This window comes from Parafrankia elaeagni (assembly GCF_000374165.1).
Taxonomy (GTDB): domain Bacteria; phylum Actinomycetota; class Actinomycetes; order Frankiales; family Frankiaceae; genus Parafrankia; species Parafrankia elaeagni.
This window is the reverse complement of the sequence record NZ_KB893735.1, coordinates 1-57,671: the sequence shown is the minus strand read 5'-3', so window position 1 is coordinate 57,671 and position 57,671 is coordinate 1. Positions and strand designations below refer to the sequence as shown.

At 69.2% G+C, this 57,671-nt stretch carries 32 protein-coding genes and 1 pseudogene (1 of these 33 running past the window's edge); 4 read left to right on the top strand and 29 right to left on the bottom strand.

Annotated elements, in window-relative coordinates; all coding sequences use genetic code 11:
* Both fxsT and B207_RS42365 read left to right on the top strand, forming a co-directional pair.
* Positions 1-1,966, top strand: the 3' portion of a protein-coding gene (gene fxsT, locus B207_RS38575; RefSeq protein ID WP_268258212.1) for an FxSxx-COOH system tetratricopeptide repeat protein. It extends 569 nt beyond the left edge of the window; only the last 1,966 of its 2,535 coding nucleotides appear in the window; its start codon lies beyond the left edge, outside the window; the stop codon is at positions 1,964-1,966.
* A 73-nt stretch (positions 1,967-2,039) separates the two neighbouring features.
* Positions 2,040-2,165, top strand: coding sequence for a hypothetical protein (locus B207_RS42365; protein WP_268258211.1), 126 nt, complete (start codon positions 2,040-2,042; stop codon positions 2,163-2,165).
* A gap of 799 nt (positions 2,166-2,964) precedes the next feature.
* Here B207_RS42365 and B207_RS34620 read toward each other — a convergent pair.
* The 14 genes from B207_RS34620 to B207_RS0119480 all read right to left on the bottom strand — a co-directional run bounded on the left by B207_RS34620 (position 2,965) and on the right by B207_RS0119480 (position 39,008).
* Complete coding sequence (locus B207_RS34620) at positions 2,965-4,653, bottom strand: Hsp70 family protein (RefSeq protein WP_018638298.1); 1,689 nt, start codon at positions 4,651-4,653, stop codon at positions 2,965-2,967.
* Positions 4,650-5,420, bottom strand: a complete 771-nt coding sequence (locus tag B207_RS39915) for a hypothetical protein (RefSeq protein WP_154675480.1) — start codon at positions 5,418-5,420, stop codon at positions 4,650-4,652. The genes B207_RS34620 and B207_RS39915 overlap by 4 nt, the downstream gene beginning before the upstream one ends.
* Positions 5,417-7,090 carry a hypothetical protein gene (locus B207_RS0119535; RefSeq protein ID WP_154675479.1) on the bottom strand — a complete coding sequence of 558 codons (1,674 nt, stop codon included), beginning with the start codon at positions 7,088-7,090 and terminating at the stop codon, positions 5,417-5,419. Before B207_RS0119535 ends, B207_RS39915 begins: the two co-directional genes overlap by 4 nt.
* A gap of 38 nt (positions 7,091-7,128) precedes the next feature.
* Entirely contained in the window at positions 7,129-12,669 is a 5,541-nt protein-coding gene (locus B207_RS34615) for a DEAD/DEAH box helicase (protein ID WP_018638295.1), read from the bottom strand.
* Positions 12,666-13,634 (bottom strand): hypothetical protein, encoded by a 969-nt coding sequence (locus B207_RS0119525; RefSeq protein ID WP_018638294.1) that lies wholly within the window; start codon positions 13,632-13,634, stop codon positions 12,666-12,668. Before B207_RS0119525 ends, B207_RS34615 begins: the two co-directional genes overlap by 4 nt.
* On the bottom strand, positions 13,631-15,718 hold the full coding sequence (locus tag B207_RS0119520) for a hypothetical protein (RefSeq protein ID WP_018638293.1): 2,088 nt from the start codon (positions 15,716-15,718) through the stop codon (positions 13,631-13,633). Before B207_RS0119520 ends, B207_RS0119525 begins: the two co-directional genes overlap by 4 nt.
* 79 nt (positions 15,719-15,797) lie before the next feature.
* The gene (locus B207_RS0119515) at positions 15,798-18,146 is read right to left on the bottom strand and encodes a UvrD-helicase domain-containing protein (RefSeq protein ID WP_018638292.1); all 2,349 of its coding nucleotides are present in this window, start codon (positions 18,144-18,146) and stop codon (positions 15,798-15,800) included.
* Complete coding sequence (locus tag B207_RS0119510; RefSeq protein WP_018638291.1) at positions 18,143-24,937, bottom strand: DEAD/DEAH box helicase; 6,795 nt, start codon at positions 24,935-24,937, stop codon at positions 18,143-18,145. The genes B207_RS0119515 and B207_RS0119510 overlap by 4 nt, the downstream gene beginning before the upstream one ends.
* Entirely contained in the window at positions 24,934-30,348 is a 5,415-nt protein-coding gene (locus B207_RS0119505; RefSeq protein WP_018638290.1) for a hypothetical protein, read from the bottom strand. Before B207_RS0119505 ends, B207_RS0119510 begins: the two co-directional genes overlap by 4 nt.
* The gene (locus B207_RS34610) at positions 30,345-33,410 is read right to left on the bottom strand and encodes a DEAD/DEAH box helicase (RefSeq protein ID WP_063820942.1); all 3,066 of its coding nucleotides are present in this window, start codon (positions 33,408-33,410) and stop codon (positions 30,345-30,347) included. The genes B207_RS0119505 and B207_RS34610 overlap by 4 nt, the downstream gene beginning before the upstream one ends.
* Before the next feature lie 83 nt (positions 33,411-33,493).
* Positions 33,494-34,654 carry a serine/threonine-protein kinase gene (locus tag B207_RS0119495; RefSeq protein ID WP_018638288.1) on the bottom strand — a complete coding sequence of 387 codons (1,161 nt, stop codon included), beginning with the start codon at positions 34,652-34,654 and terminating at the stop codon, positions 33,494-33,496.
* Positions 34,655-34,957: 303 nt separating this feature from the next.
* Positions 34,958-36,106, bottom strand: a complete 1,149-nt coding sequence (locus tag B207_RS38565; RefSeq protein ID WP_084692219.1) for a hypothetical protein — start codon at positions 36,104-36,106, stop codon at positions 34,958-34,960.
* Positions 36,103-38,223, bottom strand: a complete 2,121-nt coding sequence (locus B207_RS0119485; protein ID WP_018638286.1) for a type IV secretory system conjugative DNA transfer family protein — start codon at positions 38,221-38,223, stop codon at positions 36,103-36,105. Before B207_RS0119485 ends, B207_RS38565 begins: the two co-directional genes overlap by 4 nt.
* Entirely contained in the window at positions 38,220-39,008 is a 789-nt protein-coding gene (locus B207_RS0119480) for an RNA polymerase subunit sigma-24 (RefSeq protein ID WP_018638285.1), read from the bottom strand. Before B207_RS0119480 ends, B207_RS0119485 begins: the two co-directional genes overlap by 4 nt.
* A gap of 416 nt (positions 39,009-39,424) precedes the next feature.
* Here B207_RS0119480 and B207_RS42360 point away from each other — a divergent pair, with 416 nt between their 5' ends.
* A complete protein-coding gene (locus B207_RS42360; RefSeq protein WP_154675476.1) occupies positions 39,425-41,218 on the top strand; it encodes a hypothetical protein in 1,794 nt (597 codons plus the stop codon).
* 124 nt (positions 41,219-41,342) lie between these two features.
* Here the strand turns inward: B207_RS42360 and B207_RS0119465 are convergent, their stop codons facing one another.
* The 13 genes from B207_RS0119465 to B207_RS0119405 all read right to left on the bottom strand — a co-directional run bounded on the left by B207_RS0119465 (position 41,343) and on the right by B207_RS0119405 (position 53,514).
* Positions 41,343-44,396, bottom strand: a complete 3,054-nt coding sequence (locus tag B207_RS0119465) for an SARP family transcriptional regulator (RefSeq protein ID WP_195905322.1) — start codon at positions 44,394-44,396, stop codon at positions 41,343-41,345.
* 124 nt (positions 44,397-44,520) lie between these two features.
* Positions 44,521-44,988, bottom strand: a complete 468-nt coding sequence (locus B207_RS0119460) for a hypothetical protein (protein ID WP_018638281.1) — start codon at positions 44,986-44,988, stop codon at positions 44,521-44,523.
* A gap of 5 nt (positions 44,989-44,993) precedes the next feature.
* The gene (locus B207_RS0119455; RefSeq protein ID WP_018638280.1) at positions 44,994-45,434 is read right to left on the bottom strand and encodes a hypothetical protein; all 441 of its coding nucleotides are present in this window, start codon (positions 45,432-45,434) and stop codon (positions 44,994-44,996) included.
* A complete protein-coding gene (locus tag B207_RS0119450; RefSeq protein WP_018638279.1) occupies positions 45,431-45,841 on the bottom strand; it encodes a hypothetical protein in 411 nt (136 codons plus the stop codon). The genes B207_RS0119455 and B207_RS0119450 overlap by 4 nt, the downstream gene beginning before the upstream one ends.
* Positions 45,842-45,910: 69 nt before the next feature.
* The gene (locus B207_RS0119445; protein ID WP_018638278.1) at positions 45,911-46,156 is read right to left on the bottom strand and encodes a hypothetical protein; all 246 of its coding nucleotides are present in this window, start codon (positions 46,154-46,156) and stop codon (positions 45,911-45,913) included.
* Positions 46,157-46,185: 29 nt separating this feature from the next.
* Positions 46,186-47,070 (bottom strand): hypothetical protein, encoded by an 885-nt coding sequence (locus B207_RS0119440; protein WP_018638277.1) that lies wholly within the window; start codon positions 47,068-47,070, stop codon positions 46,186-46,188.
* Positions 47,070-48,017 carry a type II secretion system F family protein gene (locus B207_RS0119435; protein ID WP_018638276.1) on the bottom strand — a complete coding sequence of 316 codons (948 nt, stop codon included), beginning with the start codon at positions 48,015-48,017 and terminating at the stop codon, positions 47,070-47,072. The genes B207_RS0119440 and B207_RS0119435 overlap by 1 nt, the downstream gene beginning before the upstream one ends.
* Positions 48,014-49,372 carry an ATPase, T2SS/T4P/T4SS family gene (locus B207_RS0119430; RefSeq protein ID WP_035741364.1) on the bottom strand — a complete coding sequence of 453 codons (1,359 nt, stop codon included), beginning with the start codon at positions 49,370-49,372 and terminating at the stop codon, positions 48,014-48,016. The genes B207_RS0119435 and B207_RS0119430 overlap by 4 nt, the downstream gene beginning before the upstream one ends.
* The gene (locus tag B207_RS0119425) at positions 49,369-50,142 is read right to left on the bottom strand and encodes a hypothetical protein (protein WP_018638274.1); all 774 of its coding nucleotides are present in this window, start codon (positions 50,140-50,142) and stop codon (positions 49,369-49,371) included. Before B207_RS0119425 ends, B207_RS0119430 begins: the two co-directional genes overlap by 4 nt.
* The gene (locus B207_RS0119420; protein WP_018638273.1) at positions 50,139-50,738 is read right to left on the bottom strand and encodes an SAF domain-containing protein; all 600 of its coding nucleotides are present in this window, start codon (positions 50,736-50,738) and stop codon (positions 50,139-50,141) included. The genes B207_RS0119425 and B207_RS0119420 overlap by 4 nt, the downstream gene beginning before the upstream one ends.
* A gap of 155 nt (positions 50,739-50,893) precedes the next feature.
* Positions 50,894-51,763 carry a hypothetical protein gene (locus B207_RS0119415; protein ID WP_018638272.1) on the bottom strand — a complete coding sequence of 290 codons (870 nt, stop codon included), beginning with the start codon at positions 51,761-51,763 and terminating at the stop codon, positions 50,894-50,896.
* Positions 51,760-52,254, bottom strand: coding sequence for a hypothetical protein (locus B207_RS0119410; RefSeq protein ID WP_018638271.1), 495 nt, complete (start codon positions 52,252-52,254; stop codon positions 51,760-51,762). Before B207_RS0119410 ends, B207_RS0119415 begins: the two co-directional genes overlap by 4 nt.
* Before the next feature lie 585 nt (positions 52,255-52,839).
* On the bottom strand, positions 52,840-53,514 hold the full coding sequence (locus tag B207_RS0119405) for a GNAT family N-acetyltransferase (RefSeq protein ID WP_154675475.1): 675 nt from the start codon (positions 53,512-53,514) through the stop codon (positions 52,840-52,842).
* Between the two features lie 94 nt (positions 53,515-53,608).
* On the opposite strand from B207_RS0119405, the pseudogene B207_RS34605 reads away from it, so the two are divergent.
* Positions 53,609-54,177: pseudogene (locus B207_RS34605) on the top strand (IS256 family transposase); the annotation flags it as partial.
* Between the two features lie 310 nt (positions 54,178-54,487).
* Here B207_RS34605 and B207_RS39910 read toward each other — a convergent pair.
* Together B207_RS39910 and B207_RS42355 are read right to left on the bottom strand one after the other, a co-directional pair.
* On the bottom strand, positions 54,488-55,030 hold the full coding sequence (locus tag B207_RS39910; RefSeq protein ID WP_154675474.1) for a hypothetical protein: 543 nt from the start codon (positions 55,028-55,030) through the stop codon (positions 54,488-54,490).
* Positions 55,027-57,297, bottom strand: a complete 2,271-nt coding sequence (locus tag B207_RS42355; protein ID WP_456095351.1) for a polymorphic toxin-type HINT domain-containing protein — start codon at positions 57,295-57,297, stop codon at positions 55,027-55,029. Before B207_RS42355 ends, B207_RS39910 begins: the two co-directional genes overlap by 4 nt.
* Positions 57,298-57,671: the final 374 nt, after the last annotated feature.

Below are 57,671 nucleotides of genomic sequence, written 5' to 3'. Positions count from 1 at the left end.
AGGTAAGACCCAGCTTGCCGTTGAATATGCCCACCGCCATCCTGGCGAGTACCGGATCGTCTGGTGGGTCAATGCCGACGACCCAGCCTTGGCGACGGCTGGATTAGTCAATCTTGCCGGAGCACTCGCGTTGCCGGTGGACGGCCCGCCGTCTACCATCCTTCGCCGGCTGTGGGCCGAACTGCGCGACCGGTCAGACTGGCTGCTTGTCTACGACAACGTCGACGACCCGACCAGTATCGCGGAACTGCGTCCTCCCCAGGGCGGCAACCTCCTCCTGACAAGCCGCAGTCCGACCCTTCATCGCCTCGCGGACCTAATAGAGGTCGGCGAGTTTGATCGCAACGAATCGATCGCGCTGCTTCAGCGACGGTCTCCAACCCTCACCCACGCGGAAGCCGACCGGGTCGCGGCCGCGGTTGGGGACCTGCCACTGGCGGTTGAGCAGGCCGGTTGTTTTCTCACCGATACCCGTATCGAGGTCGACGATTATCTCGAGTTGCTGGCGACGCAGCCGGCGCAGGCAGGGCTGGCGGACAGCACCCTCGATCGCCATCCGGGCCTGGTCGCGGTAGTGACCGCCAACCGTGCCCGACTGAATACCGAAAGTCCTTCCGCCGCCGCTCTGCTCAACCAGCTCGCCTTTTGTGCGTCCGAGCCCCTTTCGCTCACGCCCCGGCGCGAGCGGGCGATGCGGGTCGGGTTCCCGGAGCGCTTCGGTGCGAAGTTCGGTGACGCAGCGGCGACAGCCGGCGCGGTGCGGCACCTCACCCGTCTGGGACTGGTCCGACACGTCGGGACGACCCTGCAGGCGCATCGCCTCGTTCAGGCGCTGGTTCGCTCCCAGCTCTCCGCCGAGGAACAAATGGCGAGCCGGCAGGCCGCTCAGCTCCTGGTCGCGTCGGCGAGTCCCGGTGACCCTGACGACCCGGGCTCCTGGCCGTCCTACGCCGCCCTTGTCCCCCACGTCCACACTCTCAGCGCTCAGGAGGATGGCGCGGCAATCGAGCCGAAGCCTTTCCGCGAGTTGCTGCTCGCGACAACCCGCTACCAGTATGTGTCGGGCCAATCGGCCGCAGGGCGAAATCTTGCCGAGCAGACCCGTCTATGCTGGGCACAAACGTTGGGCGCGGACGCCCCCGACACCTTGCGGGTGGCGAATAATCTCGCTATCTACCTGCGGCAGTTGGGAGATCTAGCGGGCGCCCGCGCCCTGCACGAGGATACCCTCGCCCGTCGTCGACGGATCCTCGGCGACGACCATCCGGACACCCTGCAGTCGGCCAACGGGCTCGGCGCATGTCTTTGGGCGACGGGAGACTTCGCCGGTGCGCGCGCGCTCAGCGAGGAGACTCTTGCCCATCGTCGACGGGTGCTCGGCGATGACCATCCGGACACCCTGCGCTCGGCGAACAACCTTGCCATCTATCGTCGGCGGATGGGAGACATAGCAGGTGCGCGTGCCCTCAGCAAGGACGCCTTCACTCGTCGCCGCCGAATTTTCGGTGGCGACCATCCCAGCACGCTGCATTCGGCGAATAACCTCGCGGAGGACCTACGGAAGTTGGGAGATGCAGCGGGCGCGCAAAGGCTAGACGAAGACACTTTAGAACGTCGTCGGCGAGTGCTCGGTGTCGACCATCCCGAGACATTTCGCACAGTGGACAACCTTGCCGAGGATCTGAGGTCGTTGGGGGATGTGGCTGGGGCCCGGACCCTGCATGAGGACACTCTCGCCCGTCGTCGACGAGTGTTAGGTGAAGATCATCCGGATACACTGATCTCAGCGGCTGGCCTGGCAGCGTGTCTGGCGGAGCTCGGAGACGCTGCCGGCGCCCACGCCCTGTATGAGGACACTCTCGCCCGTCGTCGACGAGTGTTAGGTGAAGATCATCCAGACACCCTGGTGGCGGCGGCTGGACTGGAGGCATGCGGGGGCGGCGCCAGAAGCCAAGATCAACCTTGACGTTCACAGATGACGTGGCGCCTGTCGTGGCGCGGTTGCGTGACGAGCTCGAATTTCCGTCGCGGTGCCGCGGATGATCGACGTCAGCGGGGAGGACCCGCGTGGCGGGCACGCCACCTACCACGTCGAGGCGTCCGAGCACCCGAAGCGAGCCGCCTCGTCGAGGACCAATGATCTGGGCCCGCGGAAGCCCCGCTGAATCCAGTTACTGTAGCGGTGGCAGGAGATCGATCGAACTGGGACCAGGTGAGTCAGCAATACCTCTACGGCGGCTAATCACCGATTCTCGCGACGGCTGCGACTCCGGCGTCGTGTAGCACGACGACGGCGGACTGCGCAATTGAACCGGTGGTCCGCGAGCCGTCGACGCTGCGTGCATAAGTGCTGCCCGGGTGCGGTGACGTCGTGAGTGAAGGTCAAGAGGTTGTTCGCGATTACGGCTAGGAAACTCCGGTCGCCCCTGATCTCCAGGGTGCGGGCTCGGGGTTCGACGTCGAAGACCACCTGCCCGGCGGCGACGGGCCACCAACACACCCGGTCACGGCCGCCGGCCAACAGCACGGCGCCTGGTAGATCCCAAGCGACGCTGGAGGCGGGCGCTGCCCGCGGCACCGGATACCAGAGGCAGCCGTTCTTACGCGACCACCAGCGCCGACACCGAGAGGCCCACGATCGACCGCGACCACGCCGAGCAGGCCGGAGCACATACTTAGCAGGCACAACCTCGGGGCCAGACAGTCGGAAAGCTCGACGCGATCGGCCGCGAGGAGAGCTGTCAAAATGTGAGGGCTCAGGTGAAGTTGACCCGATCCTGTTCACGCCTGGGCTCTTTGGGATAATGAACCCGGGGAGGAGTGCAGGTGCCGAGATCAAAACCGCCTTACACGTAGGAGTTCCGCCGACAGATGGTGGATCTTGTTCGGGCTGGGAGAGCCGCCACGACCGGCACGTCCACCCTCCGCCCAGCTGAAGTCTCAGGACGTGCTGTCAGCGAGCGGTCAAAGTCGCGGTTGAGGGATACCATTCACAGTGAGGTCGGGGTCCAACGCAGGCGTGACTTCGCCTGAGACGCGCACCTTGACCTCGAACGCTGGCTCGTCCGATCCAGCCTCGGAAAAAGGAACGTCCGTGTGTCCGAGGAGCCGAATCAGCTCTTCGCGTAGGCCGGTTCGCAGGGGGGTGCCGTCCTCGCCGAAAGAGTCGAGTTCGTCCGAGAGCAGTTCCCGGCCGCTCTTCTCGTGGACGACTGTGACCTTGAGGATCCCGCTGTGGTCGTATCGGAACTTCACGATAACCGCGTTGGCTTCCGGATCGGCCTCCCGCCTGGGCAGCATTACCTGCAGGTTGCTCAACGGGAAGGCACGGTCGCTGTCTGCCGGGAAACCCGCCTCGCCCTCGACGATCTCGATGTTGAGCGCATGCGCGTAGGGCCGGTTTGGCACGAAACGCTTCTCTCCGAGCGCGATCAGCGTGCGGTTGCGCCCGATGACGGGTTTGAAGCCCTTCCGAGGGCCAGCATCGAAGGCGGTGCCAAGATCATAGCTTGTCACGAGAGCGAACTGGCCATGCTGGTCGGGATCGTCGAGTGCGGCCCCATAGATAGCCGCGCCTCGCGCCACTGCCGTCATCGGATGGCACAACTCTGCGGAGACGATGCTCTCCGGTGAGAGGACCTTCCCCACTGCCTCGCGTGCCTCGGGGATCTGCGATGTGCCGCCGATCATCAGGACAGCATCGATCTTGTCGGGACCGATGCCGGTGTCTTCCAGGCACTGGTACAGCGGCTCCATCGCCTTTGTAATCAACGGCATGACGGCGTCGACGTACTCGGCGCGTGCCACCGTCAGGCTGACTCCGCGTGCCGGCAGGTCGAAGGGCAGCTCGCTGACGTCCGGCCGCGAAAGCGCGATCTTCGTAAGTTCGACCTCACGCCGCCAGCGCGCACGTTCCGCCTTCGACAGATTCTCCGGGGTCTGTCCGAGCTTCGTGATGAGGATCCGTGCCAGTGCTTCGTCGAACTCCAGTCCGCCCAGGGCCGCGATGCCACGTGAGGACCGTTCCTCGAAGAACTTGCCGTCGTACTCGAGGACCGTGACGTCGATAGTGCCCCCACCCCAGTCAAAGATGAGCAGGCGGCCCTCGACGGCAATGTCGTGAACGTAGGAGACGGCAGCAGCGGTCGGTTCGTTCAGCAGCGCCTTGACCTTGATCCCTGCCAGCCTGGCGGCGGCCCGGGTGCGGTACCGGGCACCGCCGGTGGCGTTCGCCGGCACGGTCACGACCGCCTGGTCGAGATCGAGGAAGCTGCGGTCCGCTGCCAGCTTCATCTCTGCGAAGAGCGACGCTGCCGCAACGGTGCTGCGGAACGGCTCACCGCCGAGCCAGATGTTGTGCTCCTCCAGCTGTGGCGTTCCGTCGTCGACCTGCTGGCTGCCCGCTGCTCTCGTCCCCAGCATGCGCTTCACAGCGTCGACCGGCTCGCTGCCGACGGTCTTCGCGGCCCAGCCGAAGCACAGCGTGCGCTGGAGCGGGCGTACCCCGAGCACCGAGGGAAACAGATCTTCGAACTCAGGCTGACGCCACTGCGCGGGGACCTGCCCGCTGTCGACCGGCACGATCTCAACGTCCCGGCCGTTGGAGCGGGCGAGGACCGAGTTACTCGTCCCAAAATCGATGCCGAAGGTCACGGAGTCTCCCGCCCTGTCGTTGCCGCTTCGTCAGCAGTCGTCTGCTCGTCGGCACCCGCCCGACGGGGTGCCTGGTGCGGGCGGGAGGAGCGGCCGTGCTGCTTGCCACCTGGGGGTGCTGCTTCCTCGGGCACCTGGCGGATCCAGCCTCGCTCGACTGTCTTTCCAGTCTCGGTGTCGACATATGCGGGGCTGATGATTTCGTACTCTTGTCCAGACTTGGACACCGCAGAAGAGCCTGTGGCGGTTTCAACGAGGTTGAACGGCGCTATGTCCGCCGGGTCCGAAACCCGGCGCAGGCCGGCACGCTCGAGCTCGTGCTCGATACGGGTTTGGAGTCTGGTCAAGTTTTCCGCGTGCGCTGCGGCACGGTCGATGACGACCATCTGAGCCAGGTGGCGGTCTCGCACCCGCATACCGTCGATCACGCCGGACCGCACCGCGTCGGCGATCTGACGACTCGCGGTCTGGACGAGTCGCGCCAGATCTTCACGGTCCGCCCCCGCTTCAAGCGCGGCATCGGTGAGCACACGCAGGCCTTCGTCCAGCCGGGGCTCCACCGCAGCTAGTACGGAGGTGAGGAGCGCGCGGGCATCGAAGGTTCCGGGTTCGAACCGAGGGTGGCCGGCACCGAAGCGGATGACTATCTGCGGTTCTCGCTTCTTATGGTTCTCCGGGCGCCCCTTGTCCGGGGACTTCGGCTTCCCCTTGGTCGGCCGCACCTGCTTGGGCATGTTCCGGGCATTTCCCTTGGATGCGCCGTTCACTGATTGCCACCCTCTGACGTTGGGTCGTCGTTGATGCCAGTGAGGACCGGCAACCCCGTGTGGTGGCGGGCCGCGTTGATGAGGCCTTTGGCGGCTTGATCCATGGCGTACGCTTTCTGCTCGGCGGTCGCAGGCGGGTTCCGGCGTGGCATGGGCTGAGCCGCGCCGAGGGCGGGCATCGCGCCGGCCGACGGTTCCTGCCAGCGCTGCTGGTTCAGCGGGACGAGGAACGGTCCAGGCGCTGCGTGACCGCGCTCCATGGCCTGAACGGCGTCCTTGGCCTCGTTGGCCAACGCTTCACCGTCTTCGTCAAGATCACGACGCAGTGTGAGCCAGGCACTTCGCCAGACATCCGTGGGTGCCTGGTCCGGCACGCCGAGGACCAGGAAGGGATTGAGCACATGCCCGGACTCCAGACCGGAGTTGAGCGTGCGCAGCACCGCTCGATTGTGGTCCAAGTTTCGGCGGGTCGATGACGGCAATTTATCTTCCGGTAGATGTCGACTGTCGAGTCCCGGGCTGATCTCCGCGAGCGCGTCCTTGACGTATCGCCCGCTCCGGTCCTTGCGCACAAGCAGGTAGGCGGCGATGTTGCGGGCCTCCCAACCAGCGGGCGATAGCACGCCGATGTTCTGCACCGCCTGCGCACGTACCTGTTCGAAGAGCTTGACCGCGTTCATGGTGTTGCCACGAATTTCCTGCTGGTGCGCGACCCGGAGCACACGCAGCAGCCGCCGCACGCTAATCCAGGAGCCAAATCCGTGGTCCTGGCCGGCCTGGCTCTGAGCTTGGCCCTGTGTCAGATGCTCAAGCATCCGCCAGAGCCAGGTTTGACTCGTCAGAGTGGACGGGACCCGGCGGGTCGCCTTCACCCGGTCCAGGTCGTCAAGCAGGCTGAGCTGCTCGGGATCCAGTCCACGTCGGTGGTCGAGAACGGTGACGTCGCCATTTCTGACCCGGTACCAGAAGTCACGGCGTGCCCGCTCGTCGGTCCATCCGAGTTCCGTCAGATCGTCGTCCGCGACGTCGCCTGGTCGGAGCCGTGCCAGCAGATAGAGCGCGCGAGTTCCGTACATCGGAACTGCTTTGACTCCGAGCCGCCGGGCCTCGATGAGATCGTCGACAAGCGGTTCCGGGAGGTAGGTGGCGAGCGCGCGCTGCTCGGCTGGACTGATCGGTAGATGACGGCGGAGCCGCTCGTAGCTGACATGACATTGCCAGGCGGTGTCAGCCGCGCGCAAACCGGGGACGGCACCGTCGGAGAAGTCGTCACGTACCGAGTCGTCCCCCAGGGTGGGGATCCCGCTTCCAACGAGCTCGGTTGCTCGCGAGGCCTCCAGTTCCGGGAACAGACCGGGGATCGAGGGGAATGCGTCTAGAAGGAGTCGCACCGCGGTGACCGGTGGCAATGGACTGGCTGCGTCGACGGCGAGGCGCGCCAACTCGTGGGCGGGAACATCGGCGCGCCTATGAACCAGCGCGTCGGCGGGATACTCCGCGTCTCTGACAGCGGCGGCCAGCGCGTCCGCCGCATGCGATGCCGCCTCCCAGACCGCCCGTGACGTGAAGCCGGCAGGTACTGCAGGCGGCTGTGGGTGGTTGCGTCCCGCCTGGAGGGCACGGCGACGTTGTAGCTCGCGTTGGATTGCCTCCTCGCGGGAGCTCGACACGTGCGCTGGCTCTGTGTGAAAGTCGAGAGGCCCGGTGGTCACTCGTCCTCCGCGAACTCGACCAACGCGCTCGTGACCGCGCCGGGCGTCCGGTCGAGCCTGAACGCGTCGACGAACGCGACTCGCGTGGCCAGCCCTGTGGTGCGGACGTAGTCGCGCAGCTTCTCCAACCGCGGTGTCAGCGGAACGGGGCCATTCCAGCCGGCCAGCCCCGAGGTGGACGCCGATCCGGTAAGCGCGCCGCCGGATTCGAGCGGGTGCTTCACGACGATGACGACAGGCTCTTCCGACAGGTCGCCGTCGGCGACCGCGATCGGCCCATGCGGTGTGTCCCGCAGCGCGATGTGCAGGGCGGACCGGTCCTGCGCCCACTTGTCCAGCAGCCGAGCGTGCACCTCGAGGTCAGTCTCGGGCGTTTCGCCCCGGAGGCTTCCGATGAGGTCGGCGGCGAGCCTCCAGTCGAACAACGGGTGCAGCCGCATGTTCGAGTAGTCCCGCAGACACCGGTAGCAGGAACCGCGGCAGGTGTCGGCGTGGTCCGCTCGGAGTTCGGCGACATATCGGTCGACGGCCCGGAGGAAGTCGTCGATGTGGTCGGCGGAACCCAGACGCGTGCTGAATCCGGCGCCATTCTCCAAGGTGTCGGCCAGGTAGGCGAAGACCGGCGAGGGCGCCGAGGCCGAGCCGTGGATGCCGGCGCTCAGCTCGTCCGGCTGCACGTCAAGGTATGGGGCGGCCGCGCGGCGCAACAGCGCTGACAGCGAGTACCAGGCTGCACGACGCCCATGATGACTTTCCGGGAAGCCGTCGAGCTGCTGATAGGGGGCCATGTCGAACCGGAGGCCACGCTCGGGATCGAGCGCGGCGCGGGCACCGACGAACATCATGTCAGTATGTTCGACCGCCCCCAGCGCCGTCTCCACGTCCGCAGGCGCAGATGGGTCGCGGACGACCACATAGCCGCCCCAGTTGGTCGTCGTGTCGCGCCGAAATCGGAACAGCCGGCCACTGTTCGGGTTGACAGTGTACCGGTCGCCGCTGCCGCAGTGCGCGACGAGCCAGTCGTCGACGGCCCGCGCTACGCGGGGCGCGTCCCGTTCGAGGTCGGTCGCCGTACGTGAGCTTGTCGCGCCGCCGATCCCGTCGCGGATGCCGTCATAGTCGCGAGGCGCATCGGCGCGGAAGCCGAGCGGCTCACGGACAGGAAACGCCGTGTAGTACCGCTCGGAGGCGCCGCAGGCCGGGCAGGTCTCCGGCTTGGGCGCATCGTCCAGGACCTGGATATGCGCGCACAGTCGGCACATCGCGACCTTGGTCTCGACGCCGAGCGGCTCGTCGACCGCCTTCGGCCGGAAACCACCCGGCGCGAACGACGCGATGCCTTCCGACCGATACCAGCGACCGTCGCGGAGGGTCTCAGTGCCGGGAGCAAACTTGCTGAGCGCCACCGCGAGCCCTCGGTCGATTGCACCCGCCGGCGGCCACGGGAAGCTGTTCGTGGGGCGCTTCGTGTAGAGGAGCCGGACACGGGTCGGGAAGCCGAACATTGGCAGCAGGCCTCGTTCGGCGAGCCGCTGGCTGAGGTCGACGTGACCTGTTGCTGTCGCGGCCTCGGCGTCGATATCTGCGAGCAGCTGCCGGACGCAGCTGTCCGGATTGATCGAGGCGACCGGCTCGGGCGTGCCGGCCAGCAGCGCCTGCGCCGCGGACGCGATGTTGTCTCCGTGGCTGTCGACCCAGCGGCGCACGAAGCCGCGGTGCGTGGTCCACTCGGCGGCCAGGCCGAACTCTCCGTGCACGTTTCGGGTGAGGTCCGGCTCGTCGTCCGAGCCTGCAGATCGGGCGGCGAGCGCGTCGAACGCCTGCCGCAGTACCTCGCCAAGCAGGATCCGCTTGAAGATCGAGGGCATGTTCAGCGCAAGGTAGGGCGGTGGGGTCGGCGCGTTCGTAATCTCATCGGGATGCGCGAAGTAATGCTCATCATGGCTACGGCCCCGGCAGACGGTGATGGCGCTCGCGGTCGGGCTGGCGCGCCTGCCGGCCCGACCCACTCGTTGCTGGTAGTTGAACCGGGTGGGCGGCATGTTCGCGAGCATCACGGTGTTCAGGGCGCCGACGTCAACGCCGGCCTCCATGGTCGTCGTCACCGACAGCACCTCAATGCCGTCAGCGACGTCCACATCCTGCTCGCCGAGGAAGACGTCCTGGAAGCGAGCCTGCCGGGACTGGGCGTCGATTCGGTCGGTCTGTCCGGTGAGCTCGGCTGCGCGCAGCGGGAAGTCACCGGTGCGGGTCCGCGCCTTCCAGGCGTAGTAGTCGTCGTCCGTGCTGCCGAACGGCCGGGCCTCGTCGGGCAGGAGCGACAGGCAGCGCGTGCACGCTCCACCGCCACGATGTAGGTGGGGCCGTCGGCACGTCGGGCAGACCCAGGCCCGACCATCCCCGGGACGCAGCGCTACCTGGGCGGGATCGACACAGTACTGGACGACGACCGCCCCCCAGATGCCGAGGACCCGGGTCTGGATGGACTCGGCATCGGTATCAAGGCTTCGCGCGACCTGCCTCCAGTACCGGCCCAGCGCGCCCGGCGGCTTCTCCGCACCGGCTCGCTGCCCCGTGAAGCGGCGCATCTGCCCAAGGACCCGCAGACTCGCGCGTGCGATCGCCGTGTCCGTGTCCGCAGGAAGGTCGAGAGGCTGCCGGTCGCCCGTCAGGCATAGCCAGCCGAGCCCCAGCGATTCGAAATCACGGCCGGTGGCGCCGAAAAGCCCTTCGATGAGCTCCTCACCGAGCCGATCGTCGAGCTGGTCGAGGAACTCCCTCTGCGGCTGCGTGAGCCCGACGCGCGGCCGCCGGTCCTGTTGCCAATCGAACAACGCGGTCCAGCGCGCCCCATCCCGTTCTTGCAGGGACGCGGCTGGGCCGCCTGGGTTGGTCGCTGGGCCGTCGGCGCCGAGCAGTAGTCCACGCAGGTCGAACCGCAGATCCGTCAAAGACGGCAGCCGACCGAGTACGTCCTCGATCTGGGGCAGCCGATCGGGTTCGGCATCGATGTCGTTGGTAAGGATCGCCTTGAGCATCGTGACCTCGTGGGGGTGCCGTTCGGTCAGCCGCCGCAGGGCCGCACGAACCTGGTCACGGTCCACCGGATCTCCGCGGTAGTGGGCCTTGACCAGCTGCAGGTCTCCGTAGGGGTCGCCCTGTGCGACGACGGTCTCGTTTGCTCGGAGGCGAAGGAGGTCTTGGTAGTGGCGCAGAGCGAGACCGCTCGCGAGTTCGGAGGCGTCGTCGCGGCTGTCCGAAAAAGCGATGATCTTGCGTTGGTCCGCGGGAAGATGACCAAGCGCCTCTGTCGTGATCACCTGGTTGATCTTCTCAAAGCCGGTGCGCATCCGACGGATCGGCGCGGTCCGCAGCCGGGCCGGATCATCGATGCCGATCGGTTCGAACGACCCTGTGCGCACGTTGCGCTTGCGACGGGTCTCCCAGTCTGCCGCGCAGGCGGGGCAACGGGTCGGAAAGGCATGGAGGTCCTGCAGCGCTGCGACTGGCCGGCCATCCTTCGAATGGAGGGGGACCGCATGGAAGGACCAGCCGGTGAAGTCCTGCTCGACGTTGGCGAGACGCCCTGTCGCGGGCTGATAGCTGCTCCGCCGGAACTGGAAGTGGACAGTCGCGCCTTTGTTCGCCAGCGATCCTGTCCACTCGGTGGTGTCGAGCCTGGTCACGGCCTCAGGTCGAGGCCAGTAGACAACGTAGTTGCCAGCGTTCGGTGTCGCGGACCCCTCGTCGGGCAGCTGGTCGAAGTCGGGGAAGTCAGTGTGCAGAAAGTCGCGGAACAGCTTCTTCCCCAGCTTCGCGGGTACGGCGAAACCGCCCAGGAACAAGTCTCCGCAGTTCTGGCAGAACAGCATCTCGAGAACCCGCGCCCCGCAACTGCACCGCGGCGTCGGCTGGCGAAACAGCCGGCCCACCCGTCGGCGTGGCGAATGCTCGACGGGCACATCAGGGCAGTCGGGATCCGAGCAGGCCCAGAAGCCGTCGATGTTCCGGAAGAACATGTGCGCCCGGATCTTGGGTAGGCCCGAAGCATGCGCGATGCCGAGGGCACGCAGCAGCCCGTGGAGCGCAACCGCCCGACGACCGGCGTCTGTCACACCAGGAAACAGCCGATCCGCCGCGCTCGTCAACGCGATGGCCGTCGGCTCTCCGGCCGGTGCCAATGTCCGTGCGAGCGCGTCCGCCGCGGCGGTGCCGGCGAGCAGCGCGAAGGCTTCCGACGGATCGAGCTCCCCATCCACCGCCGCCTCGAGGCTCGCCACATGGGCCGACAGGTCGGCGTCTTCCTGTCCGGCATCCGGCAGTGGACTCGGCAGGACAAGATCACCAGGCACGACCAGGTGCCGCCCGCGGGGCAGTGCGAAGAAGGCCTCGACGAAGTCGTCGTCACGCCCGGCCTTCAACGAGGCGGAGGCGGCCAGTACCCGTAGCTTCTCCGGCGCCTCGTCGAGGCCCAGCCGGTGACGCAGCTTGCGCAGCAGGTAGGCGACCTCGGTCCCCGCCGTGCCACGGTACATGTGCAACTCGTCGAGGATCAGGGTGAACCGTGCGCCCGGGGTGGTGGCAAGCCAGCGCCGGGTCGACTCGAAGATCTCGGCCTCCTGCCGACGCAGGAGCATGATGTTGAGCATCGAATAGTTGGTGACCAGGACGTCTGGCGCGGCGTGCTGCATGTCCCAGCGGGCGTGCATCTCCGCACCACCGACCCGCGCGATGAAGGCATGCGCCTCACGAAGACGGTCTTGGCGGTCCGCGAGCTCGCTCAGGTAGCCACGTAGTCGGTCCGTGGCCGGCTTTGACGTGGGCTGGCCCGGGACGGGGGTCGCGCCGGTGTACCGGCCGAAATAGAAGCGGTGGCCGGCCCGGTGGCGGTCCAGCCAGTCGCGGGCCGGATCGCTGTCGAGCGCTTGCCGTAGCCGTACGAGCTGATCGTCGGCGAGCGCGTTCGTTGGGTACAGAATGAGCGCACGCATTGCCGGCCGATGACCGGTCTCGCCCTGTCGGCTCGGCCTGTAGGCGGAATCAGGTCCGCTAGCCCACCAGGCCGACTGCCGTGCGCCGCGCCCACCCCAGCTCGCTGACTCCGCAACGAGGTCCGCGAGGACGGGAAGCAGGAACGTCTCGGTCTTGCCGGAGCCGGTGCCCGCCGTGACAACGACGTCGCGCCCATCCCGGCAGGCGGCGACCAGCGCGTCGTGCTGGTGCCGATACAGGGTGTCCACGTCGTCAGGCAGTGCAAAGCGCGCGAAGTCCGCCGCCTCGGGATGGGCTCCAGCGACCCTGAACGACTCCGGGAGAGGGTGGTCGTACAAGGCGTACTGCGGGCGCAGCTCCAGGAGCGGTTCACGCCAGGCGCCACCGTCCTCGTCGAGCAACGACCGCCGTTCGGCAGTGACCGATGCGTCGTCCAGGGCGAACGGCGTCTCGTAGTACCGCAGATAGGTCTCGCGCAGGGCGTTGAAAGAACCGACCACGTCCCGTGCCGGTGCGCCGCCTGGCCGCTGCTCCTGGCCGGTCATCCATGATCCTTTCTCGACATGTCGGAGAGGCGCTGCCGCAAGGACGTCGCGATCCGTTCAGCGACCTGCAGCGGCACATTGTCATACGAAACCGTCCGCGCGGTGCGATCGGCCCTCGGCCGCAGCCCGCTACAGAGGACGGCTGCCCGCGAGTGCAGCGGTGGCAACGGCGCGGCGCGGTCACAGGTCAGAGAGCCGGTCAGCGAGCGACCGGCTCCGGGTTCCGCGGCCCAGCGCAGTACGGAGATCCGGCCTGCGAGCTCCAGGTACACCCCGACCTCGTGCTCGACCGTCCGCCAGGCATCGCCGCGGCGAACCTGGATGAGTAGGCTCCAGTCGGCGCCGCGCCAGCGATAGAGGCCGTCAGCAGCATAGAGAGCTGTGGGTTCGTAGCGGCCATCGGCGAGCGAGAAACGCTGGACTGTGAAGGCGTTATCCGGTGCCGGCGGCGCCGCGAGGGGACCTTCTTCAATCTCCGGTAGCAGCTCTGCCAGCTGGAGCGCGGCACACGGCGTGAACGCACAATCCAGCCAGCGGGCGTCGTCGGGAAGGCAGGCCGGGTCTTCGTAACGCAGCAGAATGGTGTCCGGTACCGGAATGTCGCCGGGCGTGGCCGGATTGGCCACCCGGATCAGGGTTGCCCACGACTCCGCGTCGATCAGGGCCCGGTCGAAGGAGGCTGTTCGCCGCCCGACGACGACGGCTAGGCCGTCCGAATGCGGCAGCCGGGTCAGCACGGAGGGCGCGACCGACCACCAGTCTCGATGCCAGTCGACGTCAAGATAACCGAGCGCAGCGAGATCCCGCACCCACCGGGATTCGGCGCCGGGTGCGCAATCGATGCCGCGGCCGAGTGCCACGCTCCTCACCGAAGTGCGCAGGTCGCGCAGCCGTCCGGACCCGAGCTCGCTCACCCACCGCAGCAACAGGTCGCCGATTGCCAGCGCAGGTATCCCCCTGGTCATTTCGTCGTCTCCCCGTCCAACGCCTCGGCTAGCCGCACGTAGGACTGCCATCGGGGGTCCTTGGAGCCGTCGGCCGCGCCGAGAACCGTCTGCACCCAGATCCGCTTACCGCTGGGGGCCGGGACCTCGGGTTCGGCCGGCTGAACAGGTTCGGCTCGCCACACATCTTCCCGCAGCTGCAGAATCCAGCCACCGCCAACGGGAACCGTCACCTCGAACCATGTCGGCACGGATGACGACGGGCCCAGCCGGGACCACCAGGCCGGGACGGCCGGCTCGCCTATCTGCCAGACGCGGCCATCGGCGGAGACGAAGCGGGTCTCCTGCGCGCCGCGACGACACAGCGCAATGTCTGGGGACCCGTCGGCTTGCCGTGCGGTAGATCCCTGGACCTCGGTCAGCACGGCGCCTCGCAGCACGGGTTTCCCGGCGGCGACGACCATCGGGTAGCCATTCGCGGCCGGGAAGCCGACGACGTTTGCGGGTTCGACCACATCGGGAGCGCCTTCGGCCGTGTCGAACATCAGCTCGGCATCCTCGACAGTGACGACATGACGCCCGGTTGGCAGGCCACGGTCGTGTAGGGGGACCGGAGCAACCCATCCATCATCGGCAGGCGCCAGGACCAGGCGGGCCCTGTCCAGGAGGATCTCGACCTCCGTCTCACGGGCGCCGTCGGAAGGCCGCCGGTCCGCGACGACCAGCTCCGGCTCACCACCGACGAGGTAGAGATGTCTGCCGAGCTCCGGCGCCAGCCGCAGACCACCTTCCAAGGTCGATCGGAACCGCGGAGCCGGCGCTGCAGCTAACAGATGCCCTCGCACTCCGCGGATCGCCTGCCGCAAGGTCATCGCGTCGTCGAAGCGCACCCCGTGATGGAGAGTCCACCCCGCAGGCACCCAGGCGAGACGTCCTGCTGCTTTGGCTCGTCCCGGCGCCGCCGCTCTGTTCAAGACCGCCTCTACATCACGCGCCGCCTCGGGTGCAGCCAAGATCATGTAGTCGCTGTTGGGAGCAATACGATCCACGCTGCTCAGGCAGTCGAGTGCCTCGTTCTCGGTGAGAAGGACCAGCGGCGATGGTGGCCGGCGCAGGGCGAGTGTCTCCCCGACAAGACATATGTCGGTGCGCAGTGATCCGCCGTCGGGCGCGGGCAGTCCACGCACCTCGTAATACTCGGTGTTCGCGATGCGATGCAGCCGAACACCGTCCGGGAGATCGTATCGGTCCGCGTCCTGGCGCGGCACACGGACGAGCCATGTCAGTTCCCGGTTCTCGAACCGGACTGTGAGGTCTGCCGTAGGAACGCCGTTCCGATCCAGGGCTGGAGACCCGTCCCAGGTGCTCGCGAACTGGTCCAAGAGCCGCTCGACGACGGGACGAGTCGCCTCGTCTTCGACGGCCAGGCGGAAGTCCCGGGAGAACCGGTCGTACTGGTCCCATAGGAGCGCGGCGCTGGCGACAACCGAGCCCGGCTGGGGCCAGGCTCCATTGCCCCGCTGACGCAAGGTCTCAAAAAGCCGAGGTAGCAACTGCCGGTCGGAGTCGCGCAACACCGCCTGAGACAGGGCGTAGCCGATCCTCGACTGGTTGACCGGTAGGTAGCCGCGCATCGGGATCGTGCACAGACCACGGGAGGTCCCCCAGCTAAGCTGCCACTCGGCCAGTGCTTCCCACATGCCGACCAGTACTTCGTAGTGGGCCGATGTCAGGATCCCTGCCTGCCCGGCCAGCATCGTCGAGAAGTGGTAATGATAGTTGGTCGCGCGGCGGACGCCGTCATTCGCCATCCGTGTCGCGGCGATAACCGCACAGGCAAGCAACGGCAGGACGGGCGGGGCAGCGTCCTGCCGCCCGTGAGCGCGTATCAGTTCCTCGACGACCCAGTACGGTTTCGCGGAATTTAGACGAACTACCTGCCGAACCGCCTCGATCAGCGATGTCTCCAGACCCCATTCATTCTGGATCGCCACCGCCTCGTCGTCGTCGACATAAAGGATCACCGGCTGGCCGGCCCAGTCCAGGTTAAAAAATGTCTCCTCGAGGACGATCTGCCATTCGAGGTAGTGGGCAGAATCCATCACCTGAAGCCCGACCCCTTTCCTCACAAAATCCGCCGGCAAGGCCGGCCATACATCACACAGATAAGGATTCCGGGGCCCGCTAGAACTGTAGATACGGGCTGGGATTTCCGTGCCAGGTGATGCGGAGGGTGTCGCGGGCGCGGGTGGCGGCGACGAACAGCAGAGACCGCGCTTTACGCTCCTCTCGAGCGTAGCGCTGAGGGTCGTCCTCGCGGAAGCGCTCGATCGCCGCGGTGCGGGGGATGACGCCGTCGCGGGCGCCGACGATCGCCAGCTTCTGGTACTCGAGGCCTTTGAAACGGTGCATGGTGCCGACGTGTACGTCGCCGTCGCCGCGAGGACCGTCCTTGGTGAGTTCGGCGCAGGTGATCTGGTTGCCGGTCAGGTGGTTGATGACGTGGATGACCATGTCACGGTCCGCGACGCAGACGGCCATGGTGCCGCGGGGGGCATGCCGGGTGCCGTTGCTGCCAGTAGAGATCTCCTCGCGCCACTTCCGAATGACCAGTGCAAGCTGGGTGAGCTCGTCCTCCCAGGACTCGCAGGCGACGAGCTCGGGGCGCCGGCCCCGTAGGACGGAACGGTAACCATCAAGGGTGTCGACACCATCGTCAAGATCGTCATAGCTGACCTTGCCAGGATCGATCATGCCGATAGCCTGACCGAGGATCTCCCTGGTGGTGCGGTAGCTGAGCGTCAGTCGCGATGAGCGGCCACCGCGGATATTGATCCCGACGGTGCCGAGGGTGACCTGGTGGTCATAGATGCGCTGATGGGTGTCCGCGGCGATGAAGAGGTCGTTGGGGCTGGGCGCGGCCATGGCACGCAGCATCTTCCAGTGTGCGGCGCGCAGGTCTTGGCCTTCGTCTACGACGATGTGCCGATAGCGGTGGCGTAGGTAGCGGGTGCCGGAGCTGTCGTCGCGGTGAGCCGGATCGTCGCCTCCCGGCTGGCTGCGGGCCACCACCTGGGCTGCTCGTTCAATCTCGAAGCGGGCCGCGCGCTCAGCGGCCTGCCCCCAGGTCTCCAGGCCGTCCTTGTCCAAGCGGGCGGTGAGCTGTTCCAGCAGCTTCCAGATCTCGTTGCGCTCGGGCCGGGTCAGGGATCGGCCGCGTCCGGCACGGCGGGCGGCGAAGTAGTCCTTGCGGGTGGCCAGGGACTGGCCGAGTACGACCTGGTCCCATTCCTCCAGCAGGAACTCGGGATCCCAGCGGCGGTCATCGATTTCAGTGAGGAACTGGCGTAGCAGGCCGAGCGCCGCAGTGTCGTAGATGCGCTGTTTCCCGGCGCCCGGGCCGGCGTTCTCGCTGAGGACGCGGGCGGCGAGCTGGTCGATGTGGGTGATGTCCACCCGGGCCAGCTGCTCGGGTTCCAGCAGCGAGGCCAGCCGGGCGCGCAGGTCCGTGGTGAGGTTCTTGGTGAACGTGGTCAGCAGGATCGGCTTGGTCTGGCCGGGGTCGAGCTGCTCGACGAGGTGTTTGACCCTGTGCAGGGCGACGATGGTCTTGCCGGTTCCCGGGCCACCGGAGACCCGAGCGGGGCCGGTGAAGCGACGGCTGACGATCTTGACCTGGGCGGGGTGCAGGAAGACCTTCCACGCGCGGAAGTCCCCCTCTTCGATCACGCCTCGGAGCGCGTCGTCGACGGTGGTGACGGTGGTCCGGGCCAGGGCTGTCCCTAGATCGTCGGCTTCCTGGTCGTCGAGATTGACCTGGACAGGGGCAGTGATCTCCTTGCGGACGTCGTCGATGCTCATGCCGGCGGCCAGCCCGGTGAGGACGTCGGTGGAGAGCAGCGGTGCCCCGACGAGGATTTGGTCCAGTTCGACGCTGTCGGTGACGGCCAGCGCAAGGTTGATGAGCTGTTCAGCGACGCCGAGGGCTCGCAGCTCCTCGGCGGTGACATCGGCCAGCAACGGTGGGGGCGGGGCAGGCTGGTCGCCGGTGTGCCCGAGGTCGACCTCGGGTTTCGGCGTGGGTCCCGGCCCCGGCTGCGGCTGCGGCTGCGGCTCGGTGGTCAGCTCGTCGTTGCCTGTATCGGTTTCGGTCGGGGTCAGGGTGATGCCCGCCCGTCGGAGCACGCTGACCGAGACGACCGCGAGGTCGACGAACTCGATCTCGCCGGTGACCCGGTTGATCGCGACGGACAGTTCTTCGTAGACGTGCTTACGGTGGCGCACGGCGACGACGAGCCAGTTCTCCTGGCCGTGTTCGTCGACGCCGGCCTTGGCCAGCAGCGCCCGGTAGGACTGGTCGATTTTCGCCCGGTAGATCCGGCGGTCGCCCCTGAGCGGTTTGAGGTCGAGTCCGGGATGGTCCGGGTTGCTTCGGAACATGTGGCAGAAGTCGTAGAACTTGGCCTTCACGGAGCGGTCGAGCCGGTACAGCTCCTGCTCGGCCTTGCGGTAGAGGCTCAGCTGCACGGTCATCGGGTGGCGTTACCTTCCGCTTCGGGGAGCACGCGCAGCAGGGCGTCGAGCTGGTCGAGCCACTGTGCCGCGGTGCGTGTCGTCCAACCTGCCTGGGCGTAGGCGGCGTCTCGTCTGCGCGCCTCCTCCCCCGATCCGCCACCACCCTCATCGCCATCACCGTCGTCGGCGGCGGTGGAATGCTGATCGTCGGCAGTGTCGGCGACAACGGCGATCTTCGGGACGGTCCACGCGAAGTCGACCTGCCAGCGTCGCTCGCCGAGTTCGTAGCCGAAGACGGGGGCGAGCCTGCCCTGGTCGGCAAGCTGGTGCGCCAGTCTGGTCAGGGGTGAGTCGGGTTCGTCCTCGTCGAGGATCGGCAGGATGTCCTCGTCCCAGCCGGGGTCACGCCGCCCGGCAGCCGCGGTTCTGTCCGCTTCCGGTGTTTCCCTGCCGGGTACCGGTGCGGGCTGGGCGACGGGCCGGCGGGTTCCAGCAGCGCCGCTGCAGACGGCGAGGGTCTCCACCGGGTAGGTGACGGCCTGGCTGCCGGCGAGTTGCAGGCCGTCGCCGCCGGCGTGCGGGAGGAACTGCAGCAGGTTCGACCAGTACAGCCAGGCACGCCAGCGCAGCCGGTGCGGGTCGGTTTCGAGGGCGTCCGCGGAGTCGTTCAGGATCGTCACCGCGCTCCACCGCACGTCCTGCGCGGCGGTTCCGTGGGACGAGTCGAGGGCGAAGACGACCACCAAGCCGTGCAGGTCGGTGCCGCGCAGCAGGTGCACCGGGCCACCGCCCACCGCGCCGCCAGCGGGGGGTGGTGCCGGCGTGGCGCTACCGGGGCTGTGGGAGGCGAGTTCGGCCTGCAGTGTGGTCAGGGCCTGCGCGGAGGTGACGCCCCGGGCAATCGGGGTGGACGAGGCCATCAGCCCCGAGGTGACGGCGGCCGTCCTTCGGGCCCAGACAGCCGGGTCGGGGCGGCGCAGGTAGGCCAGCAGAGTGTCGATCGGGTTGACGAAGACCGCGTCGGCCAGGTGCGCGCGCTGCCCGCCGAGCTGTTCGTAGACGCTCTTCGCCTGCTGTTGGGCGATGCCCTGGTAGGGCGGCCACACCGGTTCGGCGCGGGTGGCGCGCTTCTCGAAGAGGTCCAGGTCGTCCCAGGTGATCTGGAAGACGGCGTGGCCGTCGGCCCGTAGCCGGGTGCGTTTGGCGGCGTCGTCGGCGATCCGGTTGTGCCGACGGGTGGCGTGGTACCGGTAGCCGTCGAGGAAGACCGTGACGGTCTGGTCGGGGCCGCCGACCCGGCGGAAGGTGAAGTCGGTGCGGGTGTAGTTCAGGTCCTGCTGGGCGGTCAGCCGCCAGTTGATGACCCCGGCCGGGTCGACGAAACGCAGGTAGCCGCTGGCCCGCCCGTCCTCGTCGAGGGTGGCGTCGTCCTCGACGGAGACCCACTCGCGCAGTGCGGCCAGGAACCGCGCTTCCAGGTCGGATTCGACCTGGCGGTCAAGGCCGACCAGTCCGGTGTGCGCAAGCTTCTCGGTCTTCCAGTGGCTGACGGGGTTGCCGTCGCCGTCGACGAGCGGGGCGCCGAGTTCGTCCACAGGACCGAGCAGATCGGCGAGGATCTCCAGGGCTTCGCGGCGGGAGACGATGTCCTGGAAGCGTTCGTCGGTGTAGCGGTGCAGGCAGCGATGGCAGGCCCGTCGGCCCTCGTCCTGGCAGGGGCAGGCCAGCAGGATGCGGCGGGCCTCGACCAGCGTGGCGCCGAACGCGTCGGAGTCGGTGAGCCGATGCAGGTAGCCGGTGCCACCGGGGAGGCGGTCGAACAGGACGAGGAAGTGGCGCCGTTCCCCGGTCGCCGTGTCCCGCATCGCAGCCAGGGTCGTGTCCAGATGCTGCGGGTCTCCCCCGAAGTGGGCGTCCACGCCCAGGCGCAGCGCGGCCCGGAACGAGTGGATCCGTTCGTCGACCAGGACGGTCGCGGCGGGCAGCAGCACCCGCAGTGCTTCGGTGCGCAGCTGGTGGGCCAGCAGGACCGGCTGCTGGAGTACGGACTCGGGCCGACGGCCGCGGCGTAGTGGGCACCAGGGCTGGTGGTGTTTGACCTTGGGGTTGCGGGCGGCCGAGGAGTCCAGCGCGTCGGTGTCGTGGTCGAAGACCGGTTTGCCGTCGGCGGTGGCCGCCCCGCAGCTGGTGCAGACGTGGAAGGGGCTCAGCCGGACGGGCTGGCCGGCGAGATCGTCCTCAGGGTGTTTGTCGAAGCGTGCCGGGCCGAGGTTGATCCGTCGGATGACCGCGGTGCGGCAGTAGTCGACGCCGAAGGTTCCGGTGGTGTGCCGCCAGGAGGTGTCCGGCTCTATGGCCTCGGTCGGGATGTCGACCGCGTCGATGACGGTGTAGTAGCGGTGCTCCCGGTCGTCCTTGTCGTCGCTGATCCGGGCGTCCTCCCGCTTGTCACGGGCGGTGACGACAGCCGGTTCGACCACCTGGTGCAGGCAGGAGCCGTCGTCGGCGATGCGGGCGCTGTGGCAGCGCGGGCACGGTGAGCGGTCGGCGGCGGCGTTCTCGGTGCGGACATAGCCGCAGTCCTGGCAGAACCGCCAGGTCTGCCAGCGGGGGCGAGCCTGGGTGCCGACCTCCATGCCGGTGATCTGGTGCCGGTAGCCGTTGGCGTAGAAGGTGTTGCCGGGAGCGAGTTCGGACAGTGCGTAGCGGCGGGGCCGGTCGTAGGAGCATGGCCGTGAGATGAACCGCTCCCGCCCGGTCTTCGGATCCTTGCCCTCCGACCAGTACAGCGAGGCGTTGAGCGTGGTCACGGTGTCGATCAGGGCGTAGTTCGGCAGCAGCCCCAGATCGCACAGGGCGTTCTGCGCAGGGGTCATCCCGCGCTCATGGAGGATCTTGCCGACAGCCCGGCGTTCGGCGTCGAGCTCGTCCTTCTGCCGCGCCTGGGCGGGGTCGGAGTCGTGCAGCTCCTGCTGCGCCTCACCGATCATCCGCAGGCGGCCGCGCAGCATCTCCTCGGTACGCCGCCACTCCCGCTCGGCTTCCTCGACGGCGCTGCGCAGCCCCCGGGTGGCGTAGGTCCACAGCTCGCTCTGCGCCTGGGTACTCACCCCGGTCGGGAACAGCGCGAGGAACCCTTCGACGAGCTGCTCCCCCTGGGCGAGCGCGGCGGCCACCAGGTCCGCGAGGTAGCCGGACGGGCCGAACAGTGCGGGCGCGGCCAATGGCAGGGCCGGCAGCGGAGCACCATCAGGGCGGGGCAGCCGCCCACCGGCGGCCAGGTCGAGCAGATGCGCCAGGTACTGGCGGCGCAGGATCTCGATGGCGGACAGGTAGCAACCGGGCGGCACGATCAGACCGTCGATCATGTCGCGGGGCTGGTCGAGGAAGTACAGGTCCCGCCGGCTGCGCTCGGGGATGGTCAGCAGGAACGCGTTGCCGGTGCGCCGCCCGGCGCGGCCGATCTGCTGCGCGTAGTTGGCCGGGCGTCGCGGCAGCGCAGCCAGCACGACGGCGGAGAGGTCACCGATGTCGATGCCCATCTCCAGGGTCGGGGTGCAGGACAGCACGTTGGGGTCCCTGAACCCGTCGCCGCGTTTGAACGCCGCCTCGACGCGTTCTCTCTGGGGGCGGCTGAGCAGGCCGGTGTGCTCGGCGGTGATCACCTGGTAGGTGCCGGCCCGGCGGTACAGGTGCCGGTAGTAGTCCGCCCGGTAGTCCCGGTCCCGATGGTGGATCCCGAGCTCCGCGGGCTGGTCGCCGGCGACGAGCCGGCCGGTGCGGCAGCGGTAGGACGGGCAGGGCTGCCCATGCCACTGCCCGAGTGTCGCGGGGTGCACCGTCTGTTCCCAGAAGCACACCGGGCAGCGGACGAACGCGCTGTTCACCTCGTCGTCGCCGAGCAGCTGGATGTCGACGGCACCCGGGTGCAGCCCGTAGATCCGCGCGGAACTGTCGGCGGGAACTCCGACCGACAGCAGCCCGGCGGAGACGAGCTCTGGCAGCAGGCGGCTCCAGAAGTCGGGGATCTGCTCGCGGGGCAGTTCGAGGCAGCGCTGCGCCCAGCGCTCGTACCAGCTCAACCGGCCGGTCGCGGCGTCGAACTCGCTGCCGGCCTTCGGCCGGCCGAGCAGGAACACCGGCGCGGCCACCCCCTTCGGGAACGCCCGCATACCCGCCGGCCGGCCGCCCCAGATGCGGTAGCGGTTGGTGCCCGCCTCGTGCAGGTATCCCGCCAGCCACCGATGTCTGATCGCGCCGCGGGTCCGCAGCCGTTCCACCAGGACCCGCAGGAAGGCCAGGTAGCGCGCGTCGTCCTGTTCGACAGGCGGTAGCCCGCCCCGCACGGGTTCCAGATGCACCGACCGGACGAGGGCCGCCGCTGCCGCCGGGTCGGCGATGCGGATCTGGGCGGCCGCGGTACGGGTCAGTTCCAGGGTCCGTCCGTTACGGGACCGAAAGCCGAACTCCATCAGCGACTCGAACGCGAGCCGCTCGCCGATCAGCCGCCATGTCCGCAGGTCACCGCCACGGCCCTGGCCGGACAGCAGCCGGCTGACGCCGGGGAAGTCGTGCAGGTCGGTGCTGACCACGGCGCGGAGCGTCTTCGGGTCGGTGGTCTCGGCGACCACGTCCGCGATCAGGTCGTTGAGCGCGGTCGGCCGGTCCTCGCTCAGATGCTTCTTGAGCAGGGCGCGCAGGGAGAAGGTGTAGGAGCGGCTGGCGACGAACCCGGCCCGGTGCGCGGCGTCCTGCACCGAGTCGTTGAACATCAGCGTCTTGTCCTCACCGATGTCCTCGTCGAGTTCCCCACCGGTGAACAGGTGGGTGATCGAGGCCGCGGCGAGCGCTGCCGCGCCGGTCCCCAGGTAGCGGATCGCGTTGCGTTCCCCGCAGGCCGGGCACCAGTCCTCACGTGCCGCGGTGTTCGCCGTCTCCCCGATGGTGACCAGGACGAACGCCGAGTTGCGGGCCGCCAGGGTGGGCTCACCGCTCGTCGGGTCGTAGTCCTTCACCGGGTCGGGCAGCCGCAGCCGGTAGTCGGTACCGTCCAGCACCATCAGCGTCCCGCCGCCGCCGGTGGTCAGAGCGCTCTTCTTCCCCCCGGCGCGGGCCACGGCCAGCGGCGCGGTGCCGGACCCTTCCCGTGCCTCCCGGTCGGTGGCCGTGATCAGGTTCCGGACCCGGATCTTCTCCTGGCTGGTGGAGGCCCGGCGGATCTTGTGGGTGTCGAAGTGCAACGCGTGGTCGTCGCTCTCCGGGGAGAACACCGCCCAGCCCGACCGCCCGCACTCCCGGCAGTACACGGCGGGCAGGAACAGGTTCGCCGACTGCCCGGACGTCGCCACCGTCACCGGCGCGGTCCGGGTCGGGCTCCCGCTGTGGGAGTCGACGACGCCGGCGCTGTCCCAGCGGAACTCCGCCTTCGGCCACGGCAGCACGCCGCGTACCAGCCGGGACACCGACCGGGCCCACTGGTGCACCTCGACGTGCACGAAGGGACGCGGCCGTTCGGCGGTCGAGCCGGGATCGCGGGCGGTCGACAGCAACGCCACGAACCGGGCCAGGGCCACGGCCGCGACCTCCGGCTGCCGCGTGATCGTCTGCACCCAGGACTGGGCACCGATCCGCCACATCATGTCCAGGACCTCGGGGCCGGTGTGCACCCCGCCGTCCAGGGACCGCATGACCGCCGCGGTCAGCATGTGCCGCCGCAGTCTCTCGCCGAGCTGGAACGGATCCAGGTCTCGCGCCCCGGTCACCGCCTCGACGAGGTCGGTGAGCGCCTCCTCCCCGCTCGCGGGGTCGGGCAGGGCGGCGAGCTGTTCGGGCAGCGGCATCGGCAAGTACCGGTCGAAGTCACTGACGGGGATGAACTCCTCGACCGTCTGACGACTCTCCGCGATCACCGAATCCGCGTCGAATGTGGTACCGAAGACCTGCGAGGCGACTTCCAGCAGGCTGCGCGTCCCGGCGGGGCCGGTACCCGAACCGAGGGTCGCCGACGTGGCGACCGGGCAGATCGCGCCCAGCGGCGCGCCCGGCCGCGCCGCCCCCACCGCGGCGGCCAGTCGGCGCAGCAGCATCGCCACATCGGTGCCCTGCGCCCCGTCGTAGGTGTGGAACTCGTCCACCACCACATAGCGGATGTCCGCCCCCGCCCACAGCGGCATGTCGGCGGCGCGCAGCAACAGCAGGTCGAGCATCTTGTAGTTGGTGATCAGAATGTCGGGCGGGAGCAGCCGCATGTCCTCGCGGCGGGTGTGGACCCGCTCGTAGTGGGTGACCGCCCGGTCGCCGATGTACAGCCCGGCCCGGACACCGCTGGTCGGCAGGTGCTCGGCGAGCAGCGTGTTGATCCGCTCCGCCTGGTCGGTGGCCAGCGCGTTCATCGGGTACAGGAAGATCGCCTTGACCCCGCGGCGCCCCGCGGCCCGTTCCCGCACGCAGTGGTCCAGCACCGGGTACAGGAACGCCTCGGTCTTACCCGAACCCGTGCCGGTGGTGATCAGCGTCGGCCGGGGGATGCGGCCACCGGCGGAACTCAGCCGGGCGAACGCCTGGGCCTGGTGGGTGTACGGGGTCCAGCCGTCGGCGCGGGTCCAGCCCAGCAGGTCACGCCAGCCCGGGCCGGCAACGGTGAACGGCGTCCTGATCCTCAGGAACGGGCCGCGGAACATGCCGGACGTCTCGTCACCGAGGAACCGGTGCAGCGACTCGCGCGCCCCCTCGTCGGTGAGGGCGTAGGTCGTCGACAGGTACTGCAGCAGGCTCTCCTTGAGCCCACGCGCCTCCAGTGTCGGCCTCACCGGTGCGGCACCTCCTGGGTGGCCGGGTCCCACTCCCCTCGGGCGACGGCAGCGTTGAGACGCTCTTGGAAGACAGCGTGGGCCGCGCGCATCTCGGCCTCCCGCTCGGCCTTGTAGAACGGTGCGGTGTAACCGTCGGGCGGCGGCACAGCGCCGGGGTTGGCCTGGAACGCCTCGAGCTGTGCCCAGCTCACCTTCGACTGCCGCTGGCCGAACGTGCGGGCGTTACCGGCCAGCTTCCAGCCGTCCGCGTCGAACCAGGTGACCGCCTCGTACTTCTGCAGCACGGGGAACCGCCCGCGATAGGCGGCGATCAGAGCGTCGGCGTCCATCCCAAGCCAGACCGCCACCAGTGCGTCGATCTCGACCAGCGCCGAGCGCCGCGCCCGCTCGGAGCGCAGCGGAGTCTCCGCCCGCCACTCCGGCGTGACGTCATGCAGCGGCTGCAGCCCCGGCCAGTCGACGGCCCACCGCTCCGACTCCGCCCAGGCGGGGTCATACACCTCCGCCCACAACCGCCGGTAGGCCTGGGTGAGACAGTTCAGTCGCAGCGTCCGAAGCAGCAGAGGACGGGCAAGCGGGTGGTCCGGCATCGGACTCGGCATCGCTTTCGCTCCTGCAACCCTGAGATCACCTCGACCAGTGGCCCGCAGGAAGTAATCAAGCGGCAGGGATGCCCAGAAGCCCGATATCAACGCAAGCAGAGCGGTGTCCGACAGGGTGAAGCTGTGCACGGCATCTACATGCGCTGGGCCGGGTGGGATAAGCGCCGCGTACAGGGCCCGCTCGGTGTTGGGCGCGACCTGCCTGCGCCAGGCGAGCCGGTAGAAGGTCGTGTACCGGCGCCGCGCCGCACTTACCAGCAGCGCGTCGACCTCGGTCGGATCCACCACCGCCTCCGGTATAGCCCGGCGTAGGGCCACCACCCCCCGCGCACGGACAGCCGCTCGTTCGTTCGAGCGCAACCGGGCCAGCGCCCGCTGGTCGACCCAGCGCTCCTGCGCGACCCGATACACCCCGCTCCAGCCCTCCACCGGCACGTACTGGGTGTCCGGCACGAAGTCCGGCGGCAGGTCGACCAGATTGATCCCGTAGGGATCGTTGCTGTTGGCGTCGTGGCGCTTGAACACGGGAGTCGCGACCCCGAGCTGGATCCCTTTCAGGACCACCTTCCGCCACCTGTCGGGCTGATATTCACGATCAGTCGCCGGGTCCGGGCGGTTGTAGTCGATGAGGTTTCCGTCCTTCACCCCAGCCTCGTCGAATCCACGTGTGATTGCCGGCGAGAGGGTGGCCAGCCGCGTCGGATACTGCGCGAGAGCCTCGATCGCCGTTGCCTCCGCGGTGCTGACGGGGAACAGCAGGCGGGCCTCTTCCACCGGCTTGTCCTGCTCGCCGAGCAGGCGCTGCCACGTCGCCAGCAGGGCGGGGGTGACGCGGACGACCCTGCTCCGGTGCGGGCGCTCGTCGAACTTCTTGTTCTGGTACCGGATTCCCGGTATCTCGCCCGAGCCGTCGTCGGCTGCCGAATGCCGCAGTGCGTCCACCGAGACCAGCCAGGAGAGATGGTCGAAGTCGATCTCCTGGGGGGCGCCGTAGACGTGCACGCCGAAGTGGGCGGTGTGGCCGACTGGTTCAGGGAAGAAGCGCTGGCCGGCGTTCACGAAGTCTCCATGGACACGCAGCCTTCGGTAGGCCGCCGCCCGGATAGGCCCCTCGCTCTCCCCGGTGAAGTGCGTGTCGGGATGGACCATACCGATGGTGCCCGCGCCCGACGCATGGGCCCACACCTGGGACATGAACGCCCGGTACAGGTCGGGCTGTGTGCCGACCAGCAGCGGGTACATCTGCGGTGAGCCGAACAGCGCGACCTGGGCACCGATACTCGTCTGCTCCGCGAGAGCGTACGCGGACGGCTCTGCTTCCGCGAGGAGAGCATCGCGCCGCCGGGTCTTGTCGGCGGTTGAGGCCTTCTGCTCCAGCTTGAACCAGGGCTCGTACTCGGCGAGGACGGCATCCTCGTCCCAGCGGGGCCGTACCCAGGGCGGGTTGCCCATCTGCAGGTCGAAGCCGCCGCGGGCGAAGACAAGGGCGAACTCCAGCTCCCAGTGCAGGAAGCCCTGCTCGACCGCGATGTCGCGGACGGTGTGCAGCCAGGGAAAGCGCTGTTCCGGGTCGGAGCTGTCCATATTCATGAAGCCGGGCAGCTGCTTCTCGAACTCCTTGAGCGCGTCGAGGGTGGTGAACCTCTCGATGAGGGTTCCGGCGGGTACGTCGCTCGTTCCAAGCATCGCTTCCAGGAAGTCCAGCCAGTCGTCGAGGTCCTTCAGCGCGATGACGGGCCGCCGGGTCGGAACCGTCGGCTTCTTGTCCGGCGCCAGCCCCAGATGCTTCCGCTTCGCCCTGCCCGTGCTGTCGCCGGTTAGATCCGGGGTGGGCGCGGGTTCCGTCGTCACATCGAACAGGTCGAGGGTCTCCGCGGTGTAGCGGTCGTCCGGTGCGGAGGGAAGCAGTCGTGCGGCCCTCAGAAGGTCCTCGTCGACCAGAAGGGCTCCACCGAGCAGGTTGGAGAGATCGGCGGCGCTGCTCGCGGTGGGACGTTCCGCGTAGGCCGGGGCGGTGCCGTCCAGCTGCCCGGCCTGGGCCGCCGGCCAGAACCACAGGGCGCACCAGGCGTCCATGATGGTCTTCAGTCGCCAGTACGGGGTGTCGACGGCGTTGAAGAGGTCCTCGAAGACCTTCTCCTTGGGAACGGCGTGCGCGGGCCGACGCAGGAACTTGTACGCGGGGTCCTTCGGGTCGTCCCCCCACACGTCGATGCGGCGGGCGATCGCGTCCTCGGAGATCTCCATCCGCCGGATGACCAGCGACCACAGGAACTCGGCGCGCCGGGCGGCGTCACGGAGCCGGGCGGGCTGGTTCTTCGCCGGGCGCCGCAGAACGCCTTTCCGCCAGGCGGCGAGCCGCTCCACCTCCGGTTTGGCGAGCTTCTTGGCCTCCGACGATCCGGTGACCGCCGCCCAGCCCGGGGTCGGCAGCAGGAAATGGTGCACGGCGCCCTTCGGCAGGGGCTGGTGCTGCTCGCCGTGCCGGAACGGCAGCGTTGTCGGGGTCAGGGTGTCCTTCGCCCGAAGCCACTCCTTCTTCGCCGAGTCGATGTCGGCCTCGGCGTAGACGGCGCGGCGGGCACCGATCAGGGAGTTCCCGCGGCGCAGGTGCAGCCCGAACCACGGCGCCTGCATACCCGGGTGCATCGTGTTGAGCCACAGGGAGACCTCGGCGAGCTCGACGCCGGTCTCGTTCAGGTCCACGCCGTAGGCGTTGTGCAGGGCTATGTAAGCCTTGATCTTCTGCTTCTCGGTCAGCAGGTCGGCTGCCGGGATGCTGACCCCGAGCTCCTTCTGGCGGCGCCGCAGGTACTCCTCGGCGACCTGGTTGATCGCCTCGTTGAGGAATGCTCCTGACCCGAGCGCCGGCTCGCAGATCCGGTACCGGAGCAGCTCCGCGGCAGGCGTCTCGATCACCTTGTCGTCGGCGCTGCGTTCCTGGTCAAGCCGGTGTTTGAGGGCCAGCTCGACGGTGCCCCTGGTCAGGGATTCGGGAGTGTAGTAGGAGGCGGTCGTCTCCCGGTACCGCCCGGACAGGCGGTAGACGAACTCGCCGGGCTGGTAGCGCTTCGGCCCGCGCCGGCCTCGGCGCATGTCGTGCTCGTCGTAGTGGACGAGGGTCTCCGGCGGGTACTCGGTCTGCCGCTTCGCGGGGATCAGCCACGACCCCTTCTCCGGGTCGCCGCCCTTGGCGACCTCGCACAGCTCCTCGGTGGCGATGATGCCGGTGTAGGACATCAGGCCCTCGTACACGGCGCCGAGCTGGTTGATGCCGAGGTTGCGGTAGGAGATGAAGCCACCGCGGTCACCCCGGCGGGACGCCTTCTTCATGGTCAGCAGCCGCAGCACCTCGTGCAGGGCGACGTTACGCAGCCGCAGGTCGAGTCGCCGCGACGGGTCGTCCTCGGCATACCGGGGGTCGGGCAGCGAACGGCCGATCAGGCGGATGGCAGCCGGTTCGAACAGCTCGCTGCGCAGTGGTTCGAACCGCAGACCGCGGTCCTCGCTGCGCTCCTTCGCCTTGTGCGCCCGGGTCTGGGCATCGTCTCCGGGGAGATCGTCGCCGGGTTCCGTCCCGTACCGGCGGTGACCGTTGTTGACCTTGTCGAAGAGCAGGTCCAGGGAGGCGAAGAGATGGAAGCCGTTGCGGCTCTCCTCCTCGGGCAGCTGCTCGTCACGCTCGACGAGGTCGCGCAGCCGGGCCACCGAGTAGCCGGCCTCGTAGCTGCCGTCGTCGGCGGGCAGGATGCCCAGCTCGGGACGTGCCTCGGCGTAGAGGAGGAACAGGATCCGGTAGAGGTAGCGCAGCGTCTCCCGGGTGAGCTCGCGGGCGAACGGGATGCGGGGGTTCTCGACCTGGCGGGGTTCGACCCCGGCAGCGTCGAGGCGGGCCAGCACCTCGTTGGCGATGATCTCGACAGAGCGGCGCAGGCCCGCACGCAGTTCGGAGGAGACCCCGACGGCGTTTTCCGTGGAAGCCTTCAGCAGCAGGTCGATCGGCGGGTCTTCGCCGTCCTCGGCGCGGGTCAGCATCTCCCGGCTGAACAGGGCGGCGATGAGGGCCAGTTCGCCGAGCTGGCGCTGGTCGTTGCGTTCGAGGGCGACGTCGAGGTTCGCCGCGAGGAAGCGGCCTTCGGCCCAGGACCGGCGGTCCGCGAGCACGAGCACGCCGCCGCACAGCAGGAGCACGAACCGTGGGTACGCGCCGTCCGGTCCGCCGAGCCTGCTCTGGAACAGCCAGGTGGCCAGCGCCGGGCCGGCCGGGTAGAACTCGCCCGCGCTGACCCGCAGCGGGTGCAGCAGCCGTGCGGGGCCGTCGGCATCCAGCGCGGTGTCGGGGGCTGCCGCCCATCCGCAGTCCAGTGCGACGATGCCGTCCCCGTGCCAGGCGACGCTCACCTCGTGCTCACGCCCGGCGCGGTGCACCGTCAGGCGGTCCCGGTCCGGGCCGGGGGCGAAGCCGAGCGCTCCGAGGACCTTCCGGTGCCAGGACCTGATCCGATCCGTCCACAGTGGGTTGCTGTAGGTGCGCAGCTGGGAGCCGATTTCGTCGCCGGCAGCGACTGCTTCGGCGTCCTGCAGCGCGGCCGCGGCGAAGAACCGGCGGAACGATTCCGACAGGTAGTCACCCCGCAGCTCGCGAAGCAGCTGGCGCGGGGTCCGTCTCGGGTCGTGCTCGTCACCTTCGCGGCGGGTCCAGGATTCGAAGAAGCCCTTCTTGAGGTCCTGGTCGAGCTGCTCGGCGAAGTAGTGCGCGGCCAGGTACTCACCGCGGTTGGTGAGCGAGTCGAAGTCGAGGCTCACCGCCCCACCGCCGTGGTGTCGTCGGTTGCGACGGCGGCGGGGCTCTGGGGGGTGAGTACCGCCAGCAGGCGCATCATCGGTGCCCCGGAGCTACGCAGTGAGGCGACGAGGTCCTCCCGCCTGCGTACGGTCTCCGTCCGGTCGGTGGAGGCGAACAGGGCCTCCTGCGACCATCGCTGGACGCGCCGCTGGTAGGGGGCGAGGACCCTGTCGATACGTTCGGCGTACTCGTCGGCGCGCAGCTCAAGGTGTCGCTGGGCGTGCCTGACCGCCTGCGGGACGAGGCCCTGCAGATCGTCCAGCTCCTGCGCGGTGGCCCGGCGGCCGGGCATCTGCGGGCCGACCCCGAAGACCGTCAGGAAGTCGGCGTTCATCGGAACCACCCGACCGGCGCCAGGCAGGCCGAGGATGGCCATCCACTCCACGATGGTCGGCCGGCCGAGGGCGTTGGAGTAGATGCCCTGGACCAGGAAAGCCGGGCCGGCGAGGTCCTCGGACCGGTACCCGTCGCGTTTACCGGCCTCGGTGAGATCGGGCTGGTAGGCGAGGACGAAGGCCTCGTCGTAGCGGAGGGAAGCCAGGACCTTGTCCGTCACCCAGTCGAGCACCGGGTGGATGGGCGACACGTAGCTGACGGTGGGCCACTGCGTCGCCGACGACGTCAATGCAGCGGCGAGCCGCTTCTTGCCCAGTGGTTTGGAGAAGGTGATCCGCAGCCGGCCGGGTTCCGTCCGGCCTGGTATGATCCCCTGCTCGCTCAGGTAGGAACGTGGCAGTGCGCGCAGCCGGTACTGCAGGTCGGTGGGTGGTTCGAAGGCGATGGTGCCGTCGTCCTCCCAGCGCACGGCCAGGTCGTTCTCGGGGCTCGTCGGGCAGATCTGGCGCAGGGCCTCCTCGAAGTACGCCGCGGTGGACGCGAACAGGGTCGGGACGGTGGCAACGGACACCGGGGCGATTCCCGGGTCGGCGCCGACGTTGCCCATCAGCCCGGCCATGAAGTCGGGGGCGTCCTGGCGCGACGCGGCGATCGACTGATCGACGGTGCGGCCGGCGATCAGATCCCGGGTGAGCCGGTCCTCTTCCTCCTTCTCCCGGTAGATACCGGTGGCAGCCTCGACGGAGCCCTCGATCCGGTGGGCCTGCTCCTCGCGCCGCAGCAGCTTGGCGCCGACAAGACGATCATCGAACGGGAGGGGCTCTCCGGTCTCCTCGTCGGTGCGCCAGACGACGTCGCTGGTGAGCAGCAGCGCCCGGAACTCCGGCGGGTGCTGCTGGTTGTAGCGGTCGATCCGACCGTTGCGCTGTGCGATTCGGATCAGCGACCAGGGCAGGTCGTAGTGAACGAGCTGGTGGCACTGCTGGTGTAGGTTGACCCCTTCGGAGGCCACGTCACCGGTGAACAGCAGGCGCACCGGGTCGTCGCGCAACCCGAACCTCTCGACGATCTTCTGCTGATCGTCGTCGCTGGTCGCCTCGCGGTGCATCACCTGCACCGCCCCGCCGTAGACGGACCACGGCCTGTTCTGGTCCTTCTTCGCTGTCGCGGGAAAACCCAGTCGGGCCGGCACCACCTGGGCCAGCCAGGTGAGCGTCGGGATCCGCTCGGAAAAGATCACGACTCGGGTGTCGGAGCGGGGGCCCACCGACAGTTCCCGCAGCACGTCGAGCAGTGCCGTCAGCTTCGCCGAGTCGCCGTCGTCGATGTCGGCGGCCAGCCCTCGCAGGTCGAGCAGAGCAGCGCGTTCGGCCTGCCGGGATGCCTCACGGTCAACCTGCCGGGACGAGGTGCGGCCCGTGGTCGACGGCTGTTCCAGGGTGCGCAGGCGCGTCGCGATCGTTTCCTGCAGCGCCCGGTGGGACGACAGGAACGACTTGAAAAGCGTGTAGGGGAAGAGCTGATGGTCACTGGCGGATCGAGCGCTCACCTCACCGGGGATCCAGCGGGTAGCGAGTTCCTCCAGCACCGCCCGTTCCCGTTCCGTCGCCACGGCCAGGATCGGCAGGGACGGTCCTCTGTCCGGCCAGGAGCCCTTGAGCGAGTCCCGCACCTCCGGGGACGTCTTCGTCTGCCGGATGTAGAGGTGCTCCAGATCGGCCACCTCGTACTTCGACGGGTCGGCGATCGCGGCCTCGTCCAGAAGTCTGATCAACTCCGCGAAGGAATGGGCGTTGCCGTTGTGCGGGGTCGCCGAGGCGAGGATCAGCGCATCGGTACGGTCAGCGAGCAGGCGGGCCAGGTCGTTGTTCTTGGTGCCGCGGTTGACCAGGTTGTGGCACTCGTCGATGACGACCGCGTCCCAGTCGGTGCTACCGAGGTGATGCACGTAGACGTCGCTCTTGAGCGTGTCCACGGAGATGACGGCGCGCTTGAAGTAGGCGAAGGGGTTTCGGCCGGCGGGGATCTCCTGCTGCATCCGCTGGATCCCGGTGGAGTCCAGCCGGACCAGCGGGATCGAGAACCGTGTCCACAGCTCGCGCTGAAACTGTTCCAGCACGTGTGCCGGCGTTACGACCAGGATCCGCTCACCCCGCCCGCGGCGGATGAGCTCGGCGAGCAGAATGCCGATCTCCAGGGTCTTGCCCAGGCCGACCACGTCGCCGATCAGGATCCGCGGCTGCGGGTTGCGCATCGACAGTGCCAGCGCGGCGGGCCGCAGCTGATGGGCCTGCCGATCCATCAGGAAGGTGTCGGCGATCGCGAGCCCGTACTCGGTCTGGGGCAGGGCCGTCTTGTGGATCGTCGCCTCCAGGTGGAGGCGAGCACGGCGGTGATTCGGGGAGTCGTCGACGACGAGCCGGGTCCGCCGCGGGTCGAGAACCTCGATGTCGTCGAGTTCCTCGTAGAAGACGGCGTCGGTCCCCCGGACGAACGGCGAGACCCCGGTGACGTCGAGCATCCAGCCGTCGTGCCGGGTCACGCTCACCTTGCGGACAAGCCACTGCTCGTCCCGGACCCGGACCTGAGCCCCTGGTGCGAACCTGCCCGCCCGTCCCGGAGTGTCCGCGTGATCCTCCGTATCAAAGCCGCAGGGACCCGCTTCGCTGTCCCGCGTCTCCGTCACTCTGGTCAAGCCCCCGCCCACCTCGTCTCGAACGCAGCCTGCCATTCTCCTGTGCTGCCTGCAGATGTCGAGCGACAGCTCGACTACAGCTCAAGCCGCATGGCGTACTGCTCTCGCAGCTCCTCGGCCACTCGCCGCGACGCAGGTAGCTTCTTCCCGCCGTCTCCGCCAGGGGGAGCAGGTCCAGAGTCGACGTCTCCGGGCTGTTCCCGACCGGATCTTGTCTCCGGCAGGGCCTTCGTTTCCGGTTCGCGTTCCTGCGGTGGGTGGTCAAGCGGACTACGCAGACGTGCATCCGTCTCCGAGAGATCAACTTTTTCTGCGACACGCACCAGAAGATCTCTACGCGCGGCCGGTACGTGCGCTGCCGACCGGTCTTCCCTCGTCCGATCGATCAGGGCATAGCGGGCCTCCACCGGCGAGATACCAGCCTCGGTCAGCAGTCCTGTGCTCTGGGTCATGACAGCGCTCAGCGCAGGCCTGACCTCAGGCTCGTAGGCGAGCATCGACGAAACCAACGGCACCAGCTCTGCCGGCAGGCCGCCAAGGTCGGGAAGGTGGTTGGGGTCGGCGACCTGACTGGCGATGGCCTCCCACCGAACGCCGTCGTACGGACTATGTCCCGTGGCCGCATAGAGCAGGACCGCCCCCAGCCCGTAGACGTCCGCGGCCGGAGTGACTTTGGGATTGCCTGTGGCCTGCTCGGGAGGCATGGAACGCACCGTGCCGATGACCATGCCGGTGTGCGAGAGGCTGCCCTTCGCCGAGTCCAGGAAGGCCCCGAGACCAAAATCGATCAGCACCGGGCCGTACTCACCCAGGATGACGTTCTGCGGTTTGAGGTCCCGGTGCAGCAGGCCGGCCGTGTGGACAGCTTCCAGCCCTTCGGCGAGCAGCGCGGCCAGACTCGCCACGAGCGGCACCGACAGCGGCCCGTGAGCATCGACCTCGGCGGCCAGGGTGCTGCCCGGTATGTACTCCATCGCGATCCAGGGCCGGGCGGCGTACGGATCGGCGTCCAGAAACCGTGCCACCCGGTTCGTCCCGACGATCGTCCTGGCGATCTGTGCTTCCTTCTCGAACCGGTCGCGCGCGACCGGGTCCAACCGATCACTACGGATCAGCTTCACCGCCACGGGATCACCAGCCGGCGAGTAGGCGAGGAACACTTCGCCCATGCCGCCGGAGCCGAGCTCCCGATCCACGACGTAACGACCGATCAGCTCAGGCGCACCGCTCACCATCGACGTCCCACCCCCCGCAGGCCCGCCACCGGCAGCGTCCTCTCGCGTCCGGTCGCTCAGTTCTTGCGTTCCAAGCGTTCAACCACCAGTCAGGCTTCGACCGCCCTCAGCACCACATCAGCGCGATAGCACTCAAGTGGGCCAAGCAGAGATCGTAGCGCCATGAATATGATGTTGAACGTTCGGCTACGTGAGACCAGTCAAGGGAGAGGAGACCGGCGTCGATCGGCGACGTGGCCTCACAGTGGGCATCAGAAGCCTGATGTCAACTATGATCATGAAGGCGGCATTCAGCGATGCGCTTCACGGCACTTCTAGTCCCGAATCGGGAGGCATCGCATCGGGTGGGGTCCAGCCGGTACTAGCAAGATCGGCAGCAGCGTCGCCGGTGCCGGGCTCCCCGGCGGCAGTCTCGGCGGCCGGATCGGCGCCCGGCGACCTCGGAGATAAACGAGCAGCCGCCAGGGCGGCGTCATGGTTCGGTGGCGCATCGGCCTGATCAGGTGACGTTCCTGCTGGTCTACGTGGATCAGGTGGCTCTGCTTCCGCTGCCTCCGCCATGTCGTAGCGCTCATCCGACGGGCCGGCGCTCCGGGTTGTTGCCGACGGCGGGGCTTGTCCGTCTGTAGTGGCATCACTTGGTCCTGTGGGCGTGGGCGTGGCGGGTGCCGAGGCGTCGGGCTCGGAGGGCGCTCCCCCGCGCGGCTGAGCAAGGAGGTCGGGGAGCTGGTGTGGGAGGTGGCGGGCGGCCAGGGCGGCGAGGGTGATCTGGGGTTCCCGTCCGTTGAGGTGGGGGACGTGGCGGTGCAGGTGGCGGAGGAGCTCGTGGTGGGGAAGCATGAGGGCGCTAGCGAGGTCGCGGCTGGGGATGGTGATCCAGCCGTGGTAGGGGTCTCCGACGGTGGCGGTGTCGCCGTGGTAATCGAGGCTGACGGCGACGGGTGGCGCGGCCGGGTGTAGCGGTTCTGCCGGGCGTGTCGGTTCGTGGGCGGCCTCGGTGCGGGCGAGGTCGATCTGGAGGGCGCGTTGCGCCGCGTAGTACGCGGCTTCGGGTGTCTGGTAGGGCCCGCGGACGATCAGTGAGGTCCGGGTGATGCCGTGGAGGTAGCCGAACCAGGAGTGGACCGTGCGGGCCTGCGGGGCGTCCCGTGATTCCGGGGGCGCCCAGACGTTCGCCGTCAGTTCACGCTGCGGGGTCGGGGATTCTGCGGCGAACTGGAGGACGTCACCGACGTCGGTGAGGCCGGGGACGAATCCGCGCCCCCCGGGTCCGGCTGCCCAGTGGTCGGCTCCCCAGCCATGGGCGGAGCGGGAGTCCGGCCAGAGGGTCGCGGCGCGCACGCTCCAGCCGGGCGGCGGGCGGAAGGGCAGATCGAGAACGACCGATCCGCCGGCCACCCGGAAGGAGTGGAACGGGGTGTTGTCCGGCGCGGTCGGCGAGGCCAGCGTCACCAGTGCCGCCGTGGAGTCTTGGGCCGTCTCCCGAGCGCTCCCCCGCGCGGATCACGAAGCCGGTGGAATAGCCGAGGCGGCCTGACGGGAGACCTCGGCAGGTCCCGGAAGGCTTCCCACGGTTGTTCCCCCGACGGGCCGCCGTCCTGGTCGTCGCTCGGAAGCTCCGGCGCTGCGTGTCCCCGAGCGGTCGGGGATCCCCGCTGGGTGGGGCCGTCATCCGGGCTGATTCGGCGGCGGGTGGCCTGGCGGGCAAGGTCACGGTGGGAGGTCCGCCAGCCGGTGGCGAGGGCGTGCAGGTCCTCGTCCAGATACCAGTAGCGGCCGAACAGGTGGGCGGGCGGAAGGGTGTTGTGGATGAGCAGGGCCTGGCCGGGGGCGACCTGCCGCAGGAGCGCGGAGGGCAGCAGCTCCACCCGGGTCGGGCTGTGTGAGACCCCGTGCCGCCCACCGGGATCGATCAGGCCGGTGCTGTCGGCGGAGGTGGAGGTCTGCACGATGTGTTCCTGGCCGAGGAGGCCGGCGGCGTACTCGAGGGTGGAGCGGTCGGACAGGCCAGCGAAGAACACCTTGGTGACCGCGTTGGAGATGATGACATCGGCTTTCGGGCCGTAGGCGGCGTCGATCTGTGCCTTGCTCTGGTAGATCAGCATCAGTTGGATGCCGATCCCGGCGCAGGTGGAGATCCGTCCGGGCAGGTTGCGCATCGGCCAGTTGCCGGCCTCGTCGACGACGACCAGCAGCGGCGGGTCGAGTGGGGCGCCGGTGTGGCCGACGCGGGTGTAGGCCTGACGCATCAGGTCGTCGAGCAGGCCGCCGAGGACGGGGGCGAGGCGTTCGGCGTCGTCGAGATCCGCGCTCAGATACAGGGTGTTCGCTGTCTGCCCGTCGGGGCCGGTGTCGAGCAGCCAGTTGAGGTCGAGGTGGGACGGCATGGCGGAGGCGGCGATCCGCGGTTCCTGCCAGGGTTGGATCATCTGGCGGGCGACCAGGTAGGTGGAGGAGATCTGCCGGCGGTCGTTGGCCCAGATCCCGTCGAACCCGGCGAGGACCTGGGCGCCGTCGGCGGCCAGGGTCTGGTTGCGGTGGGAGGCCAGCGGGGTCAGCAGGGTGCTGACGGTGTTCCTGTCCATGGACACCACCCAGCCGACGACGGTGTCCATGCCCAGATCGACGGCGGCCGCGGTCCAGAACAGCTGGCCGAGCAGGTCCTCGGCCGCCGCGGTCCAGAAGCTCATGTCACCCGACGATGCCGACGTCCACGAGGTGGCGTTCGCGATCGAGCGGGCCGCGCGCCGTGCCCCGGCCAGTGTGCGGGCCGCCCCGAGCGGGGACCAGGAAGCGCCGACCTCGCCGGTGGCGCCCGCCGGGTCGAACACGGCGACGTCACCGACCTGACGGCGCCGAGCGATCGTCGCGCCGAGCAGGTCGTTCTTCACGCTCAGCGCGATCAGCGGACCATCCCATTCGAGGATGGCGGGGATCGCCAGCGCGGCGGTCTTACCGCACTGGGACGGGCCGAGGACGATCACGCTGCCGCGCGGACCTCGGCGACGCGCCGCTCGCCTCACCCGCCATCGGGGCACCGTGGGATCCAGCGGACTGTGGCTGTCCTCGGTCGCGACGAGCCGTCCACGAGGCCCGCCGACGCGCCCCAGGATCATTCGGCCGCGCCGAGCGGCCCCCACCCACAGCGGTGCCAGATCAATCGGACGGGCGAACCGTGCTTCCGGGTCGATGCCGAGCCGGCGCCGCCGGGCCACCCCCACCCCGTCGCCGACAACCAGCCAGGCGACCATCCCGAACAGCAGAGCCGCCGCTACCAGCGGCACCGCGGTCGCCGCCCAGTACCCCACCGGCCCCGGCAGCCCTCCCGCGGCGTGCGATGGCCAGGCGCGGGCCGGACGGGCCGGATCGACCGCGAGCAGGGGCAGCGCTGCCAGCCCGTCGCCCGGGCCCACCTTCAGCGGGCGGTGGGTCCCGAAGAGCAGCGCGGCCAGCTGCGCCCCGGCCCAGATCGCGCCCGCAGACAGCGCGGCCAGAGCCACTGCGGCGACGGCCACGATCTCCGCATCCACCCCGGAGACGACCCCGAACCGGCCTCGCTCCATCGTCATGCTGCTCGTCCATCCGGTCGAGGCCGTCGACCGGACGCGCTCCGCGTGCAGGCGTCCTTGCCGGTACTCGGCGGCCGAGACGTTGAGCCCTCGGCGCTGCCACGGAGATCGAGCAGGACGGCCAGTTCCGCGACAGCCCGCTGGCGACGCAGTCGCACCGCGCGGTCTGTCACCCCGTCGCGGGCGGCCACCTGCTGCGAGCTCAGACCGTCGACACCGAATTCGATCAGGATGCGCAGCGCGGCGTCCGACAGCCCGCGGCGTCGGCCCGTGGCCAGCAGCTCCACCAGCTCCAGCAGTGGATCACCGGCACGAGCGGCACCGTCCATGACCGCTGCCCGGCGGGCCGCCAGATGCTCGGCGAGCAGCGGCGGCGGGACGAGCACCGTCATCCGGTCGACCAGCCGCCGTCGACCGAAGACCGCCCGTTCGGTGTCGAGAACGATGTTGATCCAGGTCTTCTCGGGGCGGCGGACCACGGGGTAGGTCGCCACGACGATCCAGGCCGCCGCCAGCAGATCGTCGAAGATCGCGTCGAAGCCGCGGCCTCCGCTCCGGCTGTGCGCCGCCGCCTTGGTGACCAGCGCCGGAACCGCTCGGGCCACCGCGACCCGGGCAGCGGCCTGGTCGCCCTCACCCGCCCGGCGCAGCAGGAACAGCAGCCGACTGTTCGCCGCCGTGTCCGGGACGGTCCGGTCCCTGCCGCAGCCGTCGACCACCTCCTCGGCCCCGGCGAACCCGGCCATCAACGGCGAGAGCTCCCGCCACCGGCTGACCGCGTTCATTGCGTCCTGGCTGTCCGCCCATGCGGTCCAGTCACGCCACCACCGCGTCAGGCACGGTGACGGAGACCGGTGCCGGATGCCGAGACTTGGACTGGGACTGGGACTGCTGCCGGTGAAGGTCCTGTTCGTCATGACCGCGCAGACTCGCCACGGCGATCCCCGCGTCATTCCGGCGCACGTTCCCCGCCGACGTCACATCACAACGTCCCGCCCCACGAACGTTCCCGGCCCCGCACGAACTGTGCTCCCAGCTCCGGCGATTTCCAGATCCCGGCTGCTTCCGCCGCGGCGGGCCACCCGCACTCCCTGCTGCGTGCACGACCACCAACCCAGCGGCTTCACCGCCGGTGCAGCCGCATCGAGCCGCCATCGCCTCCCGGCGACAGCGATGCGCCGGCAGCCGTCGGTGAACGCCGTTGAGCTCCGTCTCCGACCAGGCTCCGCAGGGCGGCCAGACCGTCGATGTGCCGCCCTGCCTGCAGCAGAAAGAACCCACGATCAGTATGGCGACCAATGGTGGCAACTCTGACCACCCGAACTCCGCTGTCGGCATCGAAGTACCTGCCGGGGCATGGATGTTCATCCGCTCTGCCCGCCGCACCGACCTGATTACCGCGGAGCTGGTTCTCCGAAACGGAACCTCGAAGGAGGCGGCCTCCGTCTACCGGACCGATTCCACGCTGTGGGGCATCGAGGAACGGCTCGGATTCGCACTGCCCACCGACGTCCAGAAGACGCTACAGGAAATGCCAGTGACTCCGGCCGCAAGGCCGGCGGTCTCAGCACCCTCGTCATGGATTCGCACTGCCGACTACCAGCCCTGGCGGGCCAGCATCGTCGTCCTCCCTCAGCTCTCAGGACTCACCACCTACGGGTCGCTCCTGAGCCTGGATCCCCCCATACGTGTCTGGGAGAACGGGCCATACCGCATCGACGTCGTGGACAGCACACTCGCTTTCAACAACCGGGAAAACCCCGCCCTGCGAGTCGCCTACCGCATCTGGCACGACGAGCGCGTCATCTTCGCCGCCAACACGTTGCCCGCGCCCCTCGGATCCGACCTGCAGGGGGACGGCACGCTGCGGCGTATAGCCGACCACGTACTCGCCGGAGCGAAACGCCGAACGCTCACCGCCTCGCAACGAGAATTCCTCACCCACCGCAGCGACGAGTTACAGTCCCTGCTCACTCCACCGGCCGCGCCCTACCCGATCGGGAGCCGCGTCAAGGTCCGGGGCCTGGCGGGTGCCACCCCCGCCAGCGGAATCATCACCGATACCGTCGTCGCCGACGACGGCTCCCTGCGCTACGGCTGGCGCCCGGATGTCGCCCGCCTACCCGGCCACCCCATGGGCAGGCTCCTCGACAGGCGACTCCTCGCCCCCGCCCAGCACGTTCAACCAACCCTCAGCTCGCCCGACGCCGGCCTCACCGGCACCCAGGCCCCGGACATCCTCGCCTACGGCGCGAAGGTCCGCACCATCGACGACCCCAGATTCGCCACCGGAACCGTCCTGCGCGCCATCCTCAAACCCGACAGCCCGCCCACCTACGACGTCCAACCCGACGGCAACTCACCCGACCTCGTCCGCATCCCCGCCGCCGCCGTCGAGCCGCTCGCGGGCACCGCGTGGCCCACCGTGCAGGCGCTCCTGGACGCCCGCACCGAAGCCGGCATTCCTCTGGAGCACGGCGAGCTTCTTATCACCCTGCGCGAAGCCACCTTCGTCACCGACGGACCCACCGGCCCACAGCCGGCCCTGCCCGCGCAGGAATGGCCCTCGCTCGACCCGATCCTCGACCCCGACTCTCCTGATCTCCCGGCCTTGCCGAACTACGGAATTCCACCAACCACCACCCCGCCCCGGATCGTGATCGAGGACGACTACGTCCGCGTTTTCGACCCGCGCCACGAGCTCCTCATCGCACCTAATCAGCCTTTTGAAACAGCACTCACCTACCCCAGAGAAAAGCTTATCGAGCTCCTCATCCCGGCCCCCGATCTACACCTCGGTGACGACGAATCACTCGTCACCCTAGCAGCTCTCGCCGCCCGACATTTCCCCGACGAAATAATCGACGCATCCGCCGCCAGATCGGGATCCACCCCTGAGACCAAAGACAGCATCGCAACAGATCCCGACCTCAGCAGCCCTGAACACCAAGCAGAAGAAGTACCCGAATCGCCGGAGCCCGGTCTGGGCATGTAGACACCCAGTGCCACTCACCACAGAACACCGCCTTCATCGATCTTCCACACCCGCCACCTACACCCAGGCCGCACAGGTGGATCGAGCCGGAGGGCCGGCCACCCGATCTTGAAACAGTCCAGATCTAAGCCGACGCGACTTGGCCGCGGTGGGTGAGGTTGTGGTGAAGGGCCTCGAGTTCGCGGTCTGTGTCGCCGTCCCAGAGCGGTTCGGCTTTCTCGGCGCGCAGGTAGGAGCGGTATTCTGCTTTGACCGCTGCGGTGTCGCCAGCGGCGGCATGCGCGCGCATCCGCAGCGCGAACAAGGTGGTGTGGGCTGGAAGAAGTTCCAGGCCGCGGGCGGTCGTGGCCAGCACGCCGCTGACGTCGCCAGTGGCGAGCTGGTGTTCGGCGAGCAGGATCGCGGCGTTGACCGGCGTGGTGGTCAGGATCGAGCCCATCTGGGCGTCGAGCCACGGGTAGCCGGCGGGCACGCCGCGGATCAGGTCAAGTGCTTCATGCAGCGTAGTGATAGCCGTCTCGCGGTGGTCACGTTGATCCATGGCGTGGCGGAGGAGAGCTTGGAGAATCTCCAGGTCAGAGACCACGCGACGATCGAGGGTGAGGGTGGTGCGGTCAAAGCGGGGAAGCCAGTCCTGCGCCTCCGGACCGACGAGGTTGGCGAGCAGGCGCCGAACCCGGCTCAGCGCGTTCGCCAGCGTCTTGGGTGTGGCGCCGCGTGGCCAGAGCGCGGACTCGAGGTCGATGCGGGTGCCGTGCCGGTGGGTGACCAGCCAGGCGAGGACCTCGTTGGTCCGTTCGCGGGTCTCGTCCTGTGGTGCGGTGCGGCCGTCGCGGGACGTGACGTCGACAGGTCCGAGCAGGCGCACCATGACCTCCCAGGGCGGCGGGACGAACGGCTCAGGTGTCTCGGCTGGCGGGTCCGGCGGCAGGTCGACGGGCGGCGTTTCCGCGTCCACGATGAGTGCTCCGAGCGCGGCATGATCGGTGTCGGTGAGCCCGGTCGGGATGAGGGTCACCCCGAGGGGATCAAGCCGCCACAGTCCGCCGCTAGCGTGATCGGGATTCGGGCGCAGTGTCCACGAGGTGGGGATGCCGGGTTCGGCCGGCAGGACGACGGCCAGGCCGCGCCGGCCGCTGCCTGCAGCGGCGGCAAGATCGACCACCGCGGCGCGGGTGACGTCCGTGTCCGGGAGGGAGGTAAGGAGTGCGATGGTCGGGTCGAACTCCTCACCTGGCTCCGCGATCCGCGCGTTGAGCGTGCTGCGGTAACCGCCCTGTCGTAGGGCAGCGTCGAGAGCTGCGGCATCGGAGCGGGCCTGCTCCGTCAGCTCGACGACGTCGTCCGTCGCCTGGACGCGTTCCTCTCCGGTGAAGGCGTGCGGGTTGAGCCCGACGGTGCGCACCGTCGTGAGGCCGGCCCAGGGTGAGGCGACGATCGCCGCGAGGATGGCCCGGCCGAGGTCGGCCAGCTGATCGGAGTCGACGGGGCTGGTGTCGATGCCGAGGGAGCCGAGGGCTTCAAGATCAGCGAACACAGCCGCGCCGGTGGGCGTGGTGCCGAGCTGGATGAGCGCCGGGCAGATCGGCGCGTACGCCGGATCCGAGGCGGGGGTCTCGGTCGCGGGGAGATTCCAGAGCCGAGGGTCGGGTCCGGGTTCCCACGGTGGCGGCAGGGTGTGAGCGCCGTCGGGATGGAGGAATACTTCGATGCTCTGATCGGGGTGGACGAGCAGGATCTGCGGGCTCGGCCCGTCGGGTTGGCCGTCGTGAGCGGCGCCGATGCTGTGAAGCGCGGCGTCCAGGCGATCGAGGAGATCGGGATCGTCCGCGTCGAGCAGCGCTGCGTGCAGATCGGCCGTGACCTGGTCCGGGGCAGGGATGTGCTGGGACGGGGTGACGGTGTTGTCGCGGCGGCGCCGTCGCGCGGCCCACAGGCCGACGATGGTGGTGGCGAGGAGTCCGGCGCCGCCGATCCAGGTGACGGGTGAGACTGCTGGTTCGCCCTCGCCCTTCTCCTCTGCTTCGGCCTCGGGAGAGGCGGCGGGATGGCCGTGGTGAGCGGCCGGTCCCGCTGGTGACGGTTGCGGGATGGCCGGAGTGACGGTTGCCGGGGTGGGGATGCCGCTCTGCTCGCCGGGATCCGTCGACGGTGTTGGTGCTGGGGACGGGTGCGGGGCTGGGGCGACGCCACGTTCCTGGAAGGACGTTGATCCCGGAGAGGATGTCGACGAGTCGCGCGCGTCCTGGCCCGGTGTCTCTGCAGCCGGCTGCGGTGGAGCGGGCGAAGGCGGTGGTTCTGACGGCGTGGGTGCTACGTCCCGCGGCATCCCGTCGGCCCGGTCACTCCCGTCGGTCTGATCGTTCCGATCGTTCTGGTCAATCGCGCCGGGGTGATGCCCGGCGGTGAAAGCGGGCAGTCGCAGCTCCATACCCGGATTGATCAGCTTGGGATCACGTAGGACGCGGCCGTGAGGGTCGGTGACGCCGCGGTTGGTCTCGAAGACCCCTGCGACGGCGGCCGGAAGGTCAGCCGGCTCCAGATCGGGATATTCGTCGTCGACGATGATCCACAGGTTTTCGCCGGGTGCCACGACATGCCTGCGATCGACAGTGCCTGCCGGGCCTGTTCCATCGGTGACCGGCCGGGTCGCCGGGCCCGCGAGGCCGGCTTCCGATCCGTCGGGAGGAACAGCGGCGGGCGCGGCCACGGTCTGTGTGACTCCCCCAGCAGAGTCGGCCAGGTGGATGTCGAGGGACGTGGCGACCACGGCGGTGCGGCCGGCCGCGAGGCTGAGCAGGATCGACAGGGAGGCGATCCAGCTGCCCGCGAGGTGCTGGATCACGCTGGGCAGCAGCGTCGTGCGGGTGGCGGACGCGCCGCGTCCCAGTCTGGCCGCACTCTCGCGGAGCAGCGCGAGGGCGACCTGCGCCCACATGGCCCAGATCAGGGCCGCAAGCACGTTGGGCAGCACGTCTGGGTGCAGGTAGCCGCGGCGGGCGAGGGTCATCCACCTGGCTGGTTCCCAGGTGCTGGGCAGGGGCATTCCCCGCCAGGCCCACAGCGCCAGCGGGATCATCACGAACGCCGCGAGCGCGGCCAGGGCGAGTGCGGCGCCGACCACGGCACGGGCTCTCGAGTGGACGGGTGCGAGCGACGGACGACGGGCAGCCGTCATGCCGAGGTCACTCCCGAAGTCGCGGTCCGTTGCGAGGCTACGGCCGGCCGGCCCTGGCGGACGGCTGGTGCTGCGACCAGCGGCTCGGTGCTCTGGCATCGCGTTCCAACCTCACGATCCTGTGTCAGGGCCCAGCGGTGGCAGTCGCGGATCGCGTCTGGGTGACGTCCGCACCGGACGCTCCCGGGACCAGGGGAAGCCGGAAGCCGACGTGCTGGGTCACCGTGACGGTCACCGTTGCCCCGGTGACCGTCACCTCGGTGTCGTGGATGTCGTGTGCGGCCAGGTAGGCCTCCACCGCGGATGTCGCGGCCTGGGCATCGACCTGGATCGTCCCGTCGGCGAGTGCAGCGGCGTCGAGCTGCTGCGCGCCTACACGGGCCGCGCTTCCGGCGAGGTCGAATGCCTGCCCGTTGGCGTACAGCACGCGGGCCTGGTCGCTGAGCAGCGCGGCGAACAGCAGGCCGGCTCCGAACAGCACCAGGATGAGAAACAGGCTGATCGAGCCCTCGTCCGCCGCGGAACGCGCACGGCGTCCGACGCCCGCTGGCGCAGCCCGGCCCGGTCGGGTCACGGGCGCCACGGGCGTCATGGGCGTCACGGGAGGCCTCCGCGGTAGCGGTCGATGGTCGCCTCGCCGGTGGCTCGCAAGGTGCGCTGCCAGCCCATCAGGCCGTTCGTGCGGCAGGTGACGGTGACCAGCACGGTGCCCGCCGCGCGGAACCGGGACGTCGTCGTCTTCACCGTCACCTGCGCGCAGGTCCCGGTGTCGGCGAACCGTGTGCGGACGAGGTGCTCGGCGGCGTGACGGGCGTCGTTCGTGGTGGCGGTGAGGGAGGCGGCGCGGGCCGCTTCCCTGGCGGCGCTGGTCACGACGGCGCCGCTCTGGCTGGTCTGGTAGGCGATGGCCATGAGCAGGAGCGCGGCGATGACGATGCCGAAGCCGGCGGCGAACTCGACGGCGAACGAGCCTCGGTCCTGCTCCGCTCGACGCCGAAGTCCGCGGCGGAAGCGGGCCTCGGCCGGCCGTCGGATCATGGGACCGCCCGCGTCTGAGGGACGAAGCGGATCAGCGGTCCGGTGGAGGAACGGCTGACGGCGCCGCCGAGCCGGTCGTGCGCGGTCACCGTGACCGTCACCAGGTCGCCGACGCGGGCAATGGTCACGTCGACGTCGGTGATCAGGCTCACCGAGGTCGTGAGGCCGCGGGCGGCTGCCTGCGCGTCGCCGTCGGTGCCGCCGGGTGCCTGTGCGATCTCCAGCGCTCGCTGGCTGCCCGCGGTCGCGGCTTCGGCGGCAAGCCAGCGGACCCCGAGCGCGAGAAGAAGCGCGAGGAGGACCAGGACAGCGCCGACGATGGCGGCGAGTGCGACGACGTGCCCGCCGTCCACGGGGTCGTCGCGGCCGGTTCCCGCGTGCGTGTCTTCAGCGGGGTCCTGCTCCACCCCGGCGGCTTGTCGGCCGCAGGGGGTGTTCGCTGTGGTTCTCGCTGTGGTTCTTGCTGGCATGGTCTGTTACCGGCATTCGGCCGGGTCGGTGGACGTGCAGACGTTGCGGGCGATCTCGGTGGCACGGTCCCGCAGGATCGCGATCACAACGAGGGCGATGGCGACCAGACCAACGGCGATGACAGCGGTGGGCAGGGCATCGCCGCGGTCGCGGTCGTCGTGGGGTGCGCGGTGACGCCGCTCGGCGTCGGGCAGAAACGCCATGACGTACGACAGCAGGATCAGAAGATGGGTGCTCAGACGGCGGATCATGGCGTCTCTCTCCCGGAGCTCGGACCGGCTCAGAAACCGGCACCACTGTTGATCATCACGAGGAGCGGGTAGGTCAGGAACGCCACGAAGGCGATCGCCACCGCGGTGGCGGGCAGTTCCATCTGCGCGTCGGCGGCGGCTTCTGTCCCGCGAACATGGGCGCTCTCCTCGGCGCGGATCGCGGCGGCCCGGGCCTCGAGCGCCAGGACGGGGGACGCTCCGCGCAGGGCCGTGGCGATCGTGCGGGCCAGGTCCGCGAAGGCGGGGATCGGCAGGCCGGCGGCGAGGTCTGCCAGCACGGCATCCGGGGGTAGGCCGCGTAGTCGGGCGTCGTCGAGGCTGCGCCTCAGCAGCTCGAAGGTCCATCCTGTGCCGGTGTCCGCGGCGGCGGTCAGCGCCGCGTGCAACGGCAGGCCTCCCACGACGAGGATGCGGACCAGGTCGGTGTAGGCGGCCACCGCCAGGGCGGCGTCCGTGCGGCGCGCGGCGGCGAGCCGCACCACCGGCCGATCCGCGAGGTGAACGCCGGTCATGCCCGCGGCAAGCAGCAGCAGCGGCATTGCTGCCGGGGGCACCAGCCGGGCCATCGCGCCCGGCAGCATCAGAAGCGTGACCGTACCGGTGGCGGCGAGCAGGTAGCCGATCCGCGAGACCGTGTGCGCGTCCACGGTTCGGCCGGCGATCACGACGTCGTCCGCGCGCAGCAGCCGGTCCCAGCCCCGGGCGCGCACGAGCTGGATGGTCCGACCCGCCCACCGGGCCAGCGTCGACGGGCCGGAGGCGGCCTCGTCGGCGAACAGGACCGCGAGGTCGTCGACCAGCTCCGGACGGCGCGCCGATACTGCCCGACCGGCCGTCAACAGGCCATACCCGACGATCGCCCCGGCGAGTGCCGCCACCACCGTCCGGATCATCAGGACGCACGATCTGATGCGGATGAGGACGCGGGGTCGGACGCGGAGTCGGCGGCGGCAGCGGGGGCGGGGAAGAAGTCCGGGGTGAGCGGAGGCCGGGACATTGCGGCCAAGGAGCGTACGGAGAGGACCACTCCCACGCCGATCACGGCGAGGGCAAGCTGACCTGGCAGGTCGCGGTAGGGCTCCAGGAAAACCGGCCAGGTCACCAGCAGCACGCTGATCGCTGCGGTGAACAGGGCAAGCAGCAGCGTCATCGCCCGGCGGTGCCGGGCCCGCAGGGCATGCTGGTCACGCAGCAGCGCGACGGACTGGCGGGTGGCAGCCACCTGCGAGGTCATCAGCGCCGGGAGGTCTCCGGCGCCACGGCGGTAGGCGACGTCGAGCGCGACGATCATCGGGCCGAGGGCCGGGTGGGGCACCTCCCCGCGCAGGGCCCACAGGGCGTCAGGCAGCCGCATGACGTCGAGCCGGGCGGCGAGGCGTCGCAGCGGGCCGGCGAGCTCGGCCGGGGGATGCTCTGTGGACGCGACGATCGCGGCGCGCAGGTGCTGCCCGGCCTGCAGGCCGTCACGGACCTGCTCAGCCCAGGTGGCAACCGCCTCTCCCAGCCGGCTTACCTGTGGCGCCGACGGACCGCTGTGGTTCTCCAGCACCACGTAGCCGAGCAGGGCGATGATCAGCCCGAGGGCCGGCATCCGCGTGACCGCGGCGACCAGCAGTGCGCCGGCCGCCACCGTGCACAGCCAGCGGGTCGGAATCCGCCGGGCGAGTCCCTGATCCTGGCCCTGTCCCTGACCCAGCCGGCCGGGCCAGGTCGACCGCCGGCCCGGCAGTTGAACCGCTCCACGGGCGGCAGCCACGAACAGCCAGACGCCCAGCCCGGCCGCCGCGCCGCCGAGCGCACCGACCAGCGGCAGCACCGTCGCGTCCCGACCCGCGATCATCGTTGCTCCCGTCCAGCCGCCGTGGGGAACGCCCGGTCGCGGGTGAGGACGTTCGGGTCCAGACCGGCCGCGGTCAACTTCGCGGCCAACCGGTCCGACGCCTCCACCCGGGTCCGCGTCGCCCGGCCTGCGTCCGGGTTCCACCCCCACAGCTGCCCGGCCAGCAGCCCGCGCTCGCCCCGGCCCGCGATCTCGAGCAGCGAGGTGACGACGCGTCGGGTGTCGATCCGGGCGACCTGCACCACCAGGTCGACGGTCGCGGCGATGGTGTCCAGCACGACGCTGTCCGCGACCCGCCGGGAGCCGAACGCCGCATAGGTGCGGATGCGGGAGATGACGTCGGCGGCGGACGGGGCGTGGATCGTCGTCGCGACACCGCCGGCGACACCCTGGCCGAGGGCCAGCAGCAGCGGCATCACGCCGCCATCGGGCTTGAGCTCCCCCAGCGCGACCCGGTCCGGGGTGAGCCGTCGCAGATCGGCGGAGAGGAAACGCTCCACCGAATAGGCGCCCCTGCCGTCCAGGTTCGGTTCACGGGCCTCGAAGGCGACCAGGTTCGCGAAGCGGCTCTCGTCGAGGAACAGCTCCGCTTCGTCCTCGACGGTGACCACCCGGTCCAGGACGATCCGGTCGGGATGGGCGTTGACCACCGCGCGCAGCAGCGTCGTCTTCCCCGCGGTGGTCGCCCCGGAGATGATCAGGCCGAACGGGTCGGTCATCCGGGCAGTCGCGGCGAGCACGCCGGCGACGTCCGGGCCGAACATACCCACCGCCCGCAGCCCGTCCACCGTGGTCAGTGCCGGGGTGAACAGTCGGCAGGACAGGTGCACCCGGCCGGTGACATGGGCGATCGCGTGCAGCCGTGCCCCGCCCGGCAGTCGCACACGCACCGACGGGTTCGCCTCGTCGAAGCGGCGGCCCTGGGTCGCGGCCTGCGCCGCCGCCCAGGCGAACGCCTCGTCCTCGGCGCGGAAGGGGCTGGCGAACCGGTGACGAGACCCGCCGGACCGCTCCGTGCAGATCATGGTCACCGCGCCGTTGACCTCGACATCCGACCACTGCGGCGAGGTCAGGACCGCGGTCATCGGCCCCAGTGGCGAGAGGTCCTGGCGCAGCCGGGTCCGCACCGCGCGCTCCGTTGCCGCGTCCAGGATGGTCTGACCGTTGCGGGTGCGGCGGACCTGCTCCTCGCGCACCCCGCGATCGATGAGCTCCTTCGCATGGGTCTGCCGTTCCGCGCCGGAACTTCCGGTGGCGGCGAGGCTGGCCAGCAGCCAGCCCCGGAGGTTGTCCGCGACCGCCGCGGCGGTCACCTCGTCCGCGGCGGGCTCCCCCGCGCCTGGTGCCCGGTTCATGTCGGCGCTCCCCACGCGGCGGCGACGGCCGCAGAGCCGCTCGCACCCGCCGAGGCACCGAGGACGGTGAACACATCGATCAGTTCCCAGGCCGACTGCAGCAGCGGTGGCGGGCGGCGGCCCGTGCCCCGCCGGATCAGCCTCGTGGCTCCCCGCGGATCGTCCGGTACCGCCACAACCGGAACCTCCGCGCCCGCCCGCTGCCGGGCTACCTGGGTGATCTCCCGCAGCGGATACGGTCCGCGGCCACGCACGGCCAGGACCAGTCGCGGCACCGTCGCCACCAGGACTGGCAGACGCACCAACGCGCACGCCAGGCTCTCCGCCGCCGCCGAGGTGACAAGCACCAGGCCGTCGCATCCGCTCACCAGCGAACGTGACATCTCCGCGCGGAACCGGCCGACGTCCACGGCGACGAACAGCTCCACAGCGCACAGCCGCAGCGCGGGCATCAGGGAGGCCAGACTGCGCACCGCGCCGCCCGCGGTTTCCTCCGTGGACGCGCAGGCGATCACGGGCAGGTGATTCGCGCCCCACTGGGCGTGCTCCAGGACGGAGGCGGGCCCGTCTATCGTTCCCAGCTCGGCCACCAGGCTGTCCAGGCCCGGCGCCGAGGTGCCCAATGACAGTCCGAGCCGTGCGGCGAGCACCCCGCCATCGGGATTCGCCTCGATCGCAACACCGTTCGCCGCGAACGCCAGGGTCAGGGCCAGGGTGGTCGCGCCGGCCGAACCCGGCCCCGCTGTCGCCACCGCCCAGCAGCCCGTCATCGCCGCACCCCCAGCAGCCGCAGCTCCTGCGGGGACCGCGCGGCCGCCGAGGCGATCCACGCGGCGACCTCCTCGGGCGCGTCCAGGTGCACCACCGTGTCGCCGCCCGCGTCTGGTGTGCCACCCCCGGTTCCGCTGCCGCTGCCGTCCGCCGGTGCCACCGCGGCGACCTGCACCGCATCCGCGATCACTGCCGGCTCGCCGGAGAACTCGTCGGGAAGCACGACCCGCACCCAGTCACCTGCCTGGACCTGCGTGGATGGCAGGGCCTCAGGAGCCAGGCGCAGGCCGACCCGGGCCTCGCCCGCCGGTGGCAGCGCCGAACCGGCCATCTCGGGGGTGACCAGTGTCCCCGCCGGCAGATCCAGCAACGCCTGCCGGCCGACGAGGGCCTCCCTGGCAGTAGTCGGCGACGCCAGCCGCACTGCCGTCCCACCGGCCGATACCCGGGCGACAGCCAGATCCCCGGTCTCGATCAGCTCCCCGCGGTTGATCGGCCGGATCAGCACCACTGCATCCACCTCGTCACCCGACCAGGTGACGGCCCAGACGCCGGTGCCGGCGCCGATCAGGACCAGCAAGGCCGCCACAGCCATGCCGCGGCGTGAGCGGAGGCGTCGCTGTTGCGACGGACTCGCCCCGGTAGGGGTGAAAGGGCCGGGGGCAGCGACCGTTGTCGTCATCACGCATCATCCGTTTCGTCGCGGTTCGCCTCCCCGGTGAGGGCGATCACCGGGGAGGCGGAACCAGGTCAGTCCGCGTGCTCAAGCGCCTGGATCTCCCGGACCGGCACCGCGTGGTCCGCTGTCGTCGTGACCGTGGGGAGGACGCCGCCGGCCCCCGTCGTCGCTGACCACCGCACCGACCACTCGACGCGCAGACGTGCCGGCCAGAACTGGCCGTTCGGAGCGACCGTCGAGGAATCCCGGTAGGTGTACGCGCAGGCAGCGGCGGGCTGGCCGGCGGTGGGCTGGCTCGCGGTGGCCTGGCTCGCGACGGAGGCGTCGCAGCCCGTCGGCGGCGAACCGTCGCCGGGGACGAACTCCAGCCGCCACGGTGTGGCGGTGACCGTTGCCGTCACGCCCGGAACGGACGCGCTCGCCGTCACGGGGCCACCGTTGCTGATACCGAAGCGGATCGGGGCCCTGACGAAAGCAGTCGCTCCCCCGTCGAGATCGGGAACGAACACCGCCTCGGGGGCGGGGATCCTCTCCCGCGTGACCGCCATGGCCATCGCCACCGCCTGCGTGGGGCCCGCGTCATCGCGCACCCAGTGATAGGTGACCTCGGCGGGATCGCACACCCGCGCGTACAGGACCTCCCGCGTCCCGTCGGGTGCCGTCCGTTCGGTCGGACTCGTTTCCGCTTCCAGGTAGAGGTAGAGGTCCGCCGGAAACCACTCGCACGAGTCCGGTACTTCGGTACCGGCGCCCCCGTCTGTGTCCGGCACGGCTGTGGTGCCGGCCATCGCCTCGATACGCCCGAGTGCGGGATCGGACGTCCCCGTGGCCTCAGTGTGTCTCTCAGTGCCGCGGCCGGTGCTGGACCAGGCCGGAACCGCTCCGACGAGCAGCCAGGCGGAGGCAGCCGCACAGGCCGCCACGCCGACGCGGCGCCTCATTGCGGCGGGCACCGGTTCTCACCCGTCCACGTCTCGAAGGTTCTCGCCTCGGAAATCCGCCAGGCCCCCTGCTGGAAGACCCAGGTCCAGGCGGTGCGGGCAGTGTCGCCGCCGCCGCTCACGACCATCTCGCCGCCGTCCGGCGCACGGTTCACCGCGTCATAAACGACCGCGTCGTCGAAGGTGCACGTCACCGACGTCGCGCGGCCGGCGGGCGGCAGCTCCTCCACCTCGACGCTTTCCACCGTCTGATATCCGAGCGCCCCCTGGCGGGCCGCCCATCCGCGCTCGAGGAAAGTCTGGAGAAGCTCCTCCATCCCGTCCCGCTCGGGTGCTCCGGCGACGTACAGGGAGAGCAGTCGCTCGGTCTTGTCCGGGTCCTCAGGCGCCGCGACCGCCGCCAGAAACGCCTGGTCATACCGCTCGACCGCCGCACGGACGTCCCGCTCCGCGATCGCATACGCGTTCGGCGGGGAGGTCGAGGTCCGCACGCGGGCTCTGTCGCCGCCCGAATTCTCCAGGGGGCGTGGGCCATCCTCTCCGCATCCCGCAGCGGTCGCGAGGAGAGACGCCGTCAGGCACAGGCCGAGGCTTCCGGCCCGAGCTGCCGTCATCAGGGGCACTCGGCCTCGGCCGGACAGGCCCGCGCCCAGATGCCGCACCCGACGCCACCTGGCCATGCGGCAGCGCGCGGGGTTCGATCGCGAAGAGGCGTTCGGAGGAGGATTTTGGGTCACGTCTACCCCCAGAGATCATGCTTACGTGCATTTAGCTTCGTTTGCATGGGGATACGCCGAACATCGCTCATTCATCCGCGCCTGTCAAGGCGATATCCACAGGCACCTTCGGGCGAGCAACCCAGGGCCCAGGCTCCGCCGCACGCCCGTCGCCGCGCAGCGGAGCCCTCCTCCCGGACGGCTTGCCGTTCGATGAGGAAGTGCAGGAGTCACAGTCCGCGGAAGCGCAGCACCGCTCCCACAGCACCTCAAGATGACCTTCGGGAAGCGCGCATGCCGACGCCTCCACAGACGTGAGCGACAGGACTCGGAACGCGCCGCGTCAGATTGGTGGCGGAACTACCGTCGTCGCCCAGTTCCTCGGGACAGACCCATGTGGATACAGGGGCCAAGGTCATCATCGGCGGGCCGGTAGCCGTGGCCGGTGCGGCGACCGAGAGAGCTCCAGAAGGTCCTGGCAGTCATGTACTGGCCGCTGGTGCACCACCGCAGGTCGGACGCTTCACGGCGGGCGAGATGGAGTGCGCGAGTACCCAGCCCTCGGCCCTGCATCTCGGGATCGATCGAGATCTTGCCGACAAAGCCGACCCGGCAGTCGATACAGATCATGTAGTCGAGTCGACCGATCTGCGTGTCGCCGAGCATCATCGCGATCCGCTGGTAGTTCCCGGCGGCGGTGCGGCGCACCATCCGGACAGCAGCTCGGGCATGGAGCCGCCGCGTCCAGTACCGCGGATCAAAGCGGCGCAGGACGCGCCGCGGCCGGCTGAAGCGGTGCCATGGCCCCTGTCTGTAGGGCTCCGGGTTCCAGCTGTTCTCGGTGGTGAGCTCGGCGCGAAGCCGCTCACGGGCGGTGGAGTCGAGGTCGGCTCCGACTGCGCGCAGGCTGTCGATCGCGGTGTCGACCAGTTCGCCGGCCGTGCCCCATCTCGACCGGTCGGCCGCCATCCTGGCGTGGACAACACGCGCGGCCGCGGCGAGCCGGTCCGCGTCGACTTCCAGGTCGTACAGCACGAACCACGCGTAGCGCGCGAACCGCTCCCGTCGAGCGACCGCTATGCCCTCGCGTTCATCGGGGCCAGTGGCATCGTCCGCCGCGGAACCAGCCGACGGAATCCACGTCAACATTCGCCTGGAGGAGGAAAATCTGTGCCTGCTCGTCCTGATCGGCATGCGCGCGGATGGCCGTAAGGAACTCGTCGCGCTGACCGATGGCTACCGGGAGTTGACCGGGTCGTGGGCGGACCTGCTACGTGACTGTGCGCGGCGGGGCATGTCCGCGCCGGTGCTGGCGGTCGGGGACGGCGCGCAGGGGTTCTGGGCCGCGCTACGCGAGGTCTTCCCCGCCGCGGCGCAACAGCGCTGCTGGGTCCAGCAGACCGCGAACGTCCTGGCCGCGTTGCCGAAGTCGGCGCACCCCGGGGCGAAGAAGCACCTCGCGGAGGTCTACAACGCCGAGGACAAGCCCTACGCCGCCGCCTACGGGGCGAAGTTCCCCAAAGCCGTCGCGAAGATCAGCGACGATCTGGACATCCTGCTCGCGTTCTACGACTACCCCGCCGAACACTGGGTGCATCTACGGACCACGAACCCGATCGAGCCCACATTCACAACCGTCCGTCACCGCACCCGGGTCACCAAGGGCCCGGTTCCCGGGCCGCCGGGCTGGCCATGGCGTCACCGGCCGCCTCGTACTCGGTCAGGATCCGCAGCTTGCACACCGCCGTGAACGACCGCCACCGCGCCTTCGGCTCGACCTCCCGATCCCCCACCCAGCCATCACCGGCCAGATCCCGCCCGACCGTCACCGACACCACCACGATCCACAACCAGCTAATCCAAGATCAAATTTACACCTGACCAGTTAGACGATCTACGAGACCCGACCGGTTACGATCTCAAGTCGGTCGAAGCAAATTTGTTTGGGTAGATATATCGAGCCAGGCGGCTGCGCTGCCCTATCTGCCAACATCAGGAGGAGAGTTGATCACCGAGGCTCCTGCGACATAAAGACCGAAGATCCTTTGCATTCAGAAAGTATGCCGCCTTTCTCGACAAGAGCGATGGCCTCCGTTCGATAACGATCGAGGTCGTCATAGAAGCTTAGGTGGCGGCCTCGGCGAGTAAAAAATTTTACCGTCGTACCATGCGTCAAATAATCCGAATCAATTCCCACAGAAATAATAGCTACCAGCCGATCTACACCCTGGACATCCTCCGCCAGCCGCATCGCATGGAAAGTGAAATCGCGAGCTCGCCCTACCATCGCGGGGAGAAATACGTCTCGTGCCCGCGGAATGTTATCCGGCGGGATCCAGACGTCGTTCACCTCATACTCATGCAATGCCACATCCTCTGCATTCCAGCTTGAGGACCATCCAGATCCAAATGCGGATCGGAGGAGCAGAGAGTTTACCGGTCCACGCATCCAACCACCATCCAGGAGGTCGCGAAGCTCGGCGGGAAGAAGGTCGACCTCGGCAGGTCTGCCAGCAGGCCACAGAGGTTCCATCAAGAGATTCGTCTTCACGGCCCATCCAGCCCGAGATATCGGAATGCTTTTCTAATCACACTGTCCGGAACCTGGCGCGCAATCCGCGACGAGAGTATTTCACTATTCTCGGTCATCCAATTTCTACTACTTGGATTGAAGTAGTACTTTTTCGCATCGCTACCACGACCCATGAACTGAAGATGAATTGCAGCCCCTGGATGACCCGGATTCTGGTTCTCGATATCAACCCGAAAAGATCTTTCTCGCGCAGTGAAGATGGTCTTACTGTTGATGATAGGAGCATCGGCTGCACTTATCAGCGAGCATGGGCTAGGTGGCGTGTTGTGGACGAGTACCGGGCTGTGTCCTGCGAGTACATAGTAGGTGTGGAGGGTGTCGATGGTGAGGTTGTAGACGGTGTCGTGCTGGTGATAGTCGTGGGTGCTCGCGATGGGGACTTGGTGTCCGTCGGGGGTGCGGAGTGTGTCGGAGGTGGTGAGGTCTTCGGCGTCGACCCATTCGTGATCGGTGGTGTCCCAGAAGGGGTGGCCGGCGGTGGCGGTGAGGGTGGCGGGGCCGGTGGGGGTGTCGACGGTGATATCGACGAGGTCTTTGTCGCCGGTTCCGATGATCAGGGCGGTGACGGTGTGGGGTTCGGTCTGTCCGGTGTCGGGGTTGGTGGCGAGGACGCGGTCGCCGATTCTGATGTCGGCGATGGGTGTGGTGGTGCCGTCGGCGAGGAGGACGGGGGTGTCGCCGTCGAAGCTGTTGCTGACGCAGTTGCGTAGTGCGCGGCTGGTTTGGCCGGCGGCGCGTTCGGTGGTGGCGGCGGGTCGGAGGGCTGTGGTGAGGGGGCGGACTGCGCGGGTGGCGGTGGTGACGGCTCGCGTCCCCCGGTAGGTGATCATAGCGGCGCGGGCGGCGACCGCTGCGGGGGCTGCGGGTGGGATGAAGGAGGCGACGGTCAGGGCGATGTCGACTTTGTGGTCGTTGGCCCAGGACAGGGCGCCGCCGAGTGAGCATTTCAGGTCGCGCCAGCTGCAGCGCTTCTCCGGCGCGGCGGCGCGGGCGGGTTTCGGGGTGGGTCGGGTGAGGGCGGTGACGGGTCGGACGGCGGTGTAGGCGGTGGCGAGGGGGGCTCCGCCTGCGCCGGCGGACGAGACTCCGGCGGGTGCGGCGACGTAGCTGCGGGCAGGCGGGCTGGCCGGGGCGGGTGCGGGGGTGGTCGCCTGGGGTGCGGTGTAGGCGGGTGCGGCGACGTAGCGGGTTTGGGGGACTCCGCCGGTCGGGCCCGCGGCGGGGCCCGGGGCTGGTCCGGTGACAGGCGCGGCGATCGGGAACGCGCCAGTCGGGGTGGTGCTTGTCGGTCGGTTCACCACGTAGGGGGAGACCACGGGGGCGGGGACCGGCCGGACGGTGCTCACCGACCGGCTCGGAGCGGTGACCGGGGCGGCGGTGGGTGACGGTACGGGTGCGGCGGTCGGACCCGCTGGGCGGGCCGGGCCACTCCCCCCGACAATCGGCGGGCCGTACGCCCGAGGGTTGTAGGTCGGTCGATCCGGCGCGTAGGACGGAGCGGGCAGGTAACTCATGTCAGGGGACTTGACGTTGCCGCTGTACGTGGGGACCGACCGCGGAAGCGGCTCCGGTTCAATGGTGGCTGTTCCACCGTTTCTGTCCCCAGGCAGGATGTTGTCTTTCAGCCAGACCGCGCCGTCCTTGACGGTGTTGGCCGCTGCTTTGGCCTTGCCTTTGACCCAGCCAATCGGTCCGTAACCGGACAGGTCGTTGTATGCGAGGGGGTTTGCGTTGGCGTAGAGATAACGGTTGGTGCTGGCGGAGCCGGTGAAGGGGAGGTCTGCGGGGTCGCGGGAGGCGAAACCACCGGTGCCGGGGGTGTACCAGCGAGCCTGGGCGGAGACTTTCCCGGTGGTGGGGTCGGTCCAGGAGCCCTGGTAGCCGACCCGGATCGCGGTGCTGCCGGTGACAAGGGGTTCCCCGAACGGGTCGTAGGAACGGCTGTCGGTCAGGGCGGCGCCGCTGGTCGGGAAGGCTGCTGTCAGGTCGCCGTGGGTGTCGGTGAGGGTCGCCCAGTTCCCCGCGGCGGTCCCGATGGAGATNACGTCTCCGTCGGGGTCGCGGGAGTAGGCCGACCCGTCGACGACGGGTTCNCGTTCCAGTCCGCCGTAGACGATGCGGGTGGTGCTGTTACGGACCGCGAGACGNCCCAGGCCGTCGTAGCCGTAGGCCGTGGTGGTCCCGTCGGTGGTGTCGGAGACCAGNCGGTCGAACGCGTCGAACACCGTGGTGTTCGTGGTCGAACCCTCGACGCGGCTGGTCAGGGTGCCACGCGGGGTGTAGGTGTAGGTGGCGGTGCCGTCGGAGAGCAGCCGGTTACGTTCGTCGAACGTCGCGGTCGCGGTACCGACCGCGACACGGTTCCCCGCCGCGTCCCACCCGTACGTCGTCGTCGACGACGAGGTGTCCGTCCACGACGTCAGCCGGTCGGACCGGTCGTAGGTGTAGGACTGGGTACCCGCCCCGGCGACCCCGGCCGGACCCAGGGTGCCCGTGAGCCGGTTGTCGTTGCCGTCGTAGGTGTACGACTGCTCCCGCAGCGTCCCACCCGGCCCGGTCAGCGTGTCCGACACCGTACGACCGAGATCGTCATAGCCGA

Coding starts and splice junctions, on each gene's coding strand:
- B207_RS0119445 (WP_018638278.1), bottom strand. CDS start 46,156: ATGATCCGCCGTCTGAGCACCCATCTTCTGATCCTGCTGTCGTACGTC.
- B207_RS0119435 (WP_018638276.1), bottom strand. CDS start 48,017: ATGATCGCGGGTCGGGACGCGACGGTGCTGCCGCTGGTCGGTGCGCTC.
- B207_RS34615 (WP_018638295.1), bottom strand. CDS start 12,669: ATGACCGGCCAGGAGCAGCGGCCAGGCGGCGCACCGGCACGGGACGTG.
- B207_RS0119465 (WP_195905322.1), bottom strand. CDS start 44,396: ATGACGGCTGCCCGTCGTCCGTCGCTCGCACCCGTCCACTCGAGAGCC.
- B207_RS42365 (WP_268258211.1), top strand. CDS start 2,040: ATGATCGACGTCAGCGGGGAGGACCCGCGTGGCGGGCACGCCACCTAC.
- B207_RS0119495 (WP_018638288.1), bottom strand. CDS start 34,654: ATGGTGAGCGGTGCGCCTGAGCTGATCGGTCGTTACGTCGTGGATCGG.
- B207_RS0119515 (WP_018638292.1), bottom strand. CDS start 18,146: ATGACCGTGCAGCTGAGCCTCTACCGCAAGGCCGAGCAGGAGCTGTAC.
- B207_RS0119525 (WP_018638294.1), bottom strand. CDS start 13,634: ATGACCAGGGGGATACCTGCGCTGGCAATCGGCGACCTGTTGCTGCGG.
- B207_RS0119485 (WP_018638286.1), bottom strand. CDS start 38,223: ATGACGATGGAGCGAGGCCGGTTCGGGGTCGTCTCCGGGGTGGATGCG.
- B207_RS0119420 (WP_018638273.1), bottom strand. CDS start 50,738: ATGGCTGTGGCGGCCTTGCTGGTCCTGATCGGCGCCGGCACCGGCGTC.
- B207_RS0119455 (WP_018638280.1), bottom strand. CDS start 45,434: ATGATCCGACGGCCGGCCGAGGCCCGCTTCCGCCGCGGACTTCGGCGT.
- B207_RS0119480 (WP_018638285.1), bottom strand. CDS start 39,008: ATGAACGCGGTCAGCCGGTGGCGGGAGCTCTCGCCGTTGATGGCCGGG.
- B207_RS0119460 (WP_018638281.1), bottom strand. CDS start 44,988: ATGACGCCCGTGGCGCCCGTGACCCGACCGGGCCGGGCTGCGCCAGCG.
- B207_RS0119440 (WP_018638277.1), bottom strand. CDS start 47,070: ATGATCCGGACGGTGGTGGCGGCACTCGCCGGGGCGATCGTCGGGTAT.
- B207_RS0119415 (WP_018638272.1), bottom strand. CDS start 51,763: ATGAGGCGCCGCGTCGGCGTGGCGGCCTGTGCGGCTGCCTCCGCCTGG.
- B207_RS0119430 (WP_035741364.1), bottom strand. CDS start 49,372: ATGAACCGGGCACCAGGCGCGGGGGAGCCCGCCGCGGACGAGGTGACC.
- B207_RS0119425 (WP_018638274.1), bottom strand. CDS start 50,142: ATGACGGGCTGCTGGGCGGTGGCGACAGCGGGGCCGGGTTCGGCCGGC.